We start from the raw sequence: 57671 nt of genomic DNA, 5'->3' as shown, positions 1-57671 counted from the left end.
GGGGAACGGCGATCCGCACCCTGCTCTATCTTTTCCGCCGCGACGAGGCGATCCGTTTTCTTAGAGCGGGTTAATCAGCCTTGGAAACTGCCACCGGCTTCGGCCGCGGCAAATGCTTCTGCTTGGGATCGGCCGGCTTGTGTTCAGGCGCCACAAGTCCGCCCGAAATCAGGAACTTGGCGGCGTCTTCCGGCGACATATCGAGCATGACGATCTTCTCGCGCGGCACGAAGATGAGAAAGCCGGCCGTCGGCACCGGGGTCGGCGGCAGGAAGACCGCGACCATATCCTGGCCCATCGCATTGAACTTCGAAGCGATTTCGCCCTTGGCGTCGGTGGCGATGAAGATCAGTGCCCAGAGACCGGGACCCGGATATTCGATGAGACCGACCTTCTTGAAGGAGTTTGCCTGTTCCTTCAGCACGGTTTCGAAAATCTGCTTCACGCTTCTGTAGATCGTGCGCACCAGCGGCATGCGCTGAACGATCGATTCGCCGAAACGGACTATGCTCTGGCCAATGAGGTTCTTGCCGAGGAAGCCGACGACGGTGATCAGCACGACGGCGATCAGCAGGCCGAAACCGGGAATGGCGAAATTGAGATAGCTTTCCGGATTCCAGCGCGCCGGAATATAGGGCCGGACCCAGCTGTCCGACCAATGGATGAAAGTCCAGGTCAGCCAGATGGTAATCGCGATCGGCGCGCAGATGATCAGCCCTGCGAGAAAATTATTCCTCAGCCGCGTCGCGACCGGCATTCTGGGGGTGTTGTCGGTCATCGTTTCCTGATGATCTCCATCTCAGTCGTGGACAGGCCGGTACGCCGGCCCTTCCCCCTTGTCCGAAGACCAAAATTGCCAGAATTCGGGGCGCCGCACAATATGTTTCGGCGCGACGGTCCCGGCGTTACAGGCTTATTCCACGGTCACCGATTTCGCCAGGTTGCGCGGCTGGTCGACATCGGTGCCCATGAAGACGGCGGTGTGATAGGCGAGCAGCTGGATCGGCAGCGAGAAGATCATCGGCGCGATGATTTCGTCGACCACTGGCAGGGTAATCGTCGCCATGGTCGGCAGTTTCGAGGCGGCTGCACCGGCCTCGTCAGTGATGAAGATGATGCGGCCGCCGCGGGCTGCGACCTCCTGCATGTTCGAGACGGTCTTTTCGAAGAAACGGTCGTAGGGGGCGATGACGATGACAGGCATGTTCTCGTCGATCAGTGCGATCGGTCCGTGCTTCAATTCGCCGGCGGCATAACCCTCGGCATGGATATAGGAGATTTCCTTGAGCTTCAGCGCGCCTTCCATGGCAAGCGGGAAGCTCGTGCCGCGGCCGAGATAGAGCACGTCCTTGCACTTCGACAGCTCGCGCGACAGGCTTTCCATCTGCGGCTGAATAAGGTTCAGCACCCGGCTCATGATGCGCGGCATTTCGGCGAGATGGCGCACCAGCGCCCTCTCCTCGTCAGCACTCACCGTGCCGCGCGCCTTGCCGGCACCGATCGCCAGCGCTGCCAGCACGGCAAGCTGGCAGGTGAAGGCCTTGGTCGAGGCGACGCCGATTTCGGGGCCGGCCATGATCGGGAAGACGGCGTCGGATTCGCGCGCGATCGTCGATTCGCGAACATTGACGACGGCGCCGATCTTCAACCCATTGTCCCGGCAATAGCGCAAGCATGCCAGCGTATCGGCGGTCTCGCCGGACTGTGAAATGAAGAGCGCTGCCTGCGATGGCGACAGCGGCATTTCGCGGTAGCGGAATTCGGAAGCAACGTCGATCTCGACCGGCAGGCGGGCATAACGCTCGAACCAGTATTTGCCGACGAGGCCGGCGAGATAGGCCGTGCCGCAGGCCGAGATCGCAAGGCCGGTCGCCGCCTTGAAGTCGATCGCGGCGGCGTTGGCGCCGATGGTATTCTCGGCGAAATCGACATAGTGGCTGAGCGCGTGGGAGATGACCTCCGGCTGCTCGTAGATTTCCTTTTCCATGAAGTGGCGGTGGTTGCCCTTGTCGACGACATAGGCGGTCGCCTGCGAGATCTGTCGGGCGCGCTTGACCGGCTTGCCGGCGAAATCGAGCACCGCGACACTGTCGCGGGTGAGGACGGCGCAATCGCCGTCGACGAGATAGGTGATCTCGTTGGTGAAGGGCGAGAGCGCGATCGCGTCCGAGCCGAGGAACATCTCGCCGCGGCCATAGCCGACGGCAAGCGGCGGGCCGGAACGGGCGGCCATGATCGTGCCGGGATCGGCCTTGAGCATGATGGCCAACGCATAGGCACCGGTTACCCGGTTCAGCATCTTCAGCATGGCGGCGCGGGGCTCCAGGCCTTCGCGCAGGTATTTCGCCATTAGATGGGCAACGACTTCGGTGTCGGTCTGGGTTTCGAAGACCGACCCCTCTTCGGTCAGTTCGTCGCGAAGCTCGGAGAAGTTCTCGATGATGCCGTTATGGACGACGGCGACGCCTTCGACGAAATGCGGATGGGCATTGGTCTCGTTCGGAACGCCGTGGGTCGCCCAGCGCGTGTGGGCGATGCCGACGGTGCCGGGCAGCGGTTCGCTGTCGAGGCGCTTTTCCAGATTGAACAGCTTGCCCTCGGCGCGGCGGCGATCCATCACGCCGTCATGAATGGTGGCGACGCCGGCGGAATCATAACCGCGATATTCGAGACGCTTCAGCGCATCGACCAAGCGCCCGGCAACAGGCGCAGTTCCGACGATCCCCACAATGCCGCACATATAGTATCCCCATAAAGGCTTCGACAACGAGGCCAGTCCTAACGATTCCTGCTTATTTCTCAATCACCTCGGCGGTCACTTTCAATTTCCGCCGGTTACGCAAGGCCGGTCAGGCTTTCGCCTTCTTCGCCGCCTTGATGGCGAGCGCACGCTCACGCAGCAGCGTCGCGCGGCCCGTCTTGATTTCCTGCCGGGCTCGGCCGAGCGCCAGTGCATCGGCCGGAACATTGACGGTAATGACGCTGCCGGAGGCGATATAGGCGCCGTCGCCGATCGTCACCGGCGCGACCAGCGAAGAATTGGAACCGATGAAGGCATTTTCGCCGATCACCGTCTCGCTCTTATTGACGCCGTCATAGTTGCAGGTGATCGTGCCGGCGCCGATATTGCTGCCGGCGCCGATGACGGCATCACCGATATAGGTCAGGTGGTTGACCTTGGCGCCCTCGCCGAGCCGGCCGTTCTTGACCTCGCAGAAATTGCCGACCTTCGAACCGGTGCCGAGATCCGCACCGGGCCGCAGCCGCGCAAAGGGTCCGACGGTCGCGCCCTGGCTGACATGCGCGCCTTCGATATGCGAGAAGGCATGGATGACGGCGCCGCTGTCGATCACCGCGCCGGGACCGAAGACGACGTTCGGCTCGATCAGCGCATCCTGGCCGATGACGGTATCATAGGCGAGAAAGACCGTTTCCGGTGCGATCATGGTGACGCCTGAAAGCATCATCTGGTGGCGGCGGCGCTCCTGCCAGAAACGCTCGATGACGGCGAGTTCGGCACGGGTGTTGCAGCCGGTCATCTCGATCTCAGGAGCGTCGACCGCGGTGACGCGTCCGCCAAGCGAACGGGCGATCTCGACGAGATCGGTCAGATAGAATTCACCCTTGGCATTAGCGTTGCCGATGCGCGAGAGAAGATCGAGCGCCTTTCTGCCGTTGATCGCCATCAGCCCGCTATTGCACCAGGTGACGGTGCGCTCGGCATCGGTCGCATCCTTTTCCTCGCGGATGGCGATGAGTTCGCCGTCCTTGACGAGCAGGCGGCCGTAGCCGGTTGGGCGGTCGGTGTGGAAGCCGATGACGACGACATCGCTGCCATCGGCAAGGCCCTGGCGGGCGGCCTTCAGCGGTCCGTCGGTCTGGAGCGGCACATCGCCATAGGTGACGAGGATATCGTCATAACCCTTAGCGATCGCTTCGCGCGCCGCCAGCACCGCGTGGCCGGTGCCGAGGCGTTCCTTCTGCAGAAAGGATTCGATGTCGACGCCGGCGATGCTTGCCGCCTTTGCCACGTCCTCGGCATCACGGCCGACCACAAGGGCGACGGACGAGATGCCGGCGGAGGCAACCGCCTCGACCACATGGGCGATCATCGGTCGTCCGGCGACCGGATGCAGGACCTTCGATTTCGAGGATTTCATCCGCGTGCTGTCACCGGCGGCAAGGATGACGGCAAGACAAGTGCGTTCCATGATTTGCTCCGCGAATCCGCGCCGTGAGGCGGCTTTATCGCCTCATACTGCATAATTCCCTAAATCGGAATCGATTTAAGGATAAAATCTTCCAGCAACTCGAAGTGCTGCAGCGTCCTTCGGAGCTCTCGAAAAGACGCGCGCGCTGTCGATAAGCAAAGCCTTCACAAAGGTGAAATTGCGGCCGAAATCGACCCTATGACGGTTTCGGAACCGCCGGCCGCGAAGGCTTCATGGACATGATGGCGTCCGTCCAGGATGACGTCTTCCATCGCACGGCGCGCGGCGGCGTTATCGCCGGAAACGATCGCATCGACGATGCGCATATGGGTGTCGGCGATATTGGCGAAGCCGTTTTCGGTTGGCGGCGTACTCATGCGGAACATGCCGACGAGAGCCGCTTCGATAAGGCTGCCGAGTGTCCGCATGAAGGGATTGTGCGAGGCTTCGGCGATCGCCAGGTGAAAACGAAGGTCGGCGAGCGCCAGGCTGTCGGCCGTATGACCGGCCGCCGCCATCTCGAGCGCCAGCTCGCGCAGCGTCTCGATCTCCTCGGTATTCGCCCGTTCAGCGACGAGACCGGCGGCGAAGGGTTCGAAGGCGAGACGAATATCGTAGAGCTGCAGCAGGAATTCTTCCGTCACGCCATTGTCGAAGTGCCAGGCGATGATCTCGCTGTCGAACATGTTCCAGAGGTTCTTCTCCGTCACACGCGTGCCGACCCGGGCCTTGGCGACGACCATGCCCTTGGCGGCAAGCGTCTTCATCGTCTCGCGCAACACGGTGCGGGACACTTTGAAACGCTGCGCCAGTTCAGTATCGCCTGGCAGGATCGAGCCGACGGGATAGGTGCCGGCGACGATCGCCTTGCCGAGTTCGTCGACGACCTGAGCGTGGCTGGTCCGCGTTCTGCGCCCCGTTTTGCGTGTCTCGTCCAATTTGTAGCGCAAGCGATCCGTCTCCCCCTCAGGCGTACCTCTTGTTCAGACTGGAAACGAACAGGATGGCTTTCTGCATCAGGATGAATGCAAACAGCAGAAGGCCAATCAGGATCTTGGTCCACCAGCTCGACAGCGTGCCGTCGAAGGTGATGTAGGTCTGAATGAGCCCCTGGATCAGGATACCGATCAAGGTTCCCGCCACGAATCCCGCTCCTCCGGTCAGCAGCGTCCCTCCGATGACGACCGCTGCGATGGCATCGAGTTCGACGCCGACCGCTGCAAGAGAATATCCGGCAGAGGTGTACAGCGAAAAAACGATCCCGGATAGACCCGCCAGAAAGCCTGACAGTGCATAGATCTGGATTGTCGTGCGGCCAACCGGCACGCCCATCAGCCGCGCCGTCTGCGTACCGCCGCCAAGCGCATAGACATTGGTGCCGAAGCGGGTGCGCTGGGCGATGAAGATGCCGACGGCAAAGACCAGAAGCATGATGCCGCCGATCAGCGTCAGCCGCCCGCCGCCGGGCAGACGATAATAGAGGCTCGTCAGCGTCGAATAATATTCGTGGTTGATCGGGATGCTGTCGATCGAGAGCACGAAGGCCATGCCGCGCGCCAGGAACATGCCGGCAAGGGTGACGATGAAGGCCGGCATTTCGAGATAGTGGATGATCGCGCCCATGATACCGCCAAAGGCAGTGGTGATGACGAGCACCAGCGCGAAGGCGAGCAGCGGATGGATCGAAGTGTTCTGCAGGATCACCGCGAGAAAGACGCCGGTAAAGGCGATGACCGAGCCGATCGACAGATCGATGCCGCCCGAAATGATGACGAAGGTCATGCCGACGGCGGCGATGCCGAGAAAGGCGTTGTCGGTCAATAAATTGCCGATGACGCGCGTCGACAGAATGTTCGGATATTGCAGCGCGCAGCCGGCATAGGCGAGCACGAAGATGACGATGGTCGCAAGCAGCGGCAGGTATTTGGAGTTCATTTCGGCTGCTCCCTACCGCCCTGCCGGCGGCTGGCGAAGATGGCGAGCGATTGTACCGCCGGCGACTGGATGACGAGGATGACGATAATGATGACGGCCTTGATGATCAGGTTGAATTCAGGCGGGAAGCCGGCGGACAGGATGCCGGTATTCACCGCCTGGATGATCATTGCGCCGATCAGCGATCCGAGAATGCTGAAGCGGCCGCCGAGCAGCGAATTGCCACCGACGACGACGGCGAGGATCGCGTCGAGTTCCAGCCAGAGGCCGGCATTGTTGGCATCGGCGCCCTTGATGTCGGCTGCGACGATGATGCCCGCAATCGAGGCGCAGATCCCGCTCAGCATATAGACCGCCATCAGCAGCACCGGCGTTTGAATGCCGGAGAGCGTGCTGGCGCGGCGATTGATGCCGACGGCCTCGATCAGCATGCCGAGCGCCGTGCGGCGGACGAGCAGGATGACGAGCAAGCCGACGAGGAACCAGATGACGACAGGCATCGGCAGGAGAGCCAGCGAACCGCTGCCGAAGAAGGTCAGCCCATCATCGTTGAAGGTCAGGATGGCACCTTCGGTGATCAGCTGGGCGATGCCGCGGCCGGCGACCATCAGCACCAGCGTGGCGATGATCGGCTGGATATTGAGGACTGCCACCAGGAACCCGTTCCAGACGCCGCAGGCAAGCCCGATCGCAAGTGTCAGGATAATAGTATAAGCAACTGAATTTCCTGACACAATCGACGAAGCGGCAACGGCGCCGCAGATCGCGATGACCGCACCGACGGACAGGTCGATGCCCTTGGTGGCGATGACCAGCGTCATGCCGATCGCCAGCAGCGCCACCGGCGCGCCACGGTTCAGCACGTCGATCAGGCTGCCATAGAGGCGGTCATTCTGAACCACGACATTAAAAAACTGCGGCGACGTGATGAAATTCAACAGAAGAATGACAACGAGCGCAATCAATTGCGGCGCCAGGCGATATGCCAGCGCTTTCAGCGAGGACCTCATGCATCCTCCATCTTGTGTTCGGCGGCGGCAATGGCTTCGACGATGCCGGCAGCGGTGATACGCTCGCCTGTCAGTTCGGCGATATGCTGCCTGTCGCGCAATACGATGACACGTGAACTATAGGCGACAAGCTCTTCAAGTTCCGAGGAAATCACGATCAGCGACATGCCGCCGGCGCAGAGTTCTTCGATGAGCCGGATGATCTCGGCATGGGCGCCGACATCGATGCCGCGGGTCGGCTCGTCGAGGATCAGGAACTTCGGATTGGTTGCCAGCCAGCGGGCGAGGATCGCCTTTTGCTGATTGCCGCCTGACAGTAGCCGGATCGGCTTCTCGCGATCGGTGGTGCGGATATCGAGCGCCTTGATGTAGCGGTCGGCAAGCGTATTCTGCTCGGCGCGCGACAGCGGCCGCGTCCAGCCGCGGCGGGCCTGCAGCGCCAGTGCGATGTTCTCCCTGATCGACAGGTCGCCGATGATGCCATCGGTCTTGCGGTCCTCGGGGCAAAAGCCGAAGCCTTTTGCGATCGCCGCGCGCGGGCTAGAAATCGTCGCGGGCTGGCCGTCGATCGTGGCGCTGCCGCTGTCGGCATGCTCGATGCCGAAGAGCAGTTCGGCGGTTTCGGTGCGCCCGGAACCGAGCAACCCGGCGACGCCGACAACCTCTCCGGCGCGCACCTCAAGGTCGAATGGTTTGACCTTGCCGCGTTTGCCGTAGCCTGCAAAACGGTATCGGACGTCTCCGGCCGCAAGGCTGCGTTCCCTGACGGTCTCTTCGACATGCGCCAGTTCGCGGCCGAGCATCATGGCGATCAAGCCCTGGCGCGGCAGATCGGCGGCGTCGCGGGTGCCGACCAGCTTGCCGTTGCGCAGCACGGTGATACGGTCGCTGATCGCATAGACCTGCTCGAGAAAATGGGTGATGAAGACGATGCCCAGGCCGCGCTTCTTGAGGTCGTCGATGATGCGGAAGAGCAGCGCCACTTCCTGATTGTCGAGACTTGCGGTGGGCTCGTCGAGGATCAGCACCTTGCCGGAGAGATCGACGGCACGGGCGATGGCAACCACCTGCTGGACGGCGACGGAGAAACGGCCGAGTTCGGCGGTGACGTCGATATCGACGCCGTAGCCGGAGAGCAGGTCGCGTGCCTTGCGGTTCATCGCACGCACGTCGGTCATGCCGAAGCGCCTCGGCTGGCGGCCGAGAAAGAGATTTTCGGCAATGCTCAGATTGGCCAGCAGGTTGACCTCCTGGTAGACCGTGCCGATGCCGAGCTTCTGGGCGGCGAGCGTATTGGCCGGATTGATTTCCTGGCCGTCCAGCGTCAGGCTGCCCTCGTCACGATGATAGGCGCCGGTGATGCACTTGATCAGCGTCGACTTGCCGGCGCCGTTTTCGCCCAGCAACGCATGCACCTCGCCTCTGCGGAGCGTGAAATCGACCTTGTCCAGCGCCACTGCGCCGGGAAAGAATTTCGATATTCCGGAAGCCGCGAGAACGTTCTCGAAATCGTGAATCATAAGGGTCTGTTTTCCTGATATTGACGCCAAAAGCCGCGCCGCGGCCGGACATGACGTCCCAAGGCGGCAAAGGCTGTTCCGCACCGGTCCATGACGGGCCGGTGCGGTTCTACAGCGCCGCCTCGTCTTTTCGAGAGGCATAGAGGACGCTGTAGCGCTTTGAATTGCCGCATGATTTTATCCAGAAATCGAATGCCGATTTAAGGAATATGCAGCGGTGTCACATCAGATCAGTAGCCCTGACCCTTCTTCTCTTCGTAGACCTTCATCGGCTCGTCGGCCGGCGTGTAGAGCTTCGACTCGGTCTGGATCCACTTGGCCGGAGCCTTCTTGTCCTTCAGATAGGCTTCGAGCGCATCGAAGGCCGGACCTGCCATATTCGGCGTCAGCTCGACCGTGGCATTGGCCTCGCCTTCGGACATGGCCTTGAAGATATCGGGCACGGCGTCGATGGAGACGACGAGGATATCCTTGCCGGGCTTCAGGCCGGCTTCCTTGATCGCCTGGATGGCGCCGACAGCCATGTCGTCGTTATGGGCGTAGAGAGCGCAGATATCCTTGCCGCCATTCTCGGCCTTCAGGAAGCTTTCCATGACTTCCTTGCCCTTGGTGCGGGTGAAGTCACCGGTCTGGCTGCGAACGATCTTGAGGTTGTCGTGGCCGGCAAGAGCCTCCTCGAAGCCCTTCTTGCGGGCGATGGCCGGCGACGAACCGGTGGTGCCCTGAAGCTCGACGACATTGCACTTCTTGTCGCCGACGGTCTTGACCAGGAAGTCGCCTGCGACCTTGCCTTCATGGACCAGATCCGACGTCACCGCCGTCAGGTAGAGATCGTCGGGAGCCTTGATGGTACGGTCGAGAAGGATGACCGGGATTTCGGCTTCCTTGGCTTCCTTGAGAACGTCGTCCCAGCCGGTTTCGACGACCGGAGCAATGAGAATGGCATCGACGCCCTGAGCAATGAAGGAGCGCAGAGCCTTGATCTGGTTTTCCTGCTTCTGCTGCGCATCGGCAAACTTCAGATCGATGCCGCGCTTCTTGGCCTGTTCCTTGGTCACGGTCGTTTCAGCCGCACGCCAGCCCGATTCCGAGCCGATCTGCGAGAAGCCGACAGTGAGGCCGGCGGCCGAAGCCGAACCGAACATGCAGGCAGCCAGAATCGTGGCACTCAAAAGTGCAGTCTTCAATTTCATGATTTCCTCCCAATGCCGCATCTCGCGGCGCAGGGTCAAAAAATCATATAGTATTACTTTTGTAAATCGGAATCTTGGGATGCATTGCAGCAAAAAAAGAGCGCCCAAAAGGGCGCTCTTCGCATCCGCGAGATGGCTTGCGGGATTATTTACCCGGCAGCTTGTCGTCCACACCTTCGACATAGAAGTTCATGCCGAGCAGCGTTCCGTCATCGGCCTTCTCGCCGGCCTTCAACCAGGGCGTGCCGTCCTGCTTGTTGATCGGGCCGGTGAAGGGATGCAGTTCGCCTGATTTGATCTTGGCTTCGGTCTCCTCGGCGAGTTTCTTCACGTCGTCGGGCATGTTGGTATAGGGCGCCATCGTCAGGATGCCGTCCTTGAGGCCATCCCAGCTCTGCTCTGACTTCCAGGTGCCGTCGAGAAGCGCCTTGACGCGCTTGACGTAATAATTGCCCCAGGTGTCGATGATCGCGGTTAGCTGGACGTTCGGACCAGCCTTGATCATGTCGGAAGCCTGGCCGAAGGCCTTGACGCCGCGCTGCTCGGCGACCTGCATTGGAGCGGTCGTGTCCGTGTGCTGGGTGAGGATATCGACGCCCTGGTCGATCAGCGCCTTGGCGGCATCGGCTTCCTTGCCCGGGTCGAACCAGGTGTTGACCCAGATAACCTTCATCTTGAAGTTCGGATTGACCGACTTGGCGCCAGTTTCGAAGGCATTGATGCCCATCACCACCTCGGGGATCGGGAAGGAGGCGATATAGCCGGCCGTGCCGGTTTTCGAGAGCTTGCCGGCGATAATGCCACTGATGTAGCGGCCTTCATAGAAGCGGGAATTGTAGGTCGCGACATTGTCGGCGGCCTTGAAGCCTGTCGCATGCTCGAACTTCACTTTCGGGAACTTCTTGGCGACGGCAATAGTCGGGTCCATGAAGCCGAAGGACGTGGTGAAAATCAGCGAGCAACCGGAGCGGGCCATGCGCTCGATCGCGCGTTCGGCATCCGGGCCTTCCGGGACGCTTTCGAGGTAGGGCGTCTCGATCTTGTCGCCGAATTCCTTCTCGAGCTGGAGGCGGCCGTTCTCATGGGCCTGCGTCCAGCCGCCGTCGGTGCGGGTGCCGACATAAACGAAGCAGACCTTGGTCTTGTCAGCCGCCTCGGCGGCCGAACCGATGCTCAGGACGAGGGCAGCTGTCGCTGCGAGAGCAAGTGCAAGTTTTTTCATATTGATCCCTGTTGGTTGGAAGTTTCGAAACCCGTCTTATTTGTTGTTGTTCACCGGTCCGGCACGAAAGCTTTGCCGAGCGAGGCCGGCGTATTGATCAACGTCGTGCGCCGATTATGCGAGATGATGATGAGGACCACAACTGTCGCCGCATAGGGCAGCATCGAGAGGAACTGTGAGGGAATGCCGATGCCGAAGGCCTGCGCGTGCAGTTGCAGGATCGTTACCGCCCCAAAGAGATAACCGCCGGCCAGCAGGCGCCAGGGCCGCCAGGAAGCGAAGACGACGAGCGCCAGCGCGATCCAGCCACGCCCGCCTGACATGTTCTCTGTCCATTGCGGCGTATAGATCAGCGACAGCTGCGCACCGGCAAGGCCGGCGCAGGCGCCGCCGAACATCACGGCGAGGTAGCGCATGCGGATGACGTCGATACCGAGCGCATGCGCCGAGGCGTGATTGTCGCCAATGGCGCGGATCTTCAGGCCGGTGCGACTCTTGAAGAGGAACCAGTTGACGGCGATAACGAGCAGGATCGACAGGTAGAAGATCAGATCCTGCTTGAAGAGGACCGTTCCAACATAGGGAATGGCCGAAAGCAGCGGGATTTCGATCGGCAGCAGCCGGACGCCGGGCGCCCCGACGAAGGCCTCGCCGAGCATGCCGGAGGCGCCGAGGCCAAGGATCGTCATCGCAAGGCCTGTCGCCACCTGATTGGCGACAAGCGTCAACGTCAGGAAGGCGAAGAGCAGCGAAAACAGCGCGCCGCTGACGACGCCGCCGACAATGCCGATATAGGCCGAGCCGGTGAGCTGTGCCGTGGCAAAGGCACCGACCGCGCCCATGATCATCATGCCCTCGACACCGAGATTGAGAACGCCGGAGCGCTCGGTCACCAGTTCGCCGAGTGCGGCGATGACGAGCGGCGTGGAGGCGGTGATGACAGTCAACAGAATGGCTTCGAAGATGCTCATGCCGCCCTGCCCCTTACCCGCGACCAGACCAGGCGGATTTTGTAATAGATCAGCGTATCGCACGACAGCACGAAGAAGAGCAGCAGCCCCTGGAAGACGCGGGTGACCTTGTCGGAAAGGCCGAGCGAAAGCTGAGCTGCCTCGCCGCCGAGATAGGTCAGCGCCAGCACCAGGCCCGATGCGATGATGCCGAGCGGATTGAGGCGGCCGAGGAAGGCGACGATGATGGCGGTGAAGCCGTAGCCCGGCGAGATCGCCGGCTGCAGGTGACCGATTGAGCCGGAGACCTCGGCTATCCCGGCAAGGCCGGCAAGAGCGCCAGAGAAGAGAAAGCTGAACCAGATCATCTTCTTCGACGAGAAGCCGGCAAAGCGCCCTGCCCGCTCCGATTGGCCGAGCACGACGATCTCGAAGCCTTTCAGCGTATAACGCAGCATGAACCAGGCGCCGACCGCCGCCATGATGGCGAAGATGAAGGCCCAATGGGCGCGGCCCGACTCTTCCCAGATCGCCGGCAGCACTGCTTCCGGCGCGAAATCACGCGAAACCGGAAAGTTGAAGCCCTTCGGATCGCGCCAGGCGCCGCGGATCAGCCAGTCAAGGAAGAGCTGGGCGATATAGACCAGCATCAGCGATGTCAGGATCTCATTGGTGTTGAAATGCGCCTTCAGCAGCGCCGGAATGGCGGCGAAGAGCGCACCGCCGAGCGCGCCCAATATCAGCATCAGCGGCAGCACCAGCGGCGAATGCCAGTCGTAGAAGATGATCGGCAGGTAAGAGCCGGTGATGGCGCCAATGGTGAACTGGCCTTCGGCGCCGATATTCCAGTTGTTCGAGCGATAACAGACGGCCAGGCCGACGGCGATCAGGATCAGGGGCGCGGCCTTGATCGCCAGCTCGTGCAGCGACCAGACCTCCAGCAGCGGCTCGATGAAGAAGGCTTCCAGTGCGGCGACCGGATCCTTGCCGAGCATGGCGAACATGATGGCGCCGAACACCAGCGTCAGGACAAGGGCCAAGAGCGGCGATACGAAGGCGTAGAGCTTCGAGACGTCGGGGCGTTTTTCGAGTTCAATGCGCATGGGGCGCCTCCGGAGCAGAGCTGCTCTCGTGCAGGCCGCCCATCAGCAGGCCGATCTTTTCACGCGTCAGTTCGCCCGCCGGGAACGGACGGGAAAGACGACCTTCGGAGATGACGGCAATATCGGTCGCCACTTCGAAGATCTCGTCGAGATCCTGACTGATGACGACGACGGCCGAACCGCTTCTTGCAAGATCCACCAAGGCCTGGCGGATGCGGCTCGCCGCCCCGGCATCGACGCCCCAGGTCGGCTGGTTGACGACGAGCACCGCCGGCTGGCGATCGAGCTCGCGCCCGACGATGAACTTCTGCAGGTTCCCGCCGGACAGCGAGCCGGCGGCCGGATCATCGCCGCTCTTGCGGACATCCATGGCCTCGGAAATGCGCCTTGCGGCGGATTTCACCGCAGCCTGGCGGATGATGCCGAAGAGGCCCAGAAACGCCTTGCGGTCCGACTGGCTGCGGGCAAGGACGAGATTGTCCGACAGTTTCATGGCGGAGACGGCGGCATGGCCGTGGCGCTCCTCCGGCACGAAGCCGGCGCCCAAAAGACGGCGGGCGGTAATGCCCTGGTTGCCGACCGGCTTCTTGCGGATGACGATCGCCTCGGCCGAGGCGACCGGATATTCGCCCGACAATGCGTCGAAGAGCTCGCTCTGGCCGTTGCCCGCGACACCGGCAATGGCGAGGATTTCGCCGGAGCGCACCGCCATCGACACATCGCGCAGCGCCATGGCGAAAGGGGTGCGCGCGGCAACGGAAAGACTGGCGACGGCAAGCTGCACCTCGCCCCTGTCGCTGCGCTCCGGATGTGTCACGGTCGCCACTTCGCTGCCGACCATCATGCGGGCGAGCGAGGCCGGCGTTTCCCGTTTCGGATCGCAGGCGCCGGTCACACGGCCATGGCGCAGCACGGTGGCGCGATCGCAGATGCGCTGCACCTCTTCCAGGCGGTGGCTGATATAAAGAACCGAACGCCCCTCGGCGCGCAGCTTGAACAGCGTCTCGAACAGCCTGTCGGCCTCCTGCGGCGTCAGCACCGAGGTCGGCTCGTCGAGGATAATCAGCTTCGGGTTCTGCAGCAGCGCGCGGACGATCTCGATGCGCTGGCGCTCGCCGACCGAGAGATCGGCGACATGGGCATGCGGGTCGAGCGGCAGGCCGTAGGCGACGGACAGCGCCCTCGCCTCCTCGGCGATCCTGTCGATCGGGATGGCGTCATCGAGCGACAGGGCGATGTTTTCGGCAACCGTCAGCGCCTCGAACAGCGAAAAATGCTGGAAGACCATGCCGATGCCGAGCTTGCGGGCTTCACCGGGCGAGGCGATCGCGACCGGCTGGCCCTGCCAGAGGATATGCCCGCCCGTCGGCTCGAGAACGCCGAACAGCATCTTCACCAGGGTGGATTTGCCTGCACCATTTTCGCCGAGAAGCGCATGAATTTCGCCCGGCGCTATATCGAGATCGATTTCATTGCAGGCGGCAAAGCCACCGAAGAACTTCGTCAGCTTCTGGACCGATAATAACGCACCGGAATCCGGCACATTCAATGGCGACACGTTCCCCTCATTTCTTCTGCCAACCGGTCCGTTCGGATCTCATGGAATCAGCAGCGTCGTTCCTGTTGTTTTTCTTGTTTCCAGATCCGCATGAGCCTGCCCAACCTCACGCAGCGGATAGGTTTGATTGATATTGATACGCACTTTGTTGCTTTGCACAATATCAAATAGCGCTTTGGCACTGTCGATCAGTTCCTGACGCGCAGCGATATAGGTGAAGAGCGTCGGCCGCGTCGCAAAGAGCGAGCCCCTCTGCGCCAGAGCCGCAAGGGTGAAATTCTCGATCGGACCGGAAGATTGGCCGAAGGAGGCAAAAAGGCCGCGCGGTTTCAGACAATCGAGCGACTGTGGAAAAGTATCCCGGCCGATCGAATCGTAGACGACATCCACGCCCTTGCCGCCGGTGATGTCGCGGACACGGTCGACGAAGCTGTCGCTCTTGTAGTTGATCACATGGTCGTAGCCATGGGCGAGCGCCAGCTCGATCTTGTCTTCGGAGCCCGCCGTGCCGATGACGGTGGCGCCGAGCGCCTTTGCCCATTGGCCGGCGATCAGGCCGACGCCGCCGGCAGCGGCGTGGAACAGCAGGACCGTCTGCGGGCCGACCTTGAAGGTGCGGTTCAAGAGATATTCGGCTGTCATGCCCTTCAGCATCATCGCCGCTGCGGTCTCGAGCTCTATGCCGTCAGGCACATGCACCAGATGCCGCGTCTCGACATTGCGTCCGGCGCTATAGGCGCCGTCGGCGCCGGCATAGGCGACACGGTCGCCGACCTTGAAATCCTCGACGCCGGGGCCGACCGATGTCACGGTGCCGGCACCCTCCTTGCCGGTGACGAAGGGCAGATGCGGCGCCTTGTAGGTGCCGTTGCGGAAATAGACGTCGATGAAATTAAGCCCGACCGCCGCCTGCCTGATCTGCACTTCGCCCGCCGAGGGCGAGGGAAGATCGATCTCGACATAGTCGAAAACCTCCGGCCCGCCCGTCCTCGAAAATGAAACCGCCTGCGTTTTGGTCATCTGCCTATCCTAAGTTTCGCGTCCAAGGGCGGGGAAGAATTGCAGCACCGCGCCGATGACGTAAAGATAGGCTCCGGTCACGATGAAGAGAATGAGCGCCCATTCGGGTGTGTCGAAATGCATCAGCAGCGAAAAAATGCCGAGTGCCGACCACAGGAAAAAGACGCCGAGGTTGAGCGGGCGCAGCCTTTTGACCCGGACCGGGTGGAGGAAATTGATCGGCAGGAAGGTCAGCACCACCGAAACGATGACAACAGTAAGCGCCGTCGTGGCGCTGGCATCGATGACGAACAGCGTGAAGACGATCATGTTCCAGACGACGGGGAAACCGGAGAAGAAATACTCGTCCGTCTTCATGCCCATATCGGCATAGTAGATGGCGCTGGAGACGACGATCATGCCGGCGGCGACGAAGGACCAGGGCTCGCCGATCATGCCGCTCTGATAGAGCGCGAAGGCCGGCAGAAGCACATAGGTAACGTAATCGATGATATTGTCGAGCGTATCGCCCGACCAGTTCGGCAGCACTTCCTTGACACGCACCTTGCGGGCGATCGGCCCGTCTATGCCGTCGACGAGAAGGGCAAGGCCCAGCCACCAGAACATGTCGATGAAGCGGTGCTCGGCGGCGGCGACGACGCCGAGAAAGGCAAGGAAAGAGCCGGATGCCGTCAGGATATGGACGGAAAAGGCACGCATCTCCGCATAAGGAACACGCTTGTAGTTGAAAATCTTCATATTCCCCCGACCGCCCTATCGCGCTCGCCCCGGCAAGCATCTTTTTTTTCGCTACCATCGCCGGACCCTGTTGCTGAATCGGGTTCGACGCCGTAGGTCTTTGTTGTCGCACCGTTTTTGCCGAAAACCGGCATCCGTTTCCGGCGTGCTGCTCTAATATGCATCCTTTGCCGGGCTTCGCCAGCGGGAAATACGACATTCTCCGCCTGCCCCCCTGCTCCCCATTGAATCCTGACAATGACATGCATATTTCCCTTTAGAAGCGTCGCGTGGAATGGAATGCCTTTAATTCTGGCCGGATTTGTAATATCTCGCTCGCATACGACTGTTCATCCGACGAAACGGGATCCGCTACCGAAATGAACGCGCCTGCAAAGACCGAAGACTTCGCCTTGTCCATCCCCGCCGGCGTCTATGCCGAGACGGTGCTCGATGTCACGCACTATACCGACCGGCTCTTCCGCTTCACGATGACCCGGCCGCAGGGCTTCCGTTTTCGTTCCGGCGAATTCGCGATGATCGGCCTGATGGTCGAGGGCAAGCCGGTGTTCCGCGCCTATTCGATCGCCAGTCCCGCCTGGGCCGAAGAGCTTGAATTCTTCTCGATCAAGGTGCCGGACGGCCCGCTCACTTCCCATCTGCAGGCGATCAAGCCGGGCGACCAGGTGCTGATGCGCAAGAAGCCGACGGGCACGCTGGTGCTCGATGCGCTGACGCCCGGCCGTCGTCTCTACATGTTCTCGACGGGAACGGGCATTGCGCCTTTCGCCAGCCTGATCCGCGATCCCGAGACCTATGAGAAGTTCGAGGAAGTCATCCTCACTCATACGACACGCGATGTCGCCGAGCTGAAATACGGCTTCGACCTCGTGCACGAGATCCAGAACGACGAGTTGCTGAAGGAGGTCGTCGGCGACAAGCTGCGCCACTATCCCACAGTCACGCGCGAGGATTTCGAATATCGCGGCCGCATCACCGACCTGATCTCTTCCGGCAAGCTGTTCACCGATCTCGGTGTGCCGCCGCTCGACCCGGTGATCGACCGCGGCATGATCTGCGGTTCCTCGGCCATGCTGAAGGATACCAAGGAACTGCTCGAGAAGGCCGGTCTCGATGAAGGCGCCAACAGCAAGCCCGCCGAATTCGTCATCGAGCGCGCTTTCGTCGGCTAAAACATTTCTGACAATCAGACCTGTAGCGGCTCCGGAAACGGAGCCGTTTCTATGTCTGGCTGAGGTAATCGATCAGCACCGCCATGGTGACGCGTGCTTCATCCCGCCTGCCCTGATGGATGGCGCGGATGACGGCGACGTGTAGCGCGATGGCGCGATCCATGCGCTCCGGGCTTGCCTTGGAGTACCAGAGGCGACGTGAATGGGTCTGCACCGGGCCGAGTGCTGCCGTGATGAAGCCGTTCGGGCAGGCATCCTCGAGGATTTCGTCGAAGGCCTTGTCGGCGGCGAAGAAGCCGGCGAGATCGCCGGTGACGGCGCATTCCTCCATCGCGCGGGCGCAATCGACGAGGCGCGCGCGCTGCTCGTCGCTCGCATGTTCAGCAACAAGGCTTGCCGCGATCGGCTCCAGTTCGCGGCGCACCTGCATGACATTGCCATGATCCTCAGCCGCGATCTCGGCGATCTGCAACCCGACGCGCGGCTTGACCAGGATCAGCCCCTGCCAGGCGAGCTTCTGGATCGCCTCGCGCACCGGTGTCCGCCCATGGCCCGCCATATCGATCAGCTGCTTTTCAGTGACAAGCGCGCCGGGCTTCAACGCCAGCGTCACGATCAGATGCTCCAGCGCGAGATAGGCAAGATGGCTCTGAGACGTCTGCAATATGGAGCTCCGTCGTCAAGTCTGATATATCACATAGTGACACGGCTAAAAACCGAAGACAAGTCGGCATTGAAATATCAGAATAGAGACAGATAGATAACATAGGCGAGGTTGCCGAAAATCGGCGAATGGCATTGCCGGCACGGGCGTCTATGCCGTGAATGGCTCCTGCCGACCACCCCACTCTCTGTCGTACCGGCCTTGAGCCGAGCATCCACCACGCATCCATCAGCAGCCGCGGCATGGATCCTCGGCTCAAGGCCGAGGAGGACGGAGAGTGCGGTTGCCTTTCTCGCCAAACTCGCCCTCGCCTACAGAGGCAAACCGCGTCGGCTGTTTCCTCAGGCCGGCACCTTCCCTCGATCACTCCTTGCGGAACGCCCGGCTGGAAACCGAGATCGAATTTTGACATGGGTCTTTTGCATTGGCGAACTGATAGCCATCGGCGTTATGGATGGCACCGAACTCCAGGCCATTTTCCGCGCATTGCCTGCAAAAAGCCTCGACGTCCTCCACGTCGAAGACGAGCTTGACGGTGGATTGGCCGCTCCGCTGGCCCTTGGCGGCCTGGTGCAGCATGATATTCGCACCGCCGTCCTGAGCGACCAGTTCAACGATCCTGTCGCCCGGCAGGCTGGTCGCCTTGAAACCGAAGTGCTTCTCATAAAAGCGCGCCGTTTCCACGACATTCCCAGCATAGATCACCAGCCTGTTGAGCGGCATGATGCTGACCTCCGATAGCGGTTGCGTTCGATTAATAGGAGTAGAGAGACATCATGCGTTTTGCCATGACGCATTATTCGTGCCTGAGCGCCTCGATGGGGTTCAACTGCGCGGCCCTTCTCGCCGGAAAATAGCCGAAGATCATGCCGATCGCCGCGGAGAAAAGAAAAGCGACGGCAACCATCAGGGGGCTGAAGACGAAGGGCACCTTCAGCAGCGTCACGGCGCCGAAGCCGAGGCTCAGGCCAAGCACGATGCCGGTGATGCCGCCGAACAGCGACAGCGCCACCGCTTCGACCAGGAACTGGGTCAGCACCTGGCTTTCGAGCGCGCCGATCGCGAGACGAATGCCGATCTCGCGGGTTCGTTCGGTAACGGAGACCAGCATGATGTTCATGATGCCGATGCCGCCGACGAGCAGGCTGATCGCCGCGACGGCGCCGAGCAGGCCGGTTAGCAGCGTCGTCGTGCCGGTCATCGCCTCGGCGATCTGCGTCATGTCGTTGACGTTGAAATCGTCCTGGCGGCCGGGCACGATCTTGCGGCGCTCGCGCAGGAGATTTTCTACATCGGACTGCACCTTGGCGGTCGACACGCCGTCGCGCGCTGAGATGATGATCTGCGGCACGTTGCTGCTGCCGCTGATGCGCCGTTGGAACACCTTGACCGGCATGATGACGACATCGTCCTGGTCGTTGCCCATGCCGGACTGGCCGCGCTTGGCGAGTACGCCGATGACGGGGCATGAGACTTTGCCGACGCGGATCTGCTGGCCCGTGGGGTCGGCACTGCCGAAGAGCTGTGAGCGCACCGTTTCGCCGATGATGCAGCGCGCCTGGCCGCGTTCCTCTGCGGGCAGGAAATTACGGCCGAGTGCCAAGTTCCAATCCTGTGCGATGAAATAATCGTTGGTGGTGCCGGAGACGCTGGTCGAATGGTTCTGGCCGCCGAAAATCACCGTCGCCGTCGACTGGTTGAGCGGCGCCACTGCCCTGAGCCCGCCGATCTGGTCGCGGATCGCCGCAACGTCCTTGACGCTGAAGCGCTTGGCCTCGGAACTCGCCCGGCCGGGGCCGAACTGGCCGGGACGGACGAACAGCATGTTGGTGCCGAGCCGCGACAGCTCGGTCGAGACCTGCGCGGTCGTGCCGTTGCCGATCGTCACCAGCGCAATGACGGCGGCAACGCCGATGACGACGCCGAGCACGGTCAGGAACGAGCGCAGCATGTTGCGGCTGATGGCCCGCAGCGCTAGCTTCAGCGTCTCAAAGAACATGATCCGCCCTCCTCCGATGCTCGACTTCCGTCTCCAGCTTGCCGTCGACGAAACGCAGCAGCCGCTGGGCATAGGCGGCGATATCGGGCTCGTGGGTTACCATGACGATGGTGATGCCCTGCTCGCGGTTCAGCCGCGTCATCAGATCCATGATCTCGACGCTGGTCTTCGTGTCGAGATTGCCGGTGGGCTCATCGGCGAGCAGCAGCGCCGGCTCGGTAACGATGGCGCGGGCGATGGCGACGCGCTGCTGCTGGCCGCCTGACAGTTCCTGTGTCTTGTGATGCTCGCGCCCGGTCAGGCCGACCAGCGCCAAGGCTTCGCGGGCCCGTTCGCGCCGCTCGCGCACCGCCATGCCGCGATAGATCAGCGGCAGCTCGACATTTTCGACGGCCGAGGTGCGCGACAGGAGGTTGAAGCCCTGGAACACGAAGCCGAGCATGTGTCGGCGCAGCAGCGTCAGCTGGCTGCGGTCGAAGCCGCTGGTCGGAATGCCTTCGAAGATGTAGTCGCCGGCACTCGGCACATCGAGGCAGCCGAGAATGTTCATCGCCGTCGACTTGCCGGAGCCTGATGGCCCCATGATCGCGACGAATTCATGGGCGTTGATCGCAAGGTCGACATGGTCGAGCGCGCGGATCGCCGCCTCGCCCTCGCCGTAAATTTTCGAGACCTGTCTGAATTCGATGAGCGGCGGGCTTGCCATCCGTCTCTCCGCCTAGTTCGCACGCGCCGTGGCGTCGGTCACCAGTGCGTCGTCTTGCTTGATGTCGCCGGAGACGACCTGGGTGAACTGGCCGTCGGATGAGCCGACCTGGATGACGACAGGCACTGGCCGGCCGTTGCGCAGCACCCAGACACGGCGCTCAGCGCCCTTCAGCGCCGGGCCGGCATTGTTGTTGCGCTGGCGTGGCGGGCCAAAGATGCCGAAAATGCCGCGGCCGCGCCTTTCCGCCTGCGCCGGGGCGTAGCGCAGCGCGGCGTTCGACACCATCAGCGTGTCCTTGATGGCCTCGACGGTGACATCGGCCGTCGCCGTCATGCCGGGGCGCAACAGCAGGTCGGCATTGTCGACAGACAAGACCGCCTTATAGGTCACGACATTGTTGACCACTTCGGAGGCGAAGCGGATCTGCTCGATCTCGGCGGGAAAGGTCCGGTCGGGATAGGCGTCGACCGTGAATTTCGCCTTCTGGCCGACGGCGATCTGGCCGACATCGGCCTCGTCGACATCAACCTGCAGCTCCATCTTCTTCAAATCGCCGGCGATGGTGAAAAGGATCGGGGCCGAAAGCGAGGCTGCGACTGTGGCGCCCGGATTGACCGAACGGGTGAGGATGACGCCGTCGATCGGCGAGATGATCTTTGCCTTGGCGAGATTGACCTCGGCAAGCTGCAGGTCGGCCTCCGAGGCCAGGACCTCGGCCTCGTTGATCTGTTTGGCGGCGACGGCGGAATCATATTTGTAGCTGGCGTCGTCGAGGCTCTGCTGGGTGGAGACGTTGCTCCTGACCAGACTTTTCAGCCGCTCGAGCGAGGTGCCTGCCGATTGCATATCGGCATTGGCCTTGACGACGTTCGCCTTGGCCGAATTGAGCTTGGCGCGCGAGCTCTTCACATCCGCCTCGAGCTTGTTGGTATCGAGGAGAGCGAGCACTTCGCCTGATTTGACCGTGCTGTTGTAATCGACATTGACGTCGCGAACCGTGCCGGAAAGCTCGCTCGATATATCCACCTGCTCGGTCGGCTGTACCGAGCCGGTGGCGGTGACGAGCACCGTCAGGTCACCGCGTTTTGCCGGCTGGGTGGCATAGCTCACTTCGCCTTGCCCACGACCCATATAGAAATAAGCGGCGACGGCTGCGGCAACGATGAGGATCAGCAGGATGAGCAGGCGTCCGCGCCAGCGGCTGCGCTTGCCCTGCCGTCCCGATGCAGCAAGGACCGCGGCGAGAGCGGACGCTGCGCCTGTCTTTGCTCCGGTTTCGCTGCCGCTTACGATTTTGTTCATGTCGTCCTCAATCAGTCAGTGGCCGCTTGCGGCCTCTGCGGCGAAATAATCACAACGCAGATGAACCGGCGATTAGCGTTGCCGCCGAACTGGCACGGAATTGCGGATGGGTGAAATGAAATATTGGTAAGGAAAGTCAAGTTTTCGATGAGCAAGCGTCCGTCAGTTCGCATCCTCGGCAAATTGGCCCGCGTCCGGCAAAGGATGCAGCCACGGTTCACGCCGCTTGATCCAGACCTCATAGCTAGGCGCAAAGTCGGTTGGCGGAGTGTCGAGCGAGCCCAGGCGGACTTCCGCCTCATCATCCCTAAGGCAGAAAAGCCTGCCGCCGCAGACGGGGCAGAAGCTGCGGCCGGCGAATGTGGCGATCTCCCCGTTATGGGAAAAAGCCTGGCGCGGCCAGACCGCGAAGAAGGTGAAGGCGGAGCCACTCGATTTGCGGCAATCGGCGCAGTGGCAGAGACCGGTGCGCAACGGCTCGCCCTCCACCCTGTAGGCCACCGCCCCGCAAAGGCAGCTTCCGGTTCGGATCCTCATAGAGCGCCTTCAGGCGTCGAGATTGGTCGGCAGGCCCGGCGGGCGCCGCTTTGCTGCCATCAACAGGTCGAGTTCGGTGGCCGACGGGCCGAACTTGTCGTAGAGGCGTTTTGCCTCCTTGTCGTCCAACCGGTATTTTCTGGCAAATTCGCCGATGCTGTAGGGGCGGCCCCGCAACACTCTTCGCGCCGGGGTCGCCGTATTCGGTGCGTCGGTCATGGTTTTCTCCTTTTCGTCACGTCCCCGTTAAGCTAGTGCGACCTGTCGATTTGGAAAGAGCCGGCGCGCCGCATCAAGGCTTCCGGCATGGGGGAATGCGGTTGTTTTCCTGGAACCTTTTCGCCGATATGCGCATTTTCGGACCGAGGTTGCGGGCCGCGCCAAGCGGACGCGGCGGTGCCAGCCTGTGCTGCGTGCCGCACAAAAACTCTAACGTGCGGACACAAGGGGCTGCCTGGGCACGCCGACGACAACCGTGAGCGCGTCCCGGGCTTCGACGTACGCTCGGCGCGATCAAGGAACAACGATTGCCATGGTTAGAAAGCCGCTTTCTCGAAGGTATTCGACCAGTTCGGAAAATGGGATCATGGCGATGGTGAAGAGAGAATCTCTTGATGTCACCAGCAGCGCCCGGTTGGAAATCACCGGAGCCTGCCCCCACTCAAAATTGGAGAAATTGGGCCAGAACAATGGTGTGCGCCGAGCGTATTCCGCGTATGGCTCGGCGAAGAGGTGAGACAAATATATGGCCTCCCGCTTCGCCGTATATCTGAACACAAGATAGGCGAGCAGCGTGAAAATTCCGGTGAAAAGCAGACTACCAAACACCAGGCAGACGCCGCTGATCATGCAGAGCGAAAAGAGATAAAGAGGGTTGCGCGTGATCGAATAGGGTCCCTGGGTCACAAGCGCGGAATTCTTTCGACCTCCAATATAGATGGTCGACCAGATTCGTCCGATTATGCCAAAGGCGATCAACAACGTACCGAACTGAGCGAGCAGGGTCAGAAAAAGGCTTTCAGATCCGAAGCTTGGATGCGCGATGAGCTGGAAGGTGACAAAGGCAACGGTCAGCGCCCAAAAGGCCCAAATTCGCCGCTTCTGCTTGAAGGGGCGGTCGGAGGAAGTCGTATAAGCCATCAATATTTCCGATCTCTATAAAGTCTTCGAAACGCTCTGCAGGCTGCCGCCTGCAGAGCGAGGTTGAATTCGGGGGCCGAGGCAACAATCAGCTATCCGCAATCCCTCTGTTTGCATGGATGCTGTTCCTGAGCGCGCCACTCCTTGACGAGTTGGCGGCGGTTTCCCGGATAGTGATCATCCAGGAAACAGACGGTCATGACGTGGTCAGCTTGGAAGATACGAAAGTCGCCCTGCAGTTCGCACCAACCCGCGATAAATCGCTGTGAATCAATGAAACCCAGCATGATTGGCCATATGGTCCTCTCGGACACGGCCCCGCTTCGATCTTTGTGCGTGATGCTTATCTTTCGCTGCTCGCGCATCGCTCGCCTGACCTGCGCCAGATCAACAACCGATGAACCTCTTTCAGAACGACCAACAAAGAACGTATTATCGTCCAAGCCCCGTCGCAGGTCGGGGGGAAGCACACCGCCGATTTTTGCAAGCGCGTTTTGAACAGCGTGCACCAAAGCATCGTCCGTGTGTCGACTGACCCACTGCGCGCCAGCGACAAGCGCCTGGATCTCTTCTTCCGTGAACGACAGAGGCGGCAAAAGGAAGCCCGGCTGCAGTATGTAGCCGACCCCGGGCTCTCCATCGATATCCGCGCCCATGGCTTGCAGCGTCACGATGTCACGACGGATGGTCCGCAGCGAAACTCCGAGCTCTCGCGCAAGCGTCAAGCCGGGTACCGTTCCGCGGTGACGACGAAGAACTTGCATCAGGTCAAATAATCGATGGCTTCGTGACACGCTCACTCCATCATGACGAGGGCTTTTCCGGCGAGCTTCCGTCCGGACTCAAGAGCCGTGATGAGTGGAATGGCTTCGCTGAGAGGCACGATCTCGGCGATCGGAAGGCGAAGATTTTCGTCCTTGGCGGCACGAGCGATTCTATCGAGAATCTCGGACCTCGGTGTGCACACCACAACCTTCAGTCTTCGGTTGAACATTGACCGAATGAATTTTCCCGGCGTGGGATTGAGGTCGACGAACCGGCCATTCTGACGCAAGAGCCCAAGCCCCACGGCGTCCGTCATCGTCGCAGCCGTGTCGTAGACCACATCGAAACGCTCGCGAACCGTCGACAAATCAGTTGTCCGATAGTCGAACACGGTTTGAACGCCGAGGCCCCGCGCCCGTTCCGTCGCCACCGCGCTGCAACTGCCCGAGACCTTTGCGCCCAGAATCTGCGCGATCTGCACAGCCGCTTCGCCCACCGCACCGGTACAGCCATTGATGAAGACGTGCTCGCCGGCAGTCAGCTTCGCTTTGTCGACCAGCCCGTTCCAAGCAGTGGCTCCAGGCGTCCCGAGACAAGCCGCCTCCTCAAACGAAACGGTGTCGGGTTTCTTGGCCAAGAAGCTGTCCTTGGTGACGACAGCCTCTCCCAGGGCCCCGCTCTCCTTGAACCGGGCAAGACCGAACACGGCATCGCCGATCTTGAAGCGCGTCACCCCTTCACCGACCGAAATGACCGTCCCGGAAATATCCATCCCCATTGCGCGAGGAAAAGCCCTTCCCGTAACGATCTTCATCTGTCCCGCCCGCAGCTTCCAATCGATGGGATTGATCGCTGCGAACTTGATCTTGACCGCCACTTGTCCTTTACCCGGCGAAGCCAGTTCGAACTCCTCGAGCCGCATCAGATCGGGGCCGCCGTACTGGTGATATTGAATGCGTTTCATAGTGGGCCATTCTTCCTGTTTTGCTAAAGGCACGACTGTGACAGTGGCAGCCGCCGCGAGCCCGGGCAGCGCCAGCGGCCCGATGACCAGGCGACCTCCCCTGCCCGCGTTTGACGGGAATGCTTGAGGATCGCATGGACATCCGCGGAGGCAATTTCCGGCGTCGCCGCGAAGTCTGATGACCATGGCTTTCCTGAATTCCGTCACGTCGATGCAGGTTAGACCACCACGGTGCCAAATTCTGGCACCATCGTTGGCGTGACGTCGTCCGCTTGGAGATCTAGCGGCCGAGCAGCGATCTTCGGGAGGGATTGCCGCGACCGGTCACGGCAATCCACACCCATCAGGAGCGGCTGTTCATGCGCTCGAACAGGGCTTCGCCCATCCGGCGCGTGTCCGCGGAGATGCCGACGAGGATCTCATCCTTATCCGCTTCAAGCTGCGCCACCGCATCGGCGGCGAACTCTTCCGAGGAGACCATCATGCGGCTTGCGGTGCCTTGGCTGCGCGTACCACCGCCGAGAGCGGTATCGACGATCGGTGGCGCGACCTCGATCACCCGAATTGCTGTGGATTTCAACTGATGGCGCAGGCTGAGCGTAAAGGAGTGGATCGCGGCCTTCGTGGCGCAATAGACCGGCACATCGGCCATCGGCGAAAAGGCGAGGCCCGAGCTGACGTTGATGATGAACGCATGCTCCTGCTGCCTCAAGGTGGCGAGCAGCTCGGCGATCAGATGGATCGGCGCCGTAAGATTGATCGCCACCTCCTGATCGAGAGTGTCGATCGCCGGATCGGTATTGAAATCGCGCCGATGCTGAACGCCGGCATTGTTGACGACGACGTTGAGTGCCGGATGCTCCGCCTTCAGCCATTCGACCATGGAATGGCGACTCTCGCCGTTGGCAACGTCGCAAATGCGGGTGATCAGCGCAGGCACGTCCTCCTGAGCCTTCCGGAGCGCGGCTTCGCTTCTACCGCAAATGATGACGTGATTGCCCTTTTCGGAAAGGCGCCGCGCGAGTGCAAAACCGATGCCGGTTGCGCCGCCAGTAATGAGAATTGTGTTTCCTGTGAGCTTCAAGGTCGTCCATCCTTCCAACAGTTGAGAAGGTGCGTCGACGATGACGTGGTTATCAGCGGACACACCTTTGCGACCGGCAAGCCGGTCTCGGGTGTCGCGGATACCCTTGGAGGGAGAATTGCCGTCCCTTGAGACGGCGACCGGGCTACCATCCGGTCAGCACTCTTTCGACGGGCCGTTCGTAGCAGAATGCCGATCGAACCGCAATCGATCACCATTTTCCGATGCGCCGAGTTACGCCGCCTACTGATGTGAGCGATGACGGATGTGCGTTTCAGCCACCTTTCCAGCAGAGCGCCGTAGGAGCAAAAGGTCTGCATCGCAGGCCGAACCTCCGCCTGCGACCGGCCTGCATTGATGATTCACGCTCATAGGTTCATGCGATTTGCGGCGCCTAATCATGGTTGGGCACGCGCTCTATATTCAGAGCATGAGATCGGGAAGCGGTACCACGACTGTAGCCAAACTGAGCGGAGAGCGACGATGAACTGGTCGGATGACGAGCTTAGCAAAATCGATCAGGCCGACGATCTGAAAATCGCACCGTTTCGCGAAGATGGCGCCACCTATGGCACCCCGACCTGGATCTGGGAGGTCGTCGTCGATGGCTCGCTCTACGTGCGCGGCTACCATGGTCAGAAGTCCCGCTGGTATCAGGCGGCGGTCCACCAGAAGGCTGGACGGATCATTGCCGCCGGCATGACGCGCACCGTCGGCTTCGAGCCTGTCGACGGCCCGATCAACGATCGCATCGACGACGCCTACCGCGCCAAATACGGCAAGAGCCAGTATCTCGCGCCGATGGTCAGCGCCCGAGCCCGCGCGGCAACTGTCCGGATCACACCACGCGACGAAAAGCCCTGACGGCGGTCGGATCGCATGACGTCGGCATGAGATCGCCTCACGGCGCGCGTCGTCGATAGCTCTTCAAATCAACCTGAAAAAAGGAGAAGCAAGTGATCAAGCGCACACTCGGCCAGGGCCTGGAGGTCTCCGCTTTGTCGCTGGGCGCCATGGGCTATGGCAAGGCCCGCGAGCTTCCCGACCGGGCCGAGATGATCGACCTGCTTCGCACCGCCGTCGAACGCGGCATGGATTTCTTCGACACCGCTGAAGTCTACGGCCCCTGGACGAACGAGGAGATGGTGGGCGAGGCGCTTGCTCCGGTTCGCGACAAGGTCAAGATCGCTACGAAGTTCGGCTGGGACATCGATCAGGAGACGGGCAAGCACCGCGGTGGCGTCAACAGCAAGCCGGCGCAGATCCGCCGTGCCATCGAGGGCAGCCTAAAGCGACTGCGCACCGACCACATCGACCTCTACTATCAGCATCGGGTCGATCCGGACGTGCCGATGGAAGATGTGGCCGGGACGGTCAGGGAGCTGATCGCCGAGGGCAAGGTGCGGTGGTTCGGCCTGTCGGAAGCCGGTGCCCAATCGATACGCCGGGCGCATGCGGTACAGCCGGTTACCGCGCTGCAGAGCGAATATTCCTTGTGGACCCGCGAGCCGGAAACCGAAATCATCCCAACGATCGAGGAGCTCGGCATCGGGCTCGTGCCTTTCAGCCCTCTCGGCAAGGGATTTCTCACCGGCAAGATCGACCTCAACACCACATTCGACAGTTCCGATATCCGGGCGGGAATCCCCCGCTTCTCCGAGGAAGCGCGTCTTGCCAACCTGAAGCTGGTCGAGTTGACCGGCAAGATCGGCGAGAAGCATGGTGCTACGCCGGCCCAGGTCGCGCTAGCCTGGCTGCTGGCGCAGAAGCCCTGGATTGTTCCGCTGTTCGGCACACGCAAGTTCGAACGGTTCGAGGAGAATATCGGGGCGCTGAACGTCACCTTGGACAAGGCCGATCTCGATGAGATCGAGCAGACCAACATCGTCATTCAGGGAGCTCGTTATCCCGAAGAAATGCTGCGTCGATCCGGTCTCTAGCGGGCACATTCTGCGGCAGCCAATACCACCGCAACCTGCTTCGACGCTGACGACGAGCGCATTGCGGCTTTCGTCGTCGCGCCGTTGCGGGCCCATTCCAGGCGATGCCGGAACAACCAAGTTGGAAGGATATCATCATGAAACGAATTTTGGCCGCCACGGCAATCTCGCTCACGATGGGCGAGCCTCTCATGGCCCAGGAAGGAAGTGGAGGCGGAGCCATGCCGGCAAGTGCTTCATCATTGTCGGTCAGCGACATCCAGTCCGTATCGCCGGCTCTTGGCCGATACGCTGAAGAGGACGTGCTCGGAAATCTGTGGCAGCGGCCGCAACTGTCACGCCGCGATCGCAGCATCGTCACTCTGGCCGTGCTGATCGCCCGAAACCAGGCAATCGATCTGAAGCACTACGTCGACGGCGCTCTCGATAACGGGGTGAGCCCGACGGAGGTCTCCGAGATCATCACGCATCTGGCTTTCTACTCGGGCTGGTCGAACGCGATGTCGGCAGTCGCCGCGACCAAGGACGTCTTCAAAGACCGGGGCATCACGGCCGACCAGCTGCCTGCGGCCTCTCCGCAACTGCTGCCGCTCAACGAGGAAGCCGAGCGCCAACGCGCCACCGGCGTCGAGAAGAATGTCGGTCCGATCTCTCCGGGGCTGGTGCAGTTCACGACCGACCCGCTGTTCCTCGATCTCTGGCAACGACCGGGTCTTGCACCGCGAGACCGCAGCCTTGTGACGGTCAGCTCGCTGATCGCATCGGGCCAGAGCGCTCAGATCACCTATCACCTCAACCGCGCCATGGATAACGGTCTGACCGCCGACGAAGCCGGCGAGGTCGTTGCCCATACGGCCTTCTACGCCGGCTGGCCGAACGCCTTCTCTGCGTCGCCGGTTGTCGGGGAGGTGCTGCGTAGCCGGGCGAAGTGAAGCTCCGGCCTGCAGCAAAAGCACGCCGGTGCGGCGCAAAGGGTCCGGCGTTCTTGCTGCTCCAAAGCTCCAAGGCTTCATTGCTACCATTTCATAGGCAGGCGTTTATGATGGGCGTCGGTCTATGAGGAGGAATCATCAGTGGAGCGCCAGAATATCAATGACCTGATGGTGTTCCTGGTGGTTGCGAGGGAGCGCAGCTTCACCAAAGCCGCAGCCAAGTTCGGCGTCTCTCAGTCGGCGCTGAGCCATACGCTCCGTCAGCTCGAGCAGCGGCTGGGTGTGCGGCTGCTGACAAGGACGACGCGCAGCGTCTCACCGACCGAGGCCGGCGAACGGATGCTGCAGAGCATCGGTCCGCTTTTCGACGAGATCGGATCTGCGCTCGATGGGCTCAACATTCTTCGGGACCAGCCGGCTGGAACCGTCCGGCTGACCGCCGGCGACTACCAGATCCAGTGCTACATATGGCCGAAGCTTCGAACCTTTCTCCAACAATATCCCGACATCAGGCTCGAACTGGACGTGAACTACGGTCTGCAGGACATCGTCAGTGAAGGCTATGATGCCGGCGTGCGCTTCGGCGAACAGATCGCCAAGGACATGATCTCGGTGAGGATCGGGCCGGATGTTCGTTTCGCCGTCGTCGCCGCAGAATCCTATTTTGCCTCACGCGATATTCCAAGACATCCGAAGGACCTCATGCAGCACAGGTGCATCAATCTGCGCCTGCCCACCTATGGCGGTCTTTATGCCTGGGAGTTCGAAGAGAACGGCCGCGAGATCAAGGTTCGGGTGGACGGGCAGCTCGTCTTCAACACGATCTACAACGTTCTTGAGGCGGCTCTCGACGGCTTCGGCTTCGCCTATGTCCCGGAAGATATCGCCAAGCTCCATCTCGGAACCGGTCGCCTCCACCGATTTCTGGAAGATTTTTCTCCCTATTGGGAGGGCTTCCATCTCTACTACCCAAGCCGACGCCAGTCTTCGCCCGCCTTTTCCCTTCTCGTGAACGCGCTGCGTTATTCAACGTGAGCGGCTGCGACGACAGAGTGGCGAGCCGCTTTTTGCACCGTTGCGCGGCTCCTGCGGGAAATAAAGCGCAAAGGGATTCGCTTCAGACGACGAAACGCTTCGGCAATTCGGTGGCAAGCGCATCGATCGCCAGTCGCGACCGCAACGGCAGATATTGGGTGGTTGGCCACACGGCGTAGCATTCCATCGCCGCCCTCGGTCGATCGGTCCAGAGTTCGACCAGTTCGCCTGCCTGCACGCGGTCATGGATCAGCCAGTAGGGAAGCCAAGCGAGGCCCATGCCATCGACGGCGGCATCGGCGATCACTTCGAGATCGTCAAAGCGCAGTCTTGAAGTGACCGACAGGTCGATGAGAGCACCGGTCGCATCGGGAAGCTGCCAGGTCAGGCCATAATCGTTGCGCCAGTACACGAGCGTGTCATGTTCTGGCAGATCCGCCAGAGAATGTGGCTCCCCTCGTGCGGCAAGATAGGCTGGAGAGGCGCAGAGCGCCTTGCGTGGGCTGACCAGTCGCCGGGCGTGGAGCGCGGTTCCGTTCCCTAGAACGCCATTGCGCACCGCCAAATCGAAGCCGTCGGCGATCAAATCGATCTGGCGGTCACTGAAGCTGAGTTCGAGTTCGAGCCTCTCGTGCTGGCGCGCATAGGCACGCAGGATGGGTGCGGCGCAGTAGCGGCCAAACAAGACGGGCAGCGACACGCGCAACTTGCCGACGACCTCACGCCGGCCGGATTCCAGGAGAGATTCGCCTGCGCGCAGTTCCTCGATCGCACGCACACAGCGCTCGTAATATTGCTGACCATCTTCGGTCAGGCTCTGCGTCCGCGTGGTCCTGTGAAACAACCGGACGCCCAGGCGCTCCTCGAGACGCGCGATGGCCTTACCGACTGCGGAGCGCGTCAACGACAATCGCTCGGCAGCTTTGGCAAAGCCGCCCGTCTCGACCGCCTCGACAAAGACTTGCACTCCATCAAACCTGTCTCGCACCGAGCGGATCCCCGCGAAGAACGGTCCTGCGATTGGAGAACCTCAGGAACCAAAGAAGAGAAAAACTATTTCTAATTGTCAACTGCATTCTACGATATAAGGCCGGCCAAGCAAACGATATTTCCTGGCAACAACGGCAGCACAGACGACCTCATCCGGCTCGGAAACTGGTTTGGTGTCAGAACCCAATCGAAGACTGACCAGGCGCCGGATGTCGCGCCTGCCGGAAGCGATCTCAGGACGGCGGGCTACCTCGGCCGTCCGCGTGGCCGAGACCGTGCGCCGGTTCCAACCCGCCTGATCCATCTTTCTCAACCAAGGAATCCTGCCATGAAACTGCTTTGCCTCGATATTCCCCAGCCCGGCGCCAGTCTGGAAAAGTACCAGCCGCATATGTCGGATGAAGCCCGACACGCCTGGCAGATGTACAAGGGCGGCATCATCCGCGACATCTATTTCCGCCAGGACCGTCCGGGTGTCGCCATCATCGCCGAATGCGAGTCGGTCGAAGCCGCCAAGCAGGCCCTGAGCGAATTCCCGCTGGCCAAGGCCGGGCTTCTCGACTGGGATGTCATCCCGCTTGGCCCCTTCCTCAACTGGGAAGCGCTGTTTGCGCCCGGCAACGCCTGAGATTCCTTGTCCGCGATACAACGGAACACTTTGCGCCCGATCGCGAATTCGGCGGACGCAGCAGAGCCTACGAGCGCATCTTGAAGAGCGATATGAAGTTCGCGTCGTCATCGACATGGCCTCGCTCAATTCCCGAGGAGCCAAAACAATGGCAAATAATATCAAGCCCATCCTTTGCGTGGTCACCAGCCATCCGATCAGAGGCGACACCGGCGAGCCTACCGGCTTTGCGATGGTCGAACTCACGCATCCGCTCGACGTTTTCCGCGCGGCCGGCATCCCGACCGAGATCGCCTCGATCCGGGGCGGCCATCCGCCGATCGACTTCTTCGACCTCACCGATCCGGTCAACGCCCGCTTCTGGAAGGACCGCGAGTTCCGCGATGCGCTCGCCCACTCGCTCATCCTCGACGAACTCGATCCCTCCCGCTACTCCGCAGTCTTCTTCGCCGGCGGCCACGGCACGATGTGGGATTTTGCCGACAGCCCGGCTGTGCAACGCGTGATCCGCGACATCTACGAAACCGGCGGCATCGTCTCGGCGGTCTGCCACGGCCCCGCCGCATTGGTGAATGCAACGCTCTCGGACGGCAGCTATTTGGTCGCGGGCAAAAAGCTCGCCGCCTTCACGGACGAGGAAGAGGCGGAGGTCAAGTACACCGAGGTCGTGCCCTATCTGCTGGCGACGACCCTCAAGGAGCGAGGCGCGCTGCATGAGCCGGCGCCGAACTGGACGGAGAAGGTGGTGGTCGATGGCCGTCTGATCACAGGCCAGAACCCGGCGTCTGCACACGGCGTCGGCCAGGCGATCGTCGATCAACTCACCCAGAAGTCCTGACCGAGGGAATTCACCAATGAAGATCATCGCAATCGAAGAGCATGTCCTGCCCGATGAGGTGAAGCATGGGTGGAACACGATTCCCGGCGCCGACGACGGAACGCTTGGGCTCAATCCAGGTCTGCTCGGCGAACGGCTGGCGGATCTTGGAGAGCAGCGGCTGGCTCTGATGGACGAGACCGGCGTCGATGTGCAGGTTCTCTCGTTGACGACTCCGGGTCTCAACAATCTCGGCCATCACGGCGTCGATCTTGCTCGTCGCGCCAACGACATTCTGGCCAGCGCTGTTTCGGCTCACCCATCCCGCTTCCAGGCGATGGCGGCTCTCTCCTTTGCGCAACCGAACGAGGCGGCGCGAGAACTGCGGCGAGCCGTCGAGGAACTCGGCTGCAAAGGTGCCGTTCTGTTCGGCCGGGTCGGCGACAAGAATCTCGATCATATGATCTTCGAGCCGACATTCGCCAGCGCCGCAGAACTCAATGTCCCGCTCCTGATTCATCCGCAGATCCCGCAGACGAGCATCCGCGACACCTATTATGCGGGCTTCGGCGCCCCCATCGATCTCGCCTTGTCCACATTTGCCCTCGGATGGCATTTCGAGGCAGGCATCCAGTTCGTGCGTCTGATCCTGGGCGGCGTCTTTGACCGTCACCCGAACCTCCAGGTCATCCTCGGGCACTGGGGTGAGCTGGTGCTGTTTTATCTCGAGCGGCTCGTCATGCTGGATCGGGTGTCCAAACTCCAGCGGCCATTCCTCGACTATGTCCGCAACAACCTCTATCTGACGGCCAGCGGCATGTTCAGCCCCGCCTATTTGCGGCAAGCGATCGATGCGGTCGGCGTGGACCGCATCCTGTTCTCGACAGACTACCCATACCAGTATCGCCCCGGAGGCGATGCGCGGCGATTTGTCGAAGATTTGGAGCTCGATGCCGCCGACAAGGAGAAGTTCGCGCATGCGAACTGGGAGCGCCTCACCGCAGGCCGTTTCCTCGCCTGATCTCGGCAGGAAGCTCCCGTTCGTGAGGCAGACTCATAAGGTCTTGCAATTTGCCGCCGGTAATCCTTTCCGATGCGTGACCCATTTACTCACCTAAGCGATCCAGTGCTTCGCCCCTGAGCACGAGTCCCAGCATCGACTATTCCGGCTGACGGACTACTGAAGGCGCGGAGCCGCTACTCAAGAACCCGTTCAAGCTGTTGTTGGTGGAGCGGACGCTCAGCGACGTGATAGCGCAAGCGAGGACTGATCCATGAAGTTCGACACACCTGCAGGACCGAACCCAATTGACAGGATGACCGTTGTCGGCCAGCCTCACAACCGCTTCGAGGCAGAGCTCAAGACGACTGGGACTGCGACTTACGCCTACGAATATCACAACGTCGCACCGAACGCTGCCTACGGCTATATCCTTGGCGCGGCAATCGCCAAGGGCCGGATCTCATCGATCGACACCCGGCGCGCCGAGGCCGCGCCCGGCGTGCTGGCCGTCATTACTCATCGCAATGCCGGTCCGCTTGGTGTCGGAAAATTTTATGTCCAGCGCATGTTGGCTGCCCCTGATGTCGATCACTACCATCAGCCTGTTGCAGTCGTGGTGGCCGAAACCTTCGAACAGGCACGCGCAGCTTCCTCGCTGATCCGCGTCGACTATGCGCGCAGCCCGGGCCGATTCGATCTCGCCGAGCAACTGGACAGCGCGCCGGTTGCACCGCAGATGGAGTTTGGTGGACCGACCGAGACGAAGGTCGGAGACTTCGACCAGGCTTTCGCAGCCGCGGAGGTGAAGGTTGACGAGACCTATACTGTTCCCGAACCAGGCGCATGCAATGATGGAGCCGCATGCGACGATCGCGACCTGGGATGGCGATCGGGTGACGTGCTGGACCTCAATTCAGCAGATGAATTGGGGAACCCGCGATCTCGGACTCATTCTCGGCATTCCGCGCGAAAACGTTCGGCTGATCTCACCCTTCATCGGCGGCGGCTTCGGCGGCAAGGGCACGGTGCAGTCAGATCTGGTGCTGGCGGCCGTTGCCGCGCGCATGGTGCGGCGACCGGTGAAGATCGCGCTTCAACGTCCGATGATGTTCAACAATACGATCCATCGGCCGAAGACGATCCAACGGATCCGGCTCGGCGCCTCGCGTGACGGGAAACTGACGGCGGTCGGGCATGAGAGCTGGTCCGGCAATCTCGCCGGCGGCCGCACCGAGCCGACCACCCTTTCGACACGGTCGCTCTACGCCGGGGCGAACCGGATGACAGCAGTCCGGCTGGCGACGCTCGACCTGGCCGAGGGCAATGCCATGCGTGCGCCGGGAGAGGCACCCGGTTTGATGGCGCTGGAGATTGCCATGGACGAGATGGCCGAAAAACTCGGCATGGATCCGGTCGAGTTCCGCATCCTGAACGATACCCAGGTCGACCCGGAAAATGCCGATCGGCCTTTTTCCTCGCGTCCCTTCGTCGAATGCCTGCGCACGGGCGCCGAACGCTTCGGATGGAGCATGCGGAAAACAGAGACAGGTCAAGTCCGCGATGGTGACTGGTTGATCGGCATGGGCATGGCGGGTGCGATCCGCGGGGCACCGATTTCAAAGGCCGGAGCGCGGGTTCGTCTCGATCGCCAGGGCATGCTGACGGTCGAGACCGACATGACTGACCTTGGCACCGGCAGCTATACGATCGTGCAGCAGACGGCGGCCGAGATGATGGGTCTGCCGATTGAGCGCGTGGTGGCAAAGCTCGGGGATTCGAGTTTTCCGGAAACGCCGGGATCTGGAGGACAGCAGGGCGCGCCTTCCGTCACCGCAGGCGTCTATGCTGCCTGCACGAAGCTGCGGGCAGCGGTCGCCCAGCGTCTGGGCTTCAACGCCGCAGAGGCAGAGTTTGTCGGCGGTGAGGTTCGGTCCGGAAATCGAAGGGCGCTGCTCGCCAGCGCTGCCGCCGATGGCGATCTCGTCGCCGAAGACACCATGGAATTCGGCGATCTGGCGAAGCGCTTCGCGATCCAGACCCTCGGGGCGCACTTTTCCGAGGTCGGCGTCGACGTCTATACCGGCGAAATCCGCGTTCGCCGCATGCTCGCCGTATGCGCGGCCGGCCGCATTCTCAATCCCAAGACCGCGCGCAGCCAGGTGATCGGCGGGATGACAATGGGGATCGGGGCGGCCCTCATGGAGGAGATGGTGGTCGATAAGAGGTCCGGCTTCTTCGTCAATCATGATCTCGCCGGCTACGAGGTTCCGGTCCACGCCGATATCCCCCATCTCGAGGCCGTGTTTCTCGACGAGGTAGATCCAGCGATATCGCCGGTGAAAGCGAAAGGCGTCGGGGAACTGGGACTGACTGGTGTCGCGCCCGCCGTCGCAAACGCGGTCTACAACGCAACCGGCGTGCGGGTGCGGCAATATCCGATCACACTGGAGAAATTGCTCGATCGGTTGCCTCATCGCGAGTGATAGCCCCGGCGAAATGACAAGAGGTCTCAAAGGACATCAGGATAGACGCCGGCCATCCTCGCCGAAAAGGTGGAGTACATCGGGATCGAGATGCAGCGGCAGGCTGTCGCCCGATTTCATGCGCTGCTGGCCGGCAAAGACCGCAATCAGCTTCTTCCCGCCTGCGTCGGCGTGGACGACGGTCTCCGAGCCCAGTTCCTCGACAAGGGTAACGCTTGTATCCAGTCTGCTCGCTGAACCCGCATCGGCAAGGGTGATGTGTTGGGGGCGGATGCCGATGCTGACCCTTTCGCCCGCCGGGCGTGCCTCCTTGGCAATCACGGAAAGACGATGGCCGCCGACGGTTTCGACCTCGGCGAAACCGCCCTCGTGACCGACGATCGCACCTTCGAGGAAATTCATGTGCGGCGCGCCGATGAAGCCGGCGACGAAGCGGTTGGCCGGCTTGTTGTAGAGTTCCAGCGGTGTTCCCACCTGCTCGATCCTGCCGCCTCTCAGCACAACGATGCGGTCGGCCAGCGTCATTGCCTCGACCTGATCGTGGGTGACATAGATCATCGTCGCCTTCAGGCGGGCGTGAAGGGCCGCCAGTTCGGCGCGCATGCTGACCCTGAGTTCGGCGTCGAGATTGGAGAGCGGCTCGTCGAGCAGAAAGGCATCCGGCCGCCGGACGATGGCGCGGCCGATGGCCACGCGCTGGCGCTGACCGCCGGAGAGCTGGCCCGGACGGCGCTGCAGAAAAGGCTCGATCTCCAGCATGCGTGCGGCGTCGGTGATGCGCGCTTCGATCTCGGCCTTCGCCACCTTGGTGTTTTCGAGACCGAAGGCGAGGTTCTCCCTGACACTCATATGCGGATAGAGCGCATAGGACTGGAAGACCATGGCTAGGCCCCGATCGGCAGCGCTGATAGCGGTAACATCCTTGCCGTCGATGGCGATGCTGCCGTCTGTCGGCTTATCGAGGCCGGCAATCAGGCGCAGCAGCGTCGATTTCCCGCAACCGGAAGGGCCGACGAAAGCGACGAACTCGCCGTCATTGACATGAAGCGAGACATCGCGAATGACCTCGACGGCGCCGAAATTCTTGACGATGTTCCTGAGCTCGAGCCCGCTCATGCACTCTCCTGTTTTCTTCTTTTAAGGTGGCCTATTTGAGCCCCGAGCCGGCAATGCCCGTGGTGATGAAGCGCTGCAGGAAGACGAAGATCAGCACGACCGGGATCATCGAGACGACGGTCATGGCGAGGATGTAGTGCCATTGCACATTGAGCTCGCCGGCATAGACGTTGAGGCCGACCTGCAGCGTATAGAGTTCCTTGCGCGACAGCACGATCAGCGGCCAGAGGAAGTCGTTCCAACGCCAGACGACGGAGAAGATCGCCAGCACGGCGAGAGCCGGCGCCGACAGCGGCAGGATGATGCGCCAGTAGATCTGCCATTCGCTGGCCTTGTCCATGCGCGCGGCGTCGAGCAATTCGTCGGGGATCGTCAGCATGTATTGCCTGAGCAGGAAAACCCCTGTCGGGGTGGCGACCGTCGGCAGGATGACGCCCCAGAGGCTGTCGAAGAGGTTCAGCGTGCCGATGACGGAATAGAGCGGCACGACGATGACCGAGAGCGGCACCATCAGCGTCGCCAGGATCATCAGCATGACGGCGGTGCGGCCGGGAAACCGGTATTTCGACAGCGCGAAGGCGGCCATTGAATTGACGAGCAGCGTAATCGCCGTCGCGACGACGGTGACGAAGACGGAGTTGCGCAGAAACAGAAAGAAATCGAAGCGCTGGAAAGGTTCGGTGTAGTTGCCGCCGGCGAATTCGACCTGGCGCACCGGTGTGCGGTCCTTGATATTCGCCTTGACGATTTCGCCCGGCTGTTTCGGATCGACCATCTGGCCGATGATGCCGATGCGGCGGACTTCGGCGAGCACACGCGTGCTGCCATCCGGCATTGCTACATTATAGAGCGGCAGCGGCTTGTCGTAGCCCGGCACCACGGCCTGTTCGGTGACATAGGGCAGGAAGGACGGCGGGAATTCGGCAAGGGCCGCTGGCGTTTTGAACGAGGAGAAGACCAGCCAGACGGCCGGGCCGAACATCAGGAAGACGCCTGATATCAGCCAAATCCAGGTGACGACGTCCGTCCAATGCCAGCCGCGGCCCCGCCGGCGGAGCAGAAAGGCAGAGACAGCGCTCATTGGCGTGCTCCCTTCTTCTCGTTGCGGCTACTGACGCCGAGCTGGATCAGCGTCAGGATGACGAGCACGATGCCCATCAGGATCGAGGCGGCCGACGCCAGTCCTGGATTGCGCAGCGAACTCGCAAAGCCGGTCTCATAGATATACTGGGTGATGTACATGGTGCTGGTGCCCGGCCCACCGCCGGTCAGCACGAAGACCTCGTCGAAGATCTGCACGGCGCGGATCAGCGCCAATACCAGGACGACGATGAGGTTCGGCATCAGAAGCGGCAGGGTGATGCGCCGGAAGATGCGGGTCGGGCGGGCGCTGTCCATCGCCGCCGCCTCGTAGAGATCGCGCGGGATCGCCTGCAGGCCGGCAAGCAGGATCAGCGCATAAAAGCCCATATGCGCCCAGACCGAGACGAAGACGGCAAAGAAGAAGGCCCAGAAACGATCGCTGAGCCAGGAGAAAGGTTCGAAGCCGAAGGGGCTCAGCGCATAATTCAACAGGCCCTCACGCTGCAGTATCCATTTCCAGATCAGGCCGACGACGACGGGCGACAGCAGCACCGGGAAGAAGAAGACGGCGCGCCAGAAGCCGCGATTGGAAAGCTCGCGGTTGAGAATCAAAGCCGTTGCGAGCGCTGCGATCAGCATCACCGTCACCTGGAAGACGACGAAGACAGCGGTGTTGCGCACCGCCGCCCAGAAGGTGTCGGCGGCGCAGGTCGAGGGATCGAGATAGCTGCGGCAATCGAAGAGGATGCGGTACTGGTCGGCGCCGACATAGGTCCTGTTCTGCAGGAAGATGGCGCTGCCGCTCGTCGTCGAATAGATGAAGTTGATGACCAGCGGCAGCAGCACGAAGACGGTGAAGATCAGCATGTTGGGCGCCAGGAAGACGCCCGCCATGCCGTTTAGCCCAGTCAGCTTCTGCCAGCCACGCATGGGAATATCGACGATCCCCATGGCAAGCCGGACAGGCGCAAGAAGCGCCTGCCGCAGACCGGTTCTCGCCGGTGGTTCAGAAGAAACCGTCTTCGCCGTCATCTGTTCATCCGTCAGTTGCCGGCGACCTTGGCCTTGATGTCCTCGTCGATGCGGGCATAAGCGTCGTCGAGCTTCATTTCGCCGGCGATCACCTGGCTGATGCGGGCGACGATGGCGCTGTAATAGGCGTCCGACCACTTCCAGCCTGGCAGCTTCATGGCAGGTGCCGCCATCTGGCCGGCCGCTTCGACGAAGGCCTTCAGCGCCGCCTGCACATGTGGATTGTCGGTCTTGAAGTCCATCTGGCCGGCGGCAACGCCCTTATGCGCCGGAATGAACAGGCTGCGTTCGGCAAATTCCTTCTGCACGTCGGCACCTGCCAGGTAATCCATCACCTTGGCGACGTCCTTCGGGTTCTTGGTGTATTTGACGGCAACCAGACCGGCGCCGCCCTGCATGCCGGAGCATGCGGCCGAACCGCAGGGGCTGCCCGCCATCACCCAGTCGAAATTGTCGCCGATCTTCTGGGCGAAGCCCGAAACCTGCCAGCTGCCCGAATAAAGATAGGCAAGGCCGCCATTGATGAAGTCCTCGGCGGCGGAGCGGTAGGTGGTGCCGGCAGCACTCACCCAGACATCCTTGTTGATGGTGCCGTCTTCGTTCCACTTGACGAAGCGGCTGAGGAAGTCCTTGGCGCCCTGATCAATCGGCGCCGGCTTGCCGTCGGCGGCGATGTAGTTGGCGCCGTAGGAGATGTTCGGGCCGGATACGCGGTGGCCGGAGCGGTCGATCGCCATGGCGAAGACCTTCTGGCTGTCTGCGACCTTCTTGGCGGCCGCCGCCCAGTCGTCCCAGGTGGCTTTCGGGCCGGGGATCTCGACGCCAGCCTGCTCGAACAGTGTCTTGTTGACGAAGCCGCCGGTCAGCGTCAGCTGCGTCATGAAGCCGGTGATGGCGTTCGAGCCGTCGGGACGCATCCAGTCGGCCTGGGCGCCGAAATTGTCCTCCCAATATTTCGCGTCGGTGAGATAGGGCCGAAGATCGAGCCAGTGCTGCGCCGGCGCCTTCAGATTGGTGACGCGGGCGATATCCGGCCCCTGCCCGGCTTCGAGCTGCACCGGCAGCTGTTCCTTAACGACGTCGTAGGAGACCTCGTCGAGGATGACGTTGACGTCGGGATTGGCCTTCGAGAAGCGCGAGAGCAGGTCCTTGATTACCTCGCCTTCGCCGCCGTCCGAATACCACATGATGCGCACGTCACCGGCATGGGCGGCAACGGAACTCAAGAGAACTGCAGCAAAAGCCGCGCCGATCGATTTCATTCTGGTCATTTTTTCCTCCTCTGATCGATCAATTCCTGCGTCCGGCCGGTCCTCCACCTGCCGGACACGTCGTCTACGAGGCCGCGCGCCGAGGCTGCCTGGCCGGTATCTTCAGATGTACCGCGTCTCCCCGCACCGACCAGTCCGTCGGGCGAAGAATACGGCCTTCGGCACGCACGGTGCCGTCCTCTTCGAAAACGACCCGGCCATAATCCGGATCGACGACGATCAATGCGCCCTCGTCGTCGCGGCGGGCCGAAAGCGTGGCGAAACGCGCCCGCATTTCGTCAAGGCCAGCCTCGCGCCCGAGATCGGAGAGGCGAACGATCCAGCGGCTGTTGCGGCCGGCCAGACGCAGCTCGATATCCGTCGTCGGGCCTTGCTTTACCGGCTCCAGCGCGCCGTTGCCGATCAGCATCGCAATGCCGTTGCCGGAGCGGGCGAGCGCCAGATTGCCGTCGACCACCGTGTCGTCGAAAGCCTCGAGCGGGAACCAGGCATGGGTGAAATCCGGCTGGCCCTCATGGATCTCGAAATCGAGGATCGCCAGATCGCGATACTGGTGCACACGCGGCAATGTTCCGCAGCCGCCCCAGAAGCTCGGCCGGCCATAACCGAACTGGATGGTTTCGCCGGGATGGTTGATCCAGATCTGCGCTTCCGGGCGGTGACCCAGACGCAGATGCAGCACAGTTTCCTGATAGCCCCAGGCGCCGGGACGATAATGGGCGATGGTGCCGAGCGCGGTGTCACGGGTCTTATAGTGGTAGAGGGCGGCGAAACGGTTTTCGCCCTGGGAAAAGGTCCATTCCTGCGCGTCGTCGGACTGGTGCGCCGCAATGGCCGCAAGCGCTTCTGGAAAACGCAGGCCATGATCGCGAATGCAGACGGCAAGCTGCGGCAAAGCGTGGACACGCCGGCCGTACCAGCCGCGGCCCCAGAGCAGCCGGGCGATAGCGGAGAGTTCGACCGAGCGGCCGGGGCGCAGTGTGTGTTCGTAGGAGCGGCCCTGGCTGCCGGTCAGCATGCCGTGATGGGCCGAGCGGGCGACGATCTCCATCAGGCGGACGATGCTGGCACTCGCGCGGTTGCGGATCGTCTCATCCGGCGCACAGGCGGCCAGCGCCGTCAGCCCCTTGAGATCGATCGGGAAATAGGGAACGGAATTCCACTCGGCCATTTCCCAGCGCTCGAAATGATCGAGCCAGGCGCGAACACGCTCTTCGCCGACCTGCATCTGCTCGGCGCCGGTGCGGCCGGAGCGGACGAAGACGGCATCGGGGAACAGCCTGCCGCCGAGATAGGCCGCGGTATGGAAGAGAAGCGCGTGGTTTTCGGAAAAATACCACTGAACGTCGTTGCCGGGCTCATCCATCCAGAAGCGGTAATTGAGGACGGCGTGCTCGATCCTGTCGCGCAGCGCAGGTGACAGCAGATCGCTCCAGCGCGCATAGGCAAAGAGCAGCGGCACCAGCACGAAATCGGCACAGTCGTGACAATCCTCGATGACCGGCAGCATGGCCGAGATCATCGCCTCGGTCTCCTCGCCGCCCTGCCCCAGCGCAAGGCGCGCAAAAGCGCAGACCGTGTCGGGCTCGGAATGGGCAGCGACCTCAGCCAGCGCCTCGGCGACGCGGTCCTCCAGGGCGGCGGGCGCTTCCCCCTGGCGTTGGGGATGACAGATCTCGACGCCGAGCGTGCGACCGAGCGAAAGCGCGCCTGTTTTGAAGGTGATGCGGAAATGGCGGAAATCGGCGGGCATATCAGCCGAAGTGCCGAGGGCCAATTTCTTTGCTCCCGCTTCCAGCTCGAAATCATAGTCGAAGCGCTCGATCGACATGAAGTCGCCTTCGATCTCGACATGGCAGCTCAGCGCTACCGGCAGCGGCACGGGGAAGAGGATCGTCACGTCCTCGCCGAGATAGGCGGTGCGGTCGAAGCGCATGCCTTCGAGGATGACCTCCAGCGCATCCGCATCGCCGGCGGACATGGGAACGGGCACGGCGGTTTCAACTTCCGGTCCTTCGACATAGTCCAGCTGGAAATAGAAGCGGGCGTCGCGCTCGGCGAGATCGTCGAAATAGACGCGGATCTCGTTGAGGCCGGCCGCCAGCTCGACGTCGAACAGCTGCTGGGCTTCGAGATTGCGCTGATAAGGCGCCATGAAGCCCTGCTCGCGGCCATTGACGAAAAGGATCGCGCCGCCGCAGGTCGACAGGCGAAGCGTCGCAGCTCCCGCCGAGCGGGCATCGAGGAAGGTGCGCGCCCAGCAGCCGATGCGCGTCGGGCGAAACCAGAAGCCGGAGAGATCGACACGCGGGGAGGCAAAGGGAAGCCACCAGCGGATGGCGTCGAATTCGGCAGCCGGCTGCGGCCGCCGGCCGGAGAAGGATTTTTTGAATTCGGTGCGGCAGGGATATTCATGCGGGATGAAGTTCTTCGTCTTGGTGACGAAGAAGAAGGGATCCATGCTGCCGTCCATCGGACGGTCGGCGACGTCATAGCGCTCCTGCCACAGGTCGGCGAGCTGCCAGTAGACGATCGGGCTATCCTTCGCCGTTGCGCGGCGGAGATGGGATTGCTGCTCGGCGGTCATGCTTCAGCCCGCTCAAGCCTTGGGACGCCGGGTAAAACGCCGACGCATCGACTGGCCGTCTAGCCACATTTCAAAGCCTCCCTGCTCTGCCGCTTGCCGCGGACTCCTCAAGGCCAATTGTGCATAGGCATTCTATTTGCGCAATCTGAAAGATTTTTGCATAGTAACAGACAGCGAGGAGACGACATGGCGGCGGAAGAGAAAAAAGGCAGGCGCACGCGCCTCGACGACATTGCCGCCAGGTGCGGCGTCTCGATCAGCACGGTCTCGCGTGCGCTGGCCGGCGAAAAGGGCGTCAGGCCGGAGATCCGCAAGCTGGTGCTGGAAACGGCAAGTGCGGTCAGCTACGCGCTGCCGGCGAGCGTTGCCGGCAAGAAGGTCATGCTCGTCGCCTCCGGCGCGGCAATGATCGACTATGTCCGCAACCAGTTCACGCTCTATGTACTCGAAGGATTGAACGCGCGCGCGGCCGCCCTCGGCATCGAACTGGCGATGCGCCCCATCGCCGACAAGGGGGATGAAGCCCGGGTCGTTGCCGAGATGCGGGACGATCCGAGCTTCGGCGGCATGCTGATCCTGACCGTCGACGAAGAGGAGATGCTGGCAGCGGCCGCCGATCTCGGAAAGCCCGTGGTGCTCGTCAATAGCGACGATCCCTATATGCGGCTTTCGAGTGTTACGCCCTGCAACCGTTCGGCCGCCTTCATCGCCGCCGAGCGGCTAATCAAGTTAGGGCATCAACGCATCCTGTTCATGCTGAGGCCGGGGCGGCGGACCATCGAGCGGCGCCTTGAGGGCTGGCGCGATGCCCTGCAGCATCATGGGCTGACGGCCGATGCCGATCTGGTGCTCGAAGTCGATGACTGGCTGCCGGAACTCGGCGCCGAGGCGGTCACCCGTCTTATCCGCGAGAAAGGCCTCACCTTCACCGCCATCCTGACGGCGGGCGACAGTCTTGCCAATGGCGCGGTGCGCGGATTGCAGGCGATGGGTTATGCCGTGCCGCAGGACATCTCCGTCATGGGCATAGACGACCTGCCGCAGTCGGCCTTTCTCAATCCACCGCTGTCGACGGTGCATATTCCGATGCGCGAACTCGGCGCCACCGCGCTCGATCTGCTGCGCGACATGATGCTCGGCCTTGCGGCCCCACGGCGGCGGGTCGAGCTTGCCTGCCATCTCGTCGAAAGGGGCAGCGTTGCGGCGGTCAGGCATATGTCTGCCGTTACGGAAGGTCGCTGAGGACACGCGACATCTCGGCCAAGAGATTGCAGAGACCGCCCCTCATCCGGCTGCCGCCACCTTCTCCCCGTAAACGGGGCGAAGGGGATATGCCGCGACCTCTCCGTTCCCACCTGGCTCTCGCAGGGCACGTCCCCTCGCCCCGTTTTTACGGGGAGAGGGTTAGGGTGAGGGGCAGCCATTCGCGCAAACCGGACAATCCCACGCCGCGCCAATCGAGGACATCAAGCCTCGATAAAACTCGCCTCGAACAGTTCTCGCGCATAGGGATCATGCGTGGTGCCGGCCTGCAGATCCGCTTTGGTGAGCTCGTCGACGAAACAACCGTTCTTCATGATCAGCACCCGGTCGCACATATGGGCGATGACCGCGAGGTCGTGGCTGACAAGCAGATAGGTCAGGCCCTTTTCCTCGCGCTGATCGGCCAGCAGGTTGAGGATTTCGGCCTGGACCGAGACGTCGAGTGCCGATGTCGGCTCGTCCAGCAACAGGATGGGCGGCGACAGGATCAGGGCCCGGGCGATGGCCACCCTCTGCCTCTGGCCGCCGGAAAGTTCGTGCGGAAAACGGTTTGCGAAGCTCGCCGGCAAACCGACCTGGATCAATGCCCTCTCGACCTTCGACCAGATATCCGAATGGCGCATGGCGCGCAGCGGCTCGGCCAAGGCGGTGCCGATACGATGGCGCGGATGCAGGGATCCGTAAGGGTCCTGAAACACCATCTGAGCGAATGTCAGCTCCTCGCGGGAGCGCTTCTTGCCGATCGGTTTGCCGCCAAGCTCGATGTGACCGGTCCAACCAGACTCCATGCCGGCGAGGCAACGCAGCACCGTCGATTTACCGCATCCGGATTCACCGACAATGCCGAGCGTCTCCCCCTGGTTGACCTGAAAACTGATGCCCCTGACGACATGGTTGCTTGATTTGCCGGAGGCAAAGACGACATCGAGGTCACGCACATTGATCATTGCGCCGTCTCCAGATCGAGTTTCGTCCTGTCGAGGACTGCAAGCCGGCGAACCGGATTCCTCGGGTCGGGCAGCGCAGCGATCAGCCCGCGGGTATAGGGATGGCGCGCCTCCTCGAGACGGGTCAGCGTTTCCACGATCCGGCCGGCATACATGACGATGATGCGCTCGCAAAAAGCTGCCACCATGCGAATGTCGTGGCTGATCAACAGCAGTCCGGAATTGTTCTCGCGCACCAGCTCATCGAGCAACAGCAGCACGTCCTTGCGGACGCTGACATCAAGCGCCGATGTCGGCTCGTCGGCGATGACAAGCTTCGGCCGTGCCAGCAGCATCATGGCGATCATCACGCGCTGGCCCATCCCGCCCGATATCTGGTGCGGGTAAAGCGCCATGACCCGCTCCGGATCGCTGATGCGCACGCGCTCCAGCATGGCGCGGGCAGCCTCATGCGCCTGTTTCTTGTGAAGACCGAGGTGAAGGCGGGCGGCTTCGGCGATCTGCTTGCCGATCGAAAGCACCGGATTCAGCGAATAACGCGGATCCTGCATGATCAGCGCGATGTCCTTGCCGCGCAGCGCGCCCATCTGACGCTCGGACTTCGAAAGCAACGGATCGCCGCTGAGATCCATGCGTTCGGCCGAGACCACCGCGGCCGGCGGCAAAAGGCGCATGATCGCGCGACCGGTCGTCGACTTGCCGGAACCGGATTCGCCGACAATCCCGACACGTTCGCGCCCGACGTCGAAACTGACATTGGAGACAGCGGGCACGGCGCCTCGGCCGAAACGGACGGTCAATCCTTCGACGGAAAGAACGGGCTGCAGATCACGATCTTGCATGGCGGGGATCCAAAAGGTCGCGCAGAGCATCTCCGGCGATGTTGAAGGCAAGGCTGGTGAGGAGGATGGCGATACCCGGCATCACGGCGACCCACCAATAATCGAGCATGAACTTGCGGCCGCTGGAGATCATCGCGCCCCATTCCGGCGCCGGCGGCTGGGCGCCAAGCCCGAGGAAACCAAGCGAAGCCGCCGTCAGAATGATACCCGCCATGTTGAGCGTCAGGCGAACAATGACGGAGGGAACGCACATCGGCGCGATATAGAGAAGAAGGATGCGCATCGGCGAGGCACCATAAAGGCGGGCGGCGACCACATAATCGGCGTTTCTGACGACAAGCGCCTCGGCGCGCGCGAGTCTCGCAATCGGCGGCCATGCAGTCAGCGAGATCGCGATGATTGCGGTGGTCAAGCCGGCGCCGAGTGCCGCGGCAAAAGCCAGAGCCAGGATCAGCGACGGGAACGACAGAACGATATCGGTGGCGCGCATCAGCAGCGCATCGGTGCGCCCGCCGAAGAAGCCGGCAACGACGCCGATCAGCAGGCCGATCGGCCCGACGATCAAGGAGATCGACAGCACGGTCTGGATGGTGATGCGCGTGCCGAAGATGAGGCGGCTCAAGATGTCCCGACCGAATTCGTCCGTGCCCGCCAGATGCGTGAGGCTCGGCGGCTGCAAGGCCTCGCCAAGCGACTGTATGGCCGGATCGTAGGGCGCCAGGAGCGGCGCGAAGATCGCGATCAAGCAAAGCAAACCGAGGATGACGAAACCGGCAAGACCGAGCGGCTCGTGGGCCAATTTGCGGCCGATGCGCGCAAACGACGCCGCGATACGGGTCGACACACTTGGCGGGCGGATATGAATCTCGCTGCGGATGACATCGCTCATCGGGCCGCCTCCCGCATGCGCGGATCAAAGACGGCGTAAGCGACGTCGGCCAGGAAGTTCAACAACATGAAAATGAATCCCACAATGATGGTGCCGGCGACGATAGCGTTCATGTCGCCGATCATCAGCGCGTTCGTCATGTACTGGCCGATGCCCGGCCAGGAGAAAACGATCTCGGTCACGACAGCGCCTTCGAGCAGACCGCCATAGGAAATGGCAAGGATGGTGATCAGTTGCACCGCAATGTTCGGCAGGACGTGGTGCCAGATCGTGCCGAGCGGGCTTACACCCTTGGCTCGGGCCGCAATGACATAATCCTGGCTCAACTGCTCCAGGGTGAAGCTGCGTGTCATGCGGGTGATGTAGGCCATCGCCGCATAGGCGAGGATGACGGCCGGCAGAATGATATGGCCGAGCGCATTCCAGAAGATTTCCGTCTCGCCCTGCAGCAGGCTATCGATCAACAACAAGCCGGTTTTCGGCGTAACGAGGCCTTCGTAAAAGACATCAATCCTGCCCGGTCCGCCAACCCAGTTGAGGCCGGCATAGAAGATGACGAGCCCGACGATGCCGAACCAGAAAACCGGGATCGAATGACCGACGAGCGCGACGACGCGGGCCGTCTTGTCGATGAAGCTGTCGCGAAAGAGTGCTGCGACCAGCCCGAGCGGGACACCGACGAAGGTCGAAATGATCACCGCCAGCGTCGCGAGTTCAAACGTCGCCGGAAAGGCTTGAGCGAGATCCGAAGAGACGGGATTGCCGGTGAGGACGGCCGTGCCGAAATCACCATGCGCCAACCCGTTCAGATAGAGGAAAAACTGCTGGTAGATCGGCAGATCGAGCCCCAGACGCGCCCGCATCGCCGCATAGGCTGAGGGATCGGCGAGCTCGCCGACGATTGCGCCGACCGGATCGGTGGGCAAGACGCGGCCGATCACGAAGGTCACACATAAGAGGATGAACAGGCTGACCAGCAAATGCGCCAGGCGTCGGCCAAATTCGGCTACGGAGAGTTCCTTCATGATCGGCTGTCCTGGGAAGTATTACTGGGTTTCGACCTTGGTCACGTTCTCGAGACGCGTCAGCTGAGACGGATGCCCCACATATCCCTCGACCTTGGTGGATAGGACGATCGGCTCAAAGCGCTCGAAGAGCGGAAGCACCGCCGGCTTCTGTTCAACGAACAGCTTCTGCATCTGAACATAGAGTTCGCCACGCTTCTTGGCGTCCGGCTCCATCGATGCTTTCGCCGTCAGGGCCGTGAGTTCCGGGATGTCCCAGGCCGAGCGCCAGACGAAATTGCCGGCATTGTTGGCTTCCTTCGAGTTGTCGGGATTGGAGGAGAACTGCTCCATCGAGCCGAGGACGTTCGGCATATAGGCGCTGGTCTGCGGGATCAGCAGATCGAAATCCCTGGCGCGATGGGCGGCGATGATTTCCGAACCGTTGCCCTGCTGGATGTCGATCTTGATGCCGATCTGGGCAAGCGATGCCTGGATGGCGGTGGCCAGATCGATGCGCGGCGTTTGCGCGATGGTCTTCAGCGACAGCGAGAAGCCGTCCTTGAAGCCTGCCTCGCTCAGCAGCTGCTTGGACTTTTCGACGTCGAGATGCCAATCGGGGTTCGGGATGGCATATTCGAAATTCTCCGGAACGGGAACGTTTCTGGCCCGGCCGTAAGGACCCATGATGGTCTTCTCGATGCCCTTGTAGTCGATGCCATAGGCAATGGCTTCGCGAACCTTCGGGTTGGCCAGGTATTTGTTGCCGGCATTCATCGACAGCACGTAGAAACCGCCCGTCGGAATACGCTGGATGGCAAAGCCCTTCTTGTCCTGGAACGTCGCGAGATCCGATGCGGTGAGCGCGCTGGCAATATCGATATCGCCGCGTTCGAGCATCAGCCGCTCGACCTGGCTTTCAGGCACATGCCGGACGATGACGCGGCGCATTTTCGGCGCGCCGGCCATATAGTCCTTGTTCGCATCGAGGATCACCAGTTCGTTCGGAGACCAGCGATTGAGGGTGAACGGACCGGAGCCGGCCGAATGGGTTCGCATCCAGGCGTTGCCGTAGTCGTTATCGACGGCGTGGCTCTCGACCTCGACGCTGTCGACCACGCTAGTGGTGGTCGTCGTCAGCCGGTAGAGCAGAAGCTCTGCCGTCACCTGCTCGGAGAGATCGATCCGCACCGTCTGGTCGTCGACGGCCTTGACGAGCTTTTCGACATTGTCCTTGTCGTAGCCGACGCGCTTGAGGTTGGCGGCGGCGGCCTGGTCCATCTTCAGGAGCCGCGCCAATGAATAGACGACATCCTTCGAGGTGACCGGGTTGCCGGAGGCGAAATTGGCCTTGCGCAGCGTAAAGGTGATGCCCTTGTCGTCAACCTTCCAGCTTTCCGCCAGCTGCGGAAGGATCTTTCCATCAGCCGTGCTGGCGACCAGCCGATCGTACAGATTCGACATGATCTCGACCGCTTTGCCTTCCGTCGCCTGCTGCGGATCCAGCGACAGAACCTGCGCCAGCGATGTGCCGACCACCAACTGGTCCTGCGGGGTGGCAGCCTGCATCTGCGGCGCAGCGATCGTCAGAGCGCCAATGACGGCGCCGACGAACAAGCCCTTAGAAAAATGCTTCATTGTCAGTCCTCCCTAGACTACTATAAAAGACATATTATGTCGCCCGTATGTCGTATTATGATTTATCGAAGTCTGATATGATTTGCAAGACCCGAGCGGGAGACATGACGCAAAGGGATTGGGGGAACGGACAATGACGACACTCGGCGGTGGCCGGCAAAGACTGGCGCAGCAGGTCATCGATCAGTTGCGGGCGCAGATCGAGACGGGGAAGCTACGGGTCGGCGACCAACTGCCGACCGAGCCGCAGCTTGAAGCGACATTCGGCGTCAGCCGCACCGTGGTGCGCGAGGCGATTGCCGATCTGAGGTCTGCAGGCTTCGTCAAGCCGATCCAGGGCAAAGGCGTTTTTGTCGCCGATCCGAAGGCGCATTCGGTCTTGTCGCTGACGCCGGTGGAAATCAAAAGCATTCCGGAGACCCTGGAATTGCTGGAGTTTCGTATGGCGGCCGAGGGTGAAGCGGCGGCAATCGCCGCCTATCGCCGCACCGCCGAGCAGGAGGCGGCAATCCGGGAGGCCAATCGCAGAATGGCGCACCTGATCGAAACCGGACAGCAAACCGTAGAAGCGGATTACGCCTTCCACATGGCGATTGCCGCCGCGACGAACAACCGGTTCTATGTCGATGTGCTGCGCCATTTCGGCCCCAGAGCCATCCCGCGCGGCCAGTTTCCGACGCTGCCGGAAGCCAATGACCGCAGCTATCTTCAGAAGGTTTATGCCGAACATGTCGAAATCCTGTCGGCAATCGCCGATCAGGATCCCGAACGCGCCCGCCAGGCGATGCGCGCCCATATGCTGGCCAGCCAGCGCCGCTACCGCATGCTCGCCGAGCAGCAATAGGGCTCGACACTCTTCAAAATTCATATTATGTCATATGACATTGTGTAATTTCGAAAGAGACTCAAATGTATCTGGGAACACAGGTCGCAGCGCGGGATGACGACGATTATCGTATCTTCGCGCAACTGGGTGTGAAGCATATCAACGCCGACCCGCCGGGAAAGCCGAGCAGCTGGACGCTCTCCGATCTCGAGCGGCATCGCGACAAGGTCGAAAGCTTCGGCCTGATCCTCGATATGATCCAGTTGCCCCTGCCCTCGCAGCCGATCGAGAAGGCTTCCTATCCCGATATCCTGCTTGCCGGCCCCGAGCGCGACAGACAGATCGACGCCGTCTGCAAGCTGATCGAGAATGCCGCAGCCGCCGGCATTCCTGCGGTGAAGTACAATCTCAATCTGATCGGCATTCCCCGTACGCCGGATGAACCGGGACGCGGCGGATCGCTGAATGCCAGCTTCCGCTGGGACAAGACGGATCAGCAAGCCGAGCCCGGCCTTGCCGGCGTGCTTTCCGAGGACGAAAACTGGGAGCGGATCGACTATTTCCTCGAACGCGTCGTTCCTGTCGCTGCAAGCAACCGCGTCCGGCTCGCCTGCCATCCGCACGATCCCTATACCCCGCCGGGCTATCGCGGCGTCACACGGGTGCTCGGTACAGTGGAAGGCCTGAAGAAATTCGTGCTGATGCGCGAAAACCCCTATCACGGCCTCAATTTCTGCCAGGGTTCGATCGGCGAGATGCTGGAAAATCCCGGCAAGGAAATCGACGATGTCATCCGCTGGTTCGGCCACCGCGGCAAGATCTTCAATGTTCACTTCCGCAACATTCGCGGCGGCAAGCTGTCCTTCATGGAGACCTTCCCTGAAGAAGGCGACATGGACATGGTCCGCTCGGCCAGGATCTACAAGGAGGTGGGCTTCAAATACATGCTAATGCCCGACCATGTACCGACCGTCAGCGGCAAGGATCCAACCGCCACCGCATTTGCCTTCTGCTACGGCTATATCGCCGCACTTCTGCAAGTGCTCGAAAGCGAGTGAGCCGGTTTTCAACACGTCAAGAATAGGACTTCATGATGAACCCGATTGAATTGAAGAAGGCCGTCGGTAGTGGCCTCCTGTCGTTTCCGGTGACCCATTTCGACGATCAACTCAAATTCGACGAAGCCAAGTATCGCCGTCATGTCGAGTGGCTTGCAGGTTATGACGCTGCTGCACTGTTTGCCGCCGGCGGCACCGGTGAATTTTTCTCCCTCAATCCGGCGGAGATTCCGCAGGTAGTCCGGGCCGCCAAGGCGTCGGCCGGCAAGACGCCGATCATTTCGGGAACCGGCTACGGTACATCGCTCGCCATCGAGATCGCAGTCGCGGCCGAGAAGGCCGGCGCGGACGGGCTGCTGCTGCTGCCGCCCTATCTGATGTTTGCCGAACAGGCGGGCCTCATCGCCCACGTCAAGGCGGTCTGCCAATCGGTCGGCATCGGCGTCATCGTCTATAATCGCGACAACGCCGTCCTGACCGCCGACAGCATCGCGCGCCTGGCGGAGGAATGCCCGAACCTGATCGGCTTCAAGGACGGCGTCGGCGATGTCGACAAGGTGATCGAGATTACCACCCTGCTTGGCGACCGCCTCGTCTATGTCGGCGGCATGCCGACCCATGAGGTTTATGCCCAGGCCTATTTCGCCGCAGGCGTGACGACCTATTCATCGGCTGTTTTCAACTTCGTACCAGCGCTTGCCCAGCGCTTTTACGGCGCCTTGCGTACCGGCGATCAGGCAACGGTCGACGAGATCCTCAAAGGCTTCTTCTTCCCCTTCGTCGCCTTGCGCAACCGCAAGAAGGGATATGCCGTCTCGATCATCAAGGCCGGCCTTCGCGTCCTCGGGCAGAATCCCGGCCCCGTGCGCCCACCTCTGACGGATCTTTCCCAGGAAGAGCTCGCGCTGCTGGAAAAGATCATCCAGGCCAACGGCGTCACACGGATCGCGGCGGAATAATATATCGCGGCAGTAGGCCGCCGGGTTGGCCCGGCGGCTGTCCGGTTCGCACCAGCAACGGACATCGGCTCGGCTTGGATAGATGACTGCTACGGGCCGGAAGCGGCGCGTCTGTTAGCGGGGCGAATTCAGCAGAAGCTGCCATTCGGCATTCGGCATTCGACCCCACGTCGGACATTCGCGCGCTATAATCTGGTATGCATTGCGCCGGATCTACACCATCATCGATCCTGAATAGTTGTCGATTTGGCATTCATGGGCGCAAAACCAAACTGTGCCTTGAAGGCTCGGCTGAAGGCTGCTTCGGAATCATAGCCCACTTGCCTGGCGACCGACCCAACCTTGGCATCAGGCTGGCGCATCAAGCCCAAGGCGAGCGTCAGCCGCCAGCGGCTGTGGTAGGAAAGTGGCGCTTCTTTCACCAATGCTGTAAATCGCGCCGCGAAGCCGGACCGGGACAGGCCCGCCACCCGAGCCAGATCGAGCACGGTCCAGCGCCGATAAGGTTCGTCGTGGATGGCCTTGAGCGCGCGGCTGATGCGCGCATCCCCGAGCGCTCCAAGCCAGCCGACATTGCCGCCCCGCTCGATCCGCACCCAGCTACGCAGGATACTGATCACCAGCACGTCGATCAGCCGTGAAATCATGATGGACGCGCCGGGATACACCTCCTGGGCTTCCTTCATCATGAAGTAGCCAAGGCCCTCGGCCCATCCGGCGGTCTCGCCGCTGGCTTTTGGAATGTGAATGACCGACGGCAGTGCCGATACGAGCCAGGGCACGGAAGCGCTTTCGAACCGAAAGGCTCCGGCGATAAGCTTGGTCTGTTGGCCGCCTCCGCCGTGGGAGACATTGAGTTTTTCGGCGGTAACCTGCGCCGCCATCAGGGCTGCCAAGTCAGCCTCAGTTGCACACTCGCCATCGCTCAAGCCGTGCCCAAGGCCTCGCGGCAGCATGATCAGATCGCCAGTTGCCACCTGCAAGGCATGGCCCTGATCGTTCACAACCGTCAGGCCCCCTTCGAGCACGATGAAGAAATAAGCCGCTCCTGGATGAAAGCGCAGCGCCCATGGTTGGCTGAGCTCGACTGTAAAAACGATTTCGCCATGCAGGCTGACCATGGCCAAAATCTGGGAGAGCAGATCCACCCGAGAGGCGAGCATCATCGCATTTTTGGACGACGGAGCATGCATTGCGGGGCTCGGGTCATGGTGATCCATCTCGGTAAGCCCTAGTTTGGTTTTGTCTTCAAAGAGGAATTATCTGGCAGTTCAAGTGTTTCCGCGAAGGCAGGGCCATCATGGTCCTCCTGTCGTCGTGTAGACGAGAGCATTGCAGATTATCCGAATTAAGCAATCGCGCTGATGTGCCCTGTAGGAGCTCCAAATGAAATCTCTTCTTATGTCCGCCCTAATGTTAACGACCGCCATGCTTGGTGCTGCACCCGCAGGGGCCCAGCCGGCTCTCCCGGATCAAACAATCAAGAATATCGTTCTTGTTCACGGCGCCTTCGTCGACGAAACCAGTTGGGACGGCGTCGCTGCAATCCTGACCGCCAAGGGCTACAAGGTGACTGCGGTAAAGAACCCATTGACCTCGCTTGCTGACGACGTCGCTGCCACCAATGCGGTGCTGGATGCGCAAAATGGCCCGGTTGTCCTGGTGGGCCATTCCTGGGGTGGCGTGGTGATCGGCGAGGCGGGTGACAACGCCAAGGTGGCATCACTCGTCTATGTCTCGGCCTTTGCGCCCGAGAAAGGTGAAACCATCACAGCATTGGCAGCCAGCGGTCCGGCAACCCCCGGAGCGGCGGCCATTCGGCCCGACGCAAAGGGTTACTTGACCATCGATCCTGCAGTATTCCCCAGTGCAGTGGCGGGCGACCTGCCCAAGAAGATCGGTGAACATCTGGCGGCGCACCAGATGCCGATCAACCACACCGCCTTCGATGCGCCTGCTGAGGTCGCGGCATGGCACGACAAGCCAAGCTGGTACGTCCTGAGCTCCAAGGACCTCGTCCTTGATCCCCACGCCCAGGCTTTCTTAGCCGAACGGATGAAGGCCAAGGTGACGACGGTCGAGGGTAGCCACGCCTCGCTGGCCTCGCACGCCAAGGAAGTGGCTGCGGTCATAGAAGCGGCCGCAGGAGCAAAGTAGCCCTCGTCAACCGATGCTATCGCCCGCCTAGCGGTGGTCGGTAGCATCGATGTGCAACGATCCCGGTCGCAGAGCAAAGCCCTCGCCACTGCCCACACGCCATGGCCTCGGACAGCGCAGCACCGGATAGGACTCAGCCATCACGCCCCCTCACCGCCCATGAGGCGGTATCGTGATCGGGGTGCTGGTTGTTGCTCTCCTTGATCGCCGCCGCCCAGTCGGCGCCGTTGTCTTCGGTCGCACCGGTATTTTCTATGCCCGTGATCGTATCGAACCATGCCACCATGTTCTCGGTGCAGGTATTGGCAAGCGGCGAGAAGGCGTGCGGATCGTCAAGCGAACCGATCATCAGGTTGGTGCGACCGTTTTCGAGGTGGTGGAAGAACAATGGCGTGCCGCAATTGGCGCAGAAGCCGCGCTCGACAAGCTCCGAGCTCTTCCAGACGCTCGGCTTGCCGCGTGTCCAGCTGAGCGCATCATCGGGCGCGGCGACGAGCGCCGCGAAGATGTTGCCCGAGGCTTTCTGGCACATGCGACAATGGCAGAGATGCGAATTGTCAAGCATAGCGGTTGCGTGGTAGCGCACGGCACCGCACTGGCAGCCGCCGCTCACCTCCATCTCGATGCGTTTCATTTTTTCTCCTCCTTCAAGAGGCGGGTTTGGGCTTAATCTCTTTTAGGTTTTCGTCACTTTCCCGCTGCCCCGAAGCTGTCGTGCTGCCTTAGTGGTACGTCACGACGGGATTGAACACCCTTTGCAGGAAGGGCCTGAGAGCTCCCTGCATGTGGTTCCTTGGAATTTGATGTCCACACTCAAAGAGGTGAAGCGTCGCCAGGACTCCGGCATTGGACAGAGCTTTTGAGAAGCGTTCGGCTTGGGCAACCGGAGCACGGTCGTCATGCTTTCCATGCAGCAACAGCGTCTCAGACCGAACTTCGGGCGCATAATGCAATGCAGAGCGAGCCAGAAAGGCCTCTCGCGACAGGCCCGCCTCTTTCTCGATAGCCCAGCGCAAACCGTCTGAACTCTCGTGATAAGCAACTTCAAGATCGTAGACGCCGCTGGATAGAATGACTGCTCGCAGATCAGAAACCTGGGTGGCGACCATGGCCGATGCAACGGCACCACGACTGTTTCCATAAAGAACAATTCGGTCAGGATCGACGGAAGGCTGGCCCCGCAAGAAAGCGAGAGCAGCTATGATCGCTTGCTGGGTTTTGGGACCGCAGAAATCCGGAGGGCCATCTGACGCCCCAAAACCGGGCTGCGAGACTGCCGCAGCAGTGATATTCAGACCAGAACAAAAGCGAAGCAACGCGCCGCTGTCGACCGCCTCTATCCCTCCAAGCAGACGGCCGCCCTGATTGCCGTGGACAAATAGGATTGCTCCTGCGGGCGTTTCGCTTGCGGCTTGAGCTTGAAAAAGCTCGACCGTGGCTCCGTCACCCCGGTCAATGAGATGTCGAGTTACTACCGGCATAATCACCATCAGGTTTTTGCGTGCCGGACAGACAATAGTGCAACTTGTGGCATTGGCAACGTCCGGTGGCGGCGGATATCGTTGAGAAACCAAATGGCTTAGCCGCTCATCCGTCCGTTTCGGTCTTTTGATCGAAATTCCGGAAGCGACAGCACAATAAAGGCCGCAGATGAATAGTGATCATTTTGATGAACGATCAACTTCCGCACTGTAAGCGGTGTTATGGCCCCACCTTCCGGATCAGCGTGTGATTGTTGATGTTGTTGCCGAACGGGGCTTCGACATATGACGATTACATGATTTACACATAGCACCAGTTCAGACGTGCCGGCGCAGCGGTTTAAGGTTTTCACGGAAACTGGACGTCGGCGCGATTGGAGCGCTGTTTCAGCGTCCTGTGGAACTGATATTCGCGTGTAATTCCGCTTCAGGATTTCGACAAAAGCATCGGACATACCGTTCGAATGGAAGCGCAACTCTGTTGCGGCTGCGGATCAAAGCGGAGGGGTCAATGCCTCATCATCGAACTTCCGGATTTCAATTACTCCTAGTCCGGACTTAAGCTTGACCCCCCACGGCCCAATTCGCATTTTTACAATTCGTCCATCGTCATGCGTAATCCAAAAATCCACTTTAGAGACATGCGGTGCCTCATGACGGATAGCTGAATAGTGCTTTGCTGCGAGATCCGGGTGACTTTCATCACCCTTAAATACACAGTCAGTTATTTTTGGACCAAATCGGTCCGCTGGAACCCACTTTGTCTGTGGGTAACGGATCCATTGCTTTCGCGTTGAATCTTTCAGATAATTAGTACCTAACTGGGTTCGCAAATCGGCAATAAACACTAAAGATCCATCGTCCTGCTCGGCATAAGCCGTCACGCTCGACCGG

General features: G+C 61.3%; 54 protein-coding genes and 1 pseudogene (2 of these 55 cut by a window edge). 15 read left to right on the top strand and 40 right to left on the bottom strand.

All coding sequences use genetic code 11. The features are described from left to right. Positions 1–74, top strand: partial view of an ATP-dependent DNA helicase RecG gene (gene recG, locus RL_RS12300; protein ID WP_011651954.1) — the end only. The gene continues 2032 nt to the left of window position 1, outside the view; the window shows 74 of its 2106 coding nt (coding positions 2033–2106); the start codon falls outside the window, past its left edge; it ends in the stop codon at positions 72–74. Here recG and RL_RS12295 read toward each other — a convergent pair. From RL_RS12295 to pcsA, 14 genes are all read right to left on the bottom strand, one after another. Beyond that, positions 71–778, bottom strand: coding sequence for a DUF502 domain-containing protein (locus RL_RS12295; protein WP_011651953.1), 708 nt, complete (start codon positions 776–778; stop codon positions 71–73). The genes recG and RL_RS12295 overlap by 4 nt on opposite strands. 135 nt (positions 779–913) lie before the next feature. After that, on the bottom strand, positions 914–2740 hold the full coding sequence (gene glmS, locus RL_RS12290) for a glutamine--fructose-6-phosphate transaminase (isomerizing) (RefSeq protein ID WP_011651952.1): 1827 nt from the start codon (positions 2738–2740) through the stop codon (positions 914–916). A gap of 109 nt (positions 2741–2849) precedes the next feature. Next, positions 2850–4211, bottom strand: a complete 1362-nt coding sequence (gene glmU, locus RL_RS12285) for a bifunctional UDP-N-acetylglucosamine diphosphorylase/glucosamine-1-phosphate N-acetyltransferase GlmU (RefSeq protein ID WP_011651951.1) — start codon at positions 4209–4211, stop codon at positions 2850–2852. Positions 4212–4375: 164 nt separating this feature from the next. Beyond that, positions 4376–5161, bottom strand: a complete 786-nt coding sequence (locus tag RL_RS12280; protein ID WP_011651950.1) for a FadR/GntR family transcriptional regulator — start codon at positions 5159–5161, stop codon at positions 4376–4378. Positions 5162–5177: 16 nt separating this feature from the next. Then, complete coding sequence (gene yjfF, locus RL_RS12275; RefSeq protein ID WP_011651949.1) at positions 5178–6146, bottom strand: galactofuranose ABC transporter, permease protein YjfF; 969 nt, start codon at positions 6144–6146, stop codon at positions 5178–5180. Then, on the bottom strand, positions 6143–7156 hold the full coding sequence (locus tag RL_RS12270; protein WP_003539589.1) for an ABC transporter permease: 1014 nt from the start codon (positions 7154–7156) through the stop codon (positions 6143–6145). Before RL_RS12270 ends, yjfF begins: the two co-directional genes overlap by 4 nt. Continuing rightward, complete coding sequence (ytfR, locus tag RL_RS12265; RefSeq protein WP_011651948.1) at positions 7153–8676, bottom strand: galactofuranose ABC transporter, ATP-binding protein YtfR; 1524 nt, start codon at positions 8674–8676, stop codon at positions 7153–7155. The genes RL_RS12270 and ytfR overlap by 4 nt, the downstream gene beginning before the upstream one ends. 230 nt (positions 8677–8906) lie before the next feature. Next, positions 8907–9869: a galactofuranose ABC transporter, galactofuranose-binding protein YtfQ gene (gene ytfQ / locus RL_RS12260; RefSeq protein ID WP_003539585.1), complete on the bottom strand. Its 963-nt coding sequence runs from the start codon at positions 9867–9869 to the stop codon at positions 8907–8909. A gap of 145 nt (positions 9870–10014) precedes the next feature. Next, a complete protein-coding gene (locus tag RL_RS12255) occupies positions 10015–11091 on the bottom strand; it encodes a BMP family ABC transporter substrate-binding protein (protein WP_011651947.1) in 1077 nt (358 codons plus the stop codon). Positions 11092–11141: 50 nt separating this feature from the next. Next, positions 11142–12062 carry an ABC transporter permease gene (locus tag RL_RS12250; protein ID WP_011651946.1) on the bottom strand — a complete coding sequence of 307 codons (921 nt, stop codon included), beginning with the start codon at positions 12060–12062 and terminating at the stop codon, positions 11142–11144. Further along, the gene (locus tag RL_RS12245; RefSeq protein ID WP_011651945.1) at positions 12059–13144 is read right to left on the bottom strand and encodes an ABC transporter permease; all 1086 of its coding nucleotides are present in this window, start codon (positions 13142–13144) and stop codon (positions 12059–12061) included. The genes RL_RS12250 and RL_RS12245 overlap by 4 nt, the downstream gene beginning before the upstream one ends. After that, positions 13134–14702: an ABC transporter ATP-binding protein gene (locus tag RL_RS12240; RefSeq protein ID WP_011651944.1), complete on the bottom strand. Its 1569-nt coding sequence runs from the start codon at positions 14700–14702 to the stop codon at positions 13134–13136. The genes RL_RS12245 and RL_RS12240 overlap by 11 nt, the downstream gene beginning before the upstream one ends. A gap of 39 nt (positions 14703–14741) precedes the next feature. After that, positions 14742–15722: a quinone oxidoreductase family protein gene (locus tag RL_RS12235; protein WP_011651943.1), complete on the bottom strand. Its 981-nt coding sequence runs from the start codon at positions 15720–15722 to the stop codon at positions 14742–14744. Positions 15723–15731: 9 nt separating this feature from the next. Beyond that, a complete protein-coding gene (gene pcsA / locus RL_RS12230; RefSeq protein ID WP_011651942.1) occupies positions 15732–16460 on the bottom strand; it encodes a phosphatidylcholine synthase in 729 nt (242 codons plus the stop codon). A gap of 359 nt (positions 16461–16819) precedes the next feature. Here pcsA and RL_RS12225 point away from each other — a divergent pair, with 359 nt between their 5' ends. Further along, positions 16820–17632 (top strand): ferredoxin--NADP reductase, encoded by an 813-nt coding sequence (locus tag RL_RS12225; protein WP_003539571.1) that lies wholly within the window; start codon positions 16820–16822, stop codon positions 17630–17632. Between the two features lie 49 nt (positions 17633–17681). Here RL_RS12225 and RL_RS12220 read toward each other — a convergent pair whose 3' ends face one another. The 11 genes from RL_RS12220 to RL_RS12170 form a co-directional block, all read right to left on the bottom strand. Beyond that, positions 17682–18296 carry a GntR family transcriptional regulator gene (locus tag RL_RS12220; RefSeq protein WP_011651941.1) on the bottom strand — a complete coding sequence of 205 codons (615 nt, stop codon included), beginning with the start codon at positions 18294–18296 and terminating at the stop codon, positions 17682–17684. Between the two features lie 363 nt (positions 18297–18659). Continuing rightward, positions 18660–19019: a VOC family protein gene (locus tag RL_RS12215; protein WP_011651940.1), complete on the bottom strand. Its 360-nt coding sequence runs from the start codon at positions 19017–19019 to the stop codon at positions 18660–18662. A gap of 73 nt (positions 19020–19092) precedes the next feature. Further along, a complete protein-coding gene (locus RL_RS12210) occupies positions 19093–20295 on the bottom strand; it encodes an ABC transporter permease (RefSeq protein ID WP_011651939.1) in 1203 nt (400 codons plus the stop codon). Then, positions 20285–21001: an ABC transporter ATP-binding protein gene (locus tag RL_RS12205; RefSeq protein WP_003539566.1), complete on the bottom strand. Its 717-nt coding sequence runs from the start codon at positions 20999–21001 to the stop codon at positions 20285–20287. The genes RL_RS12210 and RL_RS12205 overlap by 11 nt, the downstream gene beginning before the upstream one ends. Before the next feature lie 12 nt (positions 21002–21013). Then, positions 21014–22306 carry an efflux RND transporter periplasmic adaptor subunit gene (locus tag RL_RS12200; protein WP_011651938.1) on the bottom strand — a complete coding sequence of 431 codons (1293 nt, stop codon included), beginning with the start codon at positions 22304–22306 and terminating at the stop codon, positions 21014–21016. 162 nt (positions 22307–22468) lie between these two features. Then, positions 22469–22843: a GFA family protein gene (locus RL_RS12195; RefSeq protein ID WP_011651937.1), complete on the bottom strand. Its 375-nt coding sequence runs from the start codon at positions 22841–22843 to the stop codon at positions 22469–22471. Positions 22844–22852: 9 nt separating this feature from the next. Further along, positions 22853–23062 carry a hypothetical protein gene (locus tag RL_RS12190; RefSeq protein ID WP_003539563.1) on the bottom strand — a complete coding sequence of 70 codons (210 nt, stop codon included), beginning with the start codon at positions 23060–23062 and terminating at the stop codon, positions 22853–22855. A gap of 294 nt (positions 23063–23356) precedes the next feature. Continuing rightward, positions 23357–23983 carry a methyltransferase family protein gene (locus RL_RS12185; RefSeq protein ID WP_011651936.1) on the bottom strand — a complete coding sequence of 209 codons (627 nt, stop codon included), beginning with the start codon at positions 23981–23983 and terminating at the stop codon, positions 23357–23359. A 92-nt stretch (positions 23984–24075) separates the two neighbouring features. Further along, positions 24076–24783 carry a helix-turn-helix transcriptional regulator gene (locus tag RL_RS12180; RefSeq protein WP_011651935.1) on the bottom strand — a complete coding sequence of 236 codons (708 nt, stop codon included), beginning with the start codon at positions 24781–24783 and terminating at the stop codon, positions 24076–24078. Beyond that, positions 24780–25712 carry an NAD(P)-dependent alcohol dehydrogenase gene (locus RL_RS12175; RefSeq protein ID WP_011651934.1) on the bottom strand — a complete coding sequence of 311 codons (933 nt, stop codon included), beginning with the start codon at positions 25710–25712 and terminating at the stop codon, positions 24780–24782. Before RL_RS12175 ends, RL_RS12180 begins: the two co-directional genes overlap by 4 nt. 343 nt (positions 25713–26055) lie before the next feature. Further along, positions 26056–26796, bottom strand: a complete 741-nt coding sequence (locus RL_RS12170) for an SDR family oxidoreductase (RefSeq protein ID WP_011651933.1) — start codon at positions 26794–26796, stop codon at positions 26056–26058. Between the two features lie 483 nt (positions 26797–27279). Between RL_RS12170 and RL_RS12165 the strand changes: the two genes are divergently transcribed. The 4 genes from RL_RS12165 to RL_RS12150 all read left to right on the top strand — a co-directional run bounded on the left by RL_RS12165 (position 27280) and on the right by RL_RS12150 (position 30703). Further along, entirely contained in the window at positions 27280–27660 is a 381-nt protein-coding gene (locus RL_RS12165) for a DUF2255 family protein (protein WP_011651932.1), read from the top strand. Between the two features lie 92 nt (positions 27661–27752). Then, positions 27753–28736: an aldo/keto reductase gene (locus RL_RS12160; RefSeq protein WP_011651931.1), complete on the top strand. Its 984-nt coding sequence runs from the start codon at positions 27753–27755 to the stop codon at positions 28734–28736. Between the two features lie 137 nt (positions 28737–28873). Further along, complete coding sequence (locus tag RL_RS12155; protein ID WP_041936323.1) at positions 28874–29668, top strand: carboxymuconolactone decarboxylase family protein; 795 nt, start codon at positions 28874–28876, stop codon at positions 29666–29668. Between the two features lie 141 nt (positions 29669–29809). Further along, positions 29810–30703: a LysR family transcriptional regulator gene (locus tag RL_RS12150; protein ID WP_011651929.1), complete on the top strand. Its 894-nt coding sequence runs from the start codon at positions 29810–29812 to the stop codon at positions 30701–30703. Between the two features lie 82 nt (positions 30704–30785). On the opposite strand, the gene RL_RS12145 is transcribed toward RL_RS12150, so the two are convergent. After that, complete coding sequence (locus tag RL_RS12145) at positions 30786–31691, bottom strand: LysR family transcriptional regulator (RefSeq protein ID WP_011651928.1); 906 nt, start codon at positions 31689–31691, stop codon at positions 30786–30788. Positions 31692–32021: 330 nt separating this feature from the next. On the opposite strand from RL_RS12145, the gene RL_RS12140 reads away from it, so the two are divergent. The 4 genes and pseudogenes from RL_RS12140 to paoC all read left to right on the top strand — a co-directional run bounded on the left by RL_RS12140 (position 32022) and on the right by paoC (position 36624). After that, positions 32022–32321 (top strand): hypothetical protein, encoded by a 300-nt coding sequence (locus RL_RS12140; protein ID WP_029875229.1) that lies wholly within the window; start codon positions 32022–32024, stop codon positions 32319–32321. A 148-nt stretch (positions 32322–32469) separates the two neighbouring features. Continuing rightward, positions 32470–33159: a type 1 glutamine amidotransferase domain-containing protein gene (locus tag RL_RS12135; RefSeq protein WP_011651926.1), complete on the top strand. Its 690-nt coding sequence runs from the start codon at positions 32470–32472 to the stop codon at positions 33157–33159. A 16-nt stretch (positions 33160–33175) separates the two neighbouring features. Then, entirely contained in the window at positions 33176–34159 is a 984-nt protein-coding gene (locus RL_RS12130) for an amidohydrolase family protein (protein WP_011651925.1), read from the top strand. Positions 34160–34412: 253 nt separating this feature from the next. After that, positions 34413–36624: pseudogene (paoC, locus tag RL_RS12125) on the top strand (aldehyde oxidoreductase molybdenum-binding subunit PaoC). Positions 36625–36660: 36 nt separating this feature from the next. Here paoC and RL_RS12120 read toward each other — a convergent pair. From RL_RS12120 to RL_RS12100, 5 genes are all read right to left on the bottom strand, one after another. Next, entirely contained in the window at positions 36661–37740 is a 1080-nt protein-coding gene (locus tag RL_RS12120) for an ABC transporter ATP-binding protein (protein WP_011651924.1), read from the bottom strand. 31 nt (positions 37741–37771) lie between these two features. Continuing rightward, positions 37772–38821 (bottom strand): carbohydrate ABC transporter permease, encoded by a 1050-nt coding sequence (locus RL_RS12115; protein WP_011651923.1) that lies wholly within the window; start codon positions 38819–38821, stop codon positions 37772–37774. After that, positions 38818–39855: a carbohydrate ABC transporter permease gene (locus RL_RS12110; protein WP_011651922.1), complete on the bottom strand. Its 1038-nt coding sequence runs from the start codon at positions 39853–39855 to the stop codon at positions 38818–38820. Before RL_RS12110 ends, RL_RS12115 begins: the two co-directional genes overlap by 4 nt. Positions 39856–39866: 11 nt before the next feature. Continuing rightward, entirely contained in the window at positions 39867–41126 is a 1260-nt protein-coding gene (locus RL_RS12105) for an ABC transporter substrate-binding protein (protein WP_011651921.1), read from the bottom strand. A 64-nt stretch (positions 41127–41190) separates the two neighbouring features. Then, complete coding sequence (locus RL_RS12100) at positions 41191–43713, bottom strand: hypothetical protein (RefSeq protein ID WP_011651920.1); 2523 nt, start codon at positions 43711–43713, stop codon at positions 41191–41193. Between the two features lie 186 nt (positions 43714–43899). Here RL_RS12100 and RL_RS12095 point away from each other — a divergent pair, with 186 nt between their 5' ends. Further along, positions 43900–44955: a LacI family DNA-binding transcriptional regulator gene (locus tag RL_RS12095; protein WP_011651919.1), complete on the top strand. Its 1056-nt coding sequence runs from the start codon at positions 43900–43902 to the stop codon at positions 44953–44955. Positions 44956–45179: 224 nt separating this feature from the next. On the opposite strand, the gene RL_RS12090 is transcribed toward RL_RS12095, so the two are convergent. The 5 genes from RL_RS12090 to RL_RS12070 are packed head-to-tail and all read right to left on the bottom strand — an operon-like array spanning position 45180 to position 50296. Next, positions 45180–45923: an ABC transporter ATP-binding protein gene (locus RL_RS12090; protein WP_011651918.1), complete on the bottom strand. Its 744-nt coding sequence runs from the start codon at positions 45921–45923 to the stop codon at positions 45180–45182. Beyond that, positions 45920–46765, bottom strand: coding sequence for an ABC transporter ATP-binding protein (locus RL_RS12085; protein ID WP_033182597.1), 846 nt, complete (start codon positions 46763–46765; stop codon positions 45920–45922). Before RL_RS12085 ends, RL_RS12090 begins: the two co-directional genes overlap by 4 nt. Beyond that, the gene (locus tag RL_RS12080; protein ID WP_011651916.1) at positions 46752–47654 is read right to left on the bottom strand and encodes an ABC transporter permease; all 903 of its coding nucleotides are present in this window, start codon (positions 47652–47654) and stop codon (positions 46752–46754) included. Before RL_RS12080 ends, RL_RS12085 begins: the two co-directional genes overlap by 14 nt. Next, positions 47651–48679 (bottom strand): ABC transporter permease, encoded by a 1029-nt coding sequence (locus tag RL_RS12075; protein WP_011651915.1) that lies wholly within the window; start codon positions 48677–48679, stop codon positions 47651–47653. The genes RL_RS12080 and RL_RS12075 overlap by 4 nt, the downstream gene beginning before the upstream one ends. Before the next feature lie 21 nt (positions 48680–48700). Further along, positions 48701–50296, bottom strand: coding sequence for an ABC transporter substrate-binding protein (locus tag RL_RS12070; RefSeq protein ID WP_011651914.1), 1596 nt, complete (start codon positions 50294–50296; stop codon positions 48701–48703). A 133-nt stretch (positions 50297–50429) separates the two neighbouring features. On the opposite strand from RL_RS12070, the gene RL_RS12065 reads away from it, so the two are divergent. The 3 genes from RL_RS12065 (at position 50430) to kdgD (ending at position 53139) form a co-directional block, all read left to right on the top strand. Continuing rightward, positions 50430–51140: a FadR/GntR family transcriptional regulator gene (locus RL_RS12065; RefSeq protein ID WP_011651913.1), complete on the top strand. Its 711-nt coding sequence runs from the start codon at positions 50430–50432 to the stop codon at positions 51138–51140. Positions 51141–51205: 65 nt separating this feature from the next. Beyond that, positions 51206–52180, top strand: a complete 975-nt coding sequence (locus tag RL_RS12060) for a mannonate dehydratase (RefSeq protein WP_011651912.1) — start codon at positions 51206–51208, stop codon at positions 52178–52180. Between the two features lie 32 nt (positions 52181–52212). Then, positions 52213–53139, top strand: a complete 927-nt coding sequence (gene kdgD / locus RL_RS12055; RefSeq protein WP_011651911.1) for a 5-dehydro-4-deoxyglucarate dehydratase — start codon at positions 52213–52215, stop codon at positions 53137–53139. Between the two features lie 221 nt (positions 53140–53360). Here the strand turns inward: kdgD and RL_RS12050 are convergent, their stop codons facing one another. Next, positions 53361–54359, bottom strand: coding sequence for an AraC family transcriptional regulator (locus RL_RS12050; RefSeq protein ID WP_244432374.1), 999 nt, complete (start codon positions 54357–54359; stop codon positions 53361–53363). 166 nt (positions 54360–54525) lie between these two features. Here RL_RS12050 and RL_RS12045 point away from each other — a divergent pair, with 166 nt between their 5' ends. Further along, complete coding sequence (locus RL_RS12045) at positions 54526–55296, top strand: alpha/beta hydrolase (protein WP_011651909.1); 771 nt, start codon at positions 54526–54528, stop codon at positions 55294–55296. Between the two features lie 133 nt (positions 55297–55429). Here the strand turns inward: RL_RS12045 and RL_RS12040 are convergent, their stop codons facing one another. From RL_RS12040 to RL_RS37505, 3 genes are all read right to left on the bottom strand, one after another. Beyond that, on the bottom strand, positions 55430–55930 hold the full coding sequence (locus tag RL_RS12040) for a GFA family protein (protein ID WP_011651908.1): 501 nt from the start codon (positions 55928–55930) through the stop codon (positions 55430–55432). An 88-nt stretch (positions 55931–56018) separates the two neighbouring features. After that, complete coding sequence (locus RL_RS12035; protein WP_011651907.1) at positions 56019–56786, bottom strand: alpha/beta hydrolase family protein; 768 nt, start codon at positions 56784–56786, stop codon at positions 56019–56021. Positions 56787–57271: 485 nt separating this feature from the next. After that, on the bottom strand, positions 57272–57671 hold the 3' portion of the coding sequence (locus RL_RS37505; protein ID WP_082229815.1) for a hypothetical protein. The gene runs 152 nt beyond the window's last position; the window shows 400 of its 552 coding nt (coding positions 153–552); its start codon lies beyond the right edge, outside the window; its stop codon occupies positions 57272–57274.

This window comes from Rhizobium johnstonii 3841 (genome assembly GCF_000009265.1).
Classification (GTDB): Bacteria; Pseudomonadota; Alphaproteobacteria; order Rhizobiales; family Rhizobiaceae; genus Rhizobium; species Rhizobium acaciae.
The sequence above is the reverse complement of the archived record's forward strand: the minus strand, read 5'-3'. Positions and strand labels throughout refer to the sequence as shown.

Coding starts and splice junctions, on each gene's coding strand:
- RL_RS12295 (WP_011651953.1), bottom strand. CDS start 778: ATGACCGACAACACCCCCAGAATGCCGGTCGCGACGCGGCTGAGGAAT.
- glmS (WP_011651952.1), bottom strand. CDS start 2,740: ATGTGCGGCATTGTGGGGATCGTCGGAACTGCGCCTGTTGCCGGGCGC.
- glmU (WP_011651951.1), bottom strand. CDS start 4,211: ATGGAACGCACTTGTCTTGCCGTCATCCTTGCCGCCGGTGACAGCACG.
- yjfF (WP_011651949.1), bottom strand. CDS start 6,146: ATGAACTCCAAATACCTGCCGCTGCTTGCGACCATCGTCATCTTCGTG.
- RL_RS12270 (WP_003539589.1), bottom strand. CDS start 7,156: ATGAGGTCCTCGCTGAAAGCGCTGGCATATCGCCTGGCGCCGCAATTG.
- ytfR (WP_011651948.1), bottom strand. CDS start 8,676: ATGATTCACGATTTCGAGAACGTTCTCGCGGCTTCCGGAATATCGAAA.
- ytfQ (WP_003539585.1), bottom strand. CDS start 9,869: ATGAAATTGAAGACTGCACTTTTGAGTGCCACGATTCTGGCTGCCTGC.
- RL_RS12255 (WP_011651947.1), bottom strand. CDS start 11,091: ATGAAAAAACTTGCACTTGCTCTCGCAGCGACAGCTGCCCTCGTCCTG.
- RL_RS12250 (WP_011651946.1), bottom strand. CDS start 12,062: ATGAGCATCTTCGAAGCCATTCTGTTGACTGTCATCACCGCCTCCACG.
- RL_RS12245 (WP_011651945.1), bottom strand. CDS start 13,144: ATGCGCATTGAACTCGAAAAACGCCCCGACGTCTCGAAGCTCTACGCC.
- RL_RS12235 (WP_011651943.1), bottom strand. CDS start 15,722: ATGACCAAAACGCAGGCGGTTTCATTTTCGAGGACGGGCGGGCCGGAG.
- pcsA (WP_011651942.1), bottom strand. CDS start 16,460: ATGAAGATTTTCAACTACAAGCGTGTTCCTTATGCGGAGATGCGTGCC.
- RL_RS12225 (WP_003539571.1), top strand. CDS start 16,820: ATGAACGCGCCTGCAAAGACCGAAGACTTCGCCTTGTCCATCCCCGCC.
- RL_RS12215 (WP_011651940.1), bottom strand. CDS start 19,019: ATGCCGCTCAACAGGCTGGTGATCTATGCTGGGAATGTCGTGGAAACG.
- RL_RS12210 (WP_011651939.1), bottom strand. CDS start 20,295: ATGTTCTTTGAGACGCTGAAGCTAGCGCTGCGGGCCATCAGCCGCAAC.
- RL_RS12205 (WP_003539566.1), bottom strand. CDS start 21,001: ATGGCAAGCCCGCCGCTCATCGAATTCAGACAGGTCTCGAAAATTTAC.
- RL_RS12200 (WP_011651938.1), bottom strand. CDS start 22,306: ATGAACAAAATCGTAAGCGGCAGCGAAACCGGAGCAAAGACAGGCGCA.
- RL_RS12195 (WP_011651937.1), bottom strand. CDS start 22,843: ATGAGGATCCGAACCGGAAGCTGCCTTTGCGGGGCGGTGGCCTACAGG.
- RL_RS12190 (WP_003539563.1), bottom strand. CDS start 23,062: ATGACCGACGCACCGAATACGGCGACCCCGGCGCGAAGAGTGTTGCGG.
- RL_RS12185 (WP_011651936.1), bottom strand. CDS start 23,983: ATGGCTTATACGACTTCCTCCGACCGCCCCTTCAAGCAGAAGCGGCGA.
- RL_RS12175 (WP_011651934.1), bottom strand. CDS start 25,712: ATGAAACGCATTCAATATCACCAGTACGGCGGCCCCGATCTGATGCGG.
- RL_RS12165 (WP_011651932.1), top strand. CDS start 27,280: ATGAACTGGTCGGATGACGAGCTTAGCAAAATCGATCAGGCCGACGAT.
- RL_RS12155 (WP_041936323.1), top strand. CDS start 28,874: ATGAAACGAATTTTGGCCGCCACGGCAATCTCGCTCACGATGGGCGAG.
- RL_RS12140 (WP_029875229.1), top strand. CDS start 32,022: ATGAAACTGCTTTGCCTCGATATTCCCCAGCCCGGCGCCAGTCTGGAA.
- RL_RS12135 (WP_011651926.1), top strand. CDS start 32,470: ATGGCAAATAATATCAAGCCCATCCTTTGCGTGGTCACCAGCCATCCG.
- RL_RS12130 (WP_011651925.1), top strand. CDS start 33,176: ATGAAGATCATCGCAATCGAAGAGCATGTCCTGCCCGATGAGGTGAAG.
- RL_RS12120 (WP_011651924.1), bottom strand. CDS start 37,740: ATGAGCGGGCTCGAGCTCAGGAACATCGTCAAGAATTTCGGCGCCGTC.
- RL_RS12115 (WP_011651923.1), bottom strand. CDS start 38,821: ATGAGCGCTGTCTCTGCCTTTCTGCTCCGCCGGCGGGGCCGCGGCTGG.
- RL_RS12110 (WP_011651922.1), bottom strand. CDS start 39,855: ATGACGGCGAAGACGGTTTCTTCTGAACCACCGGCGAGAACCGGTCTG.
- RL_RS12105 (WP_011651921.1), bottom strand. CDS start 41,126: ATGACCAGAATGAAATCGATCGGCGCGGCTTTTGCTGCAGTTCTCTTG.
- RL_RS12100 (WP_011651920.1), bottom strand. CDS start 43,713: ATGACCGCCGAGCAGCAATCCCATCTCCGCCGCGCAACGGCGAAGGAT.
- RL_RS12095 (WP_011651919.1), top strand. CDS start 43,900: ATGGCGGCGGAAGAGAAAAAAGGCAGGCGCACGCGCCTCGACGACATT.
- RL_RS12090 (WP_011651918.1), bottom strand. CDS start 45,923: ATGATCAATGTGCGTGACCTCGATGTCGTCTTTGCCTCCGGCAAATCA.
- RL_RS12085 (WP_033182597.1), bottom strand. CDS start 46,765: ATGCAAGATCGTGATCTGCAGCCCGTTCTTTCCGTCGAAGGATTGACC.
- RL_RS12080 (WP_011651916.1), bottom strand. CDS start 47,654: ATGAGCGATGTCATCCGCAGCGAGATTCATATCCGCCCGCCAAGTGTG.
- RL_RS12075 (WP_011651915.1), bottom strand. CDS start 48,679: ATGAAGGAACTCTCCGTAGCCGAATTTGGCCGACGCCTGGCGCATTTG.
- RL_RS12070 (WP_011651914.1), bottom strand. CDS start 50,296: ATGAAGCATTTTTCTAAGGGCTTGTTCGTCGGCGCCGTCATTGGCGCT.
- RL_RS12065 (WP_011651913.1), top strand. CDS start 50,430: ATGACGACACTCGGCGGTGGCCGGCAAAGACTGGCGCAGCAGGTCATC.
- RL_RS12060 (WP_011651912.1), top strand. CDS start 51,206: ATGTATCTGGGAACACAGGTCGCAGCGCGGGATGACGACGATTATCGT.
- kdgD (WP_011651911.1), top strand. CDS start 52,213: ATGATGAACCCGATTGAATTGAAGAAGGCCGTCGGTAGTGGCCTCCTG.
- RL_RS12050 (WP_244432374.1), bottom strand. CDS start 54,359: ATGGATCACCATGACCCGAGCCCCGCAATGCATGCTCCGTCGTCCAAA.
- RL_RS12045 (WP_011651909.1), top strand. CDS start 54,526: ATGAAATCTCTTCTTATGTCCGCCCTAATGTTAACGACCGCCATGCTT.
- RL_RS12040 (WP_011651908.1), bottom strand. CDS start 55,930: ATGAAACGCATCGAGATGGAGGTGAGCGGCGGCTGCCAGTGCGGTGCC.
- RL_RS12035 (WP_011651907.1), bottom strand. CDS start 56,786: ATGGTGATTATGCCGGTAGTAACTCGACATCTCATTGACCGGGGTGAC.